Raw genomic sequence first — 54,421 nt, 5'->3', positions numbered from 1 at the left:
CGACGGAAGTCGGGGCCAACTGAACACGCGCTCAAGGCCAGCAAACTGGCTAGGGCACTGGCACGCAAGTAGAAAGAAGAAGACATAAACAGACTCAGATGTTTGACAGGACAAATTATACCGATCGGTATTTGGATTGTCACTGGTATTTATATCCCATGTGGTATTTCCTGTGCTAGCATCTGATCTACAGGGAGTCTCCCAGCTCCACTTGTTATAGGTTTAAGACGCACCAATCGAAATCAGACAGCTCGCGTATTTCGTTGCCATCGCCGAAACCCTTCATTTCTCGCGCGCCGCAGAAGCCCTGGGACTCGCTCCGTCCGCCTTGAGCATGCAGATCCAGCGTCTTGAGCGGGAACTCGGCGTTCGCCTCCTCGAGCGGACGAAGCGTTCCGTGAGCTTGACCTCTGCGGGAAGATAGTTTCTGGAGGAAGCGCGGGCAGCACTGTCGCAGGTCGAGAATGCGAAACGCGTTGCCCACCGGGCTGGTCGCGGCGAGGCCGGCTCGATCCGACTGGGCTACGTGATTTCGGCCGCCAGCTCCGGAATCGTCCAGGCAATACTGCGCCGCTTCCGGGATCTGGCCCCGGACGTATCGATCTCGCTTGAGGAATTGTCCAGCCCTGCACAGCTGCAGATGCTCGAGCAGGGAAAGCTGGACGTATGCATTGTCAGGACACTGGTCGGGGCACCCGATCAGGTGCAGCGGTTTTCACTGGGCAGTGAAATAGCTGGCTCGAATTCAACCGCTCTATTTCGCAGAACCGGGCGCTGCTCTAGCGCGCAAGCCGGACATTGCGGGCCACAATATTCGTCGACAGTCTTTTTGACAAACAGGCAAGCATGCCGGATCATCCGGTCATGCCCTCCTTCCGCCGCAAGCTCATCTTCATCCTGGCCTAGACCCTGTTCTGGACCCTGATGATCCTGGTCGCCGTCCAGGATTTCCAGCGCAACGAGCACAGCCCGGCGATCTGGAAGCCGATCCTGTGGGAAGGTTCATCGGCGCTGGTGGCGACCCTGCTGGTGCTGGTGCAGCTGCGTTACGAGCGTAGTGACGACGAATTGCTCGGCCGCCCGCTACGCTGGTTCGCGCGCCAGGCGCGGTGGTTGCCGCTGTGGTGGATCGCGTTCACGCCACTCGCCTTCGGCATCCGTCATGCCGTCTATGCACTGGTCGGCGCAACCTACCCGCACGATCCGTGGCCGCGTCTGTTCGTCTACGAGTCGATGAAGATCTCGATCTTCGTCGGCCTGTTCATGGCAGTGCGCTTCGGCATCAAGTCCTATGAGGCGCTGGTCGAGACCCAGCTGCGCGCGCAGCAGGCGATCGCCCTGCAGCAGCAAGCCCAGTTGCAGCGCCTGGCCCAGCAGATGCAGCCGCACTTCCTGTTCAACGCGCTCAACACGGTCTCGTCGCTGATGCATACCGACGTCGACAAGGCCGACGCCACGCTGATGCAGCTGGCCGGCGTGCTGCGCGCCACGCTGGAGCTGGGCGAGGCCATCGAGGCGCCGCTGCAGGCCGAGCTGGACATTGCGCGCGGCTATGCCGGCGTGATGGCCGAGCGCTTCGCCGGCCGGGTCGAGATCGCCTGGGCGATCGACGATGCCCTGCTGGCCCAGCCGCTGCCGGTGATGAGCCTGCAGCCGCTGCTGGAAAACGTGTTCCGCCACACGGTCGAGAAGCGCCGCGGGCTGACGCATATCGCGGTGTCGGCGCAGCGCGAGGACGATGCGCTGGTCTTGCGCGCCGACGACGATGGCCGTATCGACGACAGCGCCGCGCACACCGGCGGCAGCGGCTGCGGCATCGGCCTGGCCAACCTGCGCGCCCGCCTGGCGGCGCTGCACGGGCCGCGCGCCTCGCTGTCCCTGGCCGCGCGCGCGGAAGGCGGCGTGCGCGCCGAGCTGAGGGTGCCATGCGCATCCTGATCGTCGACGACGAAAAGCCGGCACGCGACAAGCTGCGGCGGCTCCTGTCCGCGGAAGCCGGCATCGCGCACATCGATGAAGCAGCCGACGGCATCGAGGCCCTGGCCCGCATCGCGGCGGACAAGCCGGATGCGGTCCTGCTCGACATCGCCATGCCCGAGCTGTCCGGCATCGAACTGGCGGCCTCGCTGCCCGAACCGGCGCCGGCCATCGTGTTCGTGACCGCATGGGACCAGTACGCGATCCAGGCCTTCGATGCCGGCGCCATCGACTACCTGCTGAAGCCCTACGACGCCGCCCGCCTGGCGCGCGCGGTGCAGCGCCTGCGCGAACGTCTGCAGGCGCCGGTGCCGGTGCCGCAAGCGCTGCCGGCCCTGCCCGTGCAGCAGTTGCTGGTATCGGAGCGCGGCGGCACGCGCGTGGTGCCGGTGCAGGAGATCGGCTGGATCGAAAGCGCGGACAATTACGTGGTGCTGCACACCCTGTCCGGCAGCCCGCTGCTGCGCCAGACGCTGACCGGCCTGGCCGAACGGCTGGCGCCGGCCTTCCTGCGCTGCCACCGGCGCGCCGCCGTGCAATTAACGTGGATCGAGCGGGTGGTCCCGCTCGACAAGGGCGATTGCGAACTGGTGCTGCGCGGCGGTGCCCGGGTGCCCTGCAGCCGCCAGTACCGCGCGGCCGTGCTGGAGCGGATCCAGTCCGCCTGCTGATACGGCGCCTTTAATGCGTGGTGGCGCCGCGCTGGTCGCTGGACGGCGAGCTGCGCTCGATGTGCGGCTGGCCGGCCTGGGCAGTGCCGGATGCACGCTGGCTGCCATCGCCGCCGAGGCCGGACTGGGGCTGCGCGGCGGCGCCGTCGCGGGCACGTGCGAACGGGTCGGCAAACTGGCGCACGCTTTCCTGCTGGGCGCGCAGGCTGCGCTCGGTCTGCTCGGTGGCGTCGCGCGCCACTTCATCGGCCAGGGCGCGTGCGGTGCGGGTGGTATTCTGCACATGCTGCTCGGTGACGCGCGCCAGGTCCACCTGGGCGTCGGCCGCCAGACGGGTGATGTGCTGCTGGTAGGCGCGCAGCTTGTCGCTGGTCGGCTGGGCGCGCGCGGTGGCGGCGCTCAGTACTTCGGTCTGGCGGTCGGCGCTCAGCACCTGCTTGCTGGCCAACGCGGTTTCCTCGATCAGGGTCTGCATCAGCTGGATGTTCAGGTCGCACATCTGCTGGAAGGATTTGAACAGGGATTTCGACATGTCGTTCAGGAATGCAGTCTGGGCGTCGACATGCGTGCGCACTGCCGGGGTAATGTTTTGCGGGAATGGATACATGGGCTAACCTCGCTTGATGGGTGATTGGGATCGAACGAAGTAGCAAGCCTAAAGGCGTGAGGCGCCTCGCCTTTGATATGCACCAAGGATAATGGGCTTGAAAAACCCGGCTCAGAGCTGAGCGCCGCAGTCCTTGCAGAAGCGCGAGCCCGCCTCGTGGCCGCCGCTGCCGCATTGCGCGCAGAAGCGCGGCACCGCCGCCGGCCGCGCCGGCCCCGTGCGCGCCGGACCCGAGCGGCGGTCGCCGCGCCGTGCCGACAGCTCGGCCGTCACGATGCCGGTCGGGACCGCCAGGATGCCCCAGCCCAGCAGCATCATGAAGGAGGCGATCGCCTTGCCGAGGTGGGTGTGCGGCGTGATGTCGCCATAGCCGACCGTGGTCATGGTCACGGTCGCCCAGTACATCGCGACCGGGATGCTGGTATAGCCGTTCTCCGGTCCCTCGACCACGTACATGACGGTGCCGAGAATCAGGATCGCCATCAGCACCACCGAGAGGAAGACCATGATCTTGCGGCGGCTGGCGGACAGGGCCTCGCCCAGGCGCGTGTATTCCTCGATGTAGAGGGTCAGCTTGAAGATCCGGAACACGCGCAGCAGGCGCAGGATGCGGATGTCGAGCAGATAGCTGCTGCCCGGCACCAGCAGCGAAAAATAGGTCGGCAGCACGGCCAGCAGGTCGATCACGCCGTAGAAGCCGCTGATGTAGCGCCACGGCCGCTGCACGCAGATCACGCGCGCCAGGTATTCGAGGCTGAACAGCGTCGTGAAGCTCCATTCGAGGACATTCAGGATGTCGCCGTATTCCCGGTGCAGGCCGGGCACGCTGTCCAGCACCACCACCAGGATGCTGAGCAGGATCGCAAACACCAGCGCGATGTCGAAGCGGCGGCCGGCCGGGGTGTCGGCCTCGAAGATGATGTCGAACATCTGCCGCCGCAGGCCGGGCGGCGGTTTGCCGTAGGACTCGGGCACCTGCGACACATAGACGCGTTCCTGGAACTTCTGCTTCAGGCCCTTCATGCGCTTTTCTCCGGCACTCACTTTGCGGCCGGCGCCTTCAACCCCTCAGTCGGCATGGCGCTCGACCCAGGTGGCGTAGCACTCCATGAACTGCTGCAGGAAGCCGTTCAGCGACTCGTCGGTCAGCTTGTCGCCATCGAACTTGTTGGCGATGCCGCCGATATAGGCCTCGGGCGATTGCATGCAGGGCATGTTGAGGAAGACCAGGCACTGGCGCACCGCGTGGTTGGCGCCGAAGCCGCCGAGCGCGCCCGGCGAGTTGCTGACCACGGCGCAGGGCTTGCCGCTCCACACCGCCTTGCCGTAGGGGCGCGAACCGACGTCGATCGCGTTCTTCAGCACCGCCGGCAGCGAGCGGTTGTACTCGGGCGTGCAGAACAGCACGCCGTCGACGTCGCGGATGCGGTCGCGGAATTCGGTCCAGCGCGGCGGCGGCGTGTCGGTCTCGTCGTCCTGGTTGTACATCGGCAGGTGCGCGATGTCGACGATTTCCAGTTCCAGCGTGGGCGGGGCGGCCAGCATCAGCTGTTTGGCCAGCTTGCGGGTGAAGGATTCCTTGCGGAGGCTGCCTACCAGTACTGCGATCTTGCGGGTTGCCATGTCGATCCTCTCAGGTGTGTGGAATGTCGTCATGATAACCCGAAGCGGCAAGCTTGCTGCCCGGCCTCGTGCGCCCTTTCGAATCAGGCGGCGCGCAGCCCCTCGATCGACCAGGCCTTGAACGCACGCTGGATCAGAAGCGTCTCGCGCGCATCCAGCACGCTGTCCGCGTGGACAATCTCCAGCATCGTCTTCATGACCGAAAAGCGCAAGGCCTGGTCCTCGACTTCGGCCAGCAGCGTGTCGAGCAGGCGGCTGTCGATTTCGACTTCGGCGCTGCAGCGGCGGGCCGCGCTGGCCAGCAGGTCTTCGCACAGCTCGCGCACCACCTCGTCGAACGCCTCTTCGCCCAGGCTTACGTGCTCGGGGATGCCGGAGGCGCGCATGGCCTTCAGCTCCGAGGGCGCGAGATGGCCGTCGACGATCATGGTCAGGGCCAGCAGGCGCGATACCGCTTGGGCGCTGTTGGTGGGGTAAGTACGCATCTTTGAAGCTCCTTGATTGACAGAGCCACCAGATTAACCCCTATACTTCTCAATTAAAACCGCATAAAGCTTGACGAATACTCTTGTTTTTTCGAAGTATTGGATTTCGGCGTGCTCAAATGCGCCGGCGCCGGTACTCATCCAGGAAGGATGCGAGCTCGCGTCCGGCCAGCACCTTGACCGCGTCGCCATGGTGCGCATACAGGTAAGGCGCGCCACCCGCGCGGTCGGTCAGCTTGGCGCGGATGAGGAAACGCGTCCCGGCCGGATACAGCGCCGGATCGCGCAGGCTGCGCGAGCAATGCACGCGCATCGAGGTCGCATAGGCCTGCCCCGCCACCGGCCGGATGCGCAGCAGGCCGGTGCGCGGGTCGCTGAAGGATTCGACGGCCACGTCGCGGTAAGCCCAGGGATCGCGCGCCATCTCAGGCCTTTGCCGCAGCCGTGGCCGCCGCGCGGTGCGGGACGGCTTCGCGGATCGGCAGGTTGACCAGCGCCGCTGCCAATGCCAGCACGATGTCGGCGTACCACATCCACGAATAATCGCCGAAGCGGACAAACGCCAGCCCACCCAGCCAGGCGCCGAAGAAGCCGCCGATCTGGTGCGACAGCAGGGTCAGGCCGAACAGGGTCGACAGGTAGCGCGTGCCGAACAGCTTGCCCACCAGGCCGGCTGTCGGCGGTACCGTGGCCAGCCACGAAAAGCCGAGCGCGGCGGCGAAGATGTAGAAAGTCAGCGCGGTCTTCGGCGCCAGCAGGTAGAGCGCGATCATCACTGCGCGGCCGCCGTAGATCGCCGCCAGCAGCCACTTCATGCGGTAGCGCTGGCCCAGCGCGCCGACCACCAGCGAACCGGCGATGTTGAACAGCCCGATCAGGCCCAGCGCCTTGGCTGAAACCCCGGCCGGCAGGCCGCACAGCGCGACCTCGCCCGGCAGGTGGGTGACCAGGAAGGCGATGTGGAAGCCGCAGGTGAAGAAACCGGCGTGCAGGCACAGGTAGCTGCGGTCGCGCATGGCTGTGCGGAGCTGGCGGCCCAGCGTGAACTCGTCGGGCGCCGCCGCGGCGGCATTTTGGATCCGCTTCTGGCCGCGCATGAAGAAGGCGAGCGGAATGGTCAGCAGCGTGGTCGCCGCCAGCGAGAACATCGCCGTGACCCAGCCGCCGGCCTGGATGATGAATTGCACCAGCGGCGAGAACACGAACTGGCCGAAGGAGCCGCCGGCATTGACGAAGCCGGCCGCGAAGGGACGGCGTTCGGCGGGCAGGCGCTGGGCGGTGGCGCCGATCAGGATCGAGAAGCTGCCGGCACCGGCCCCGGCCGCCGACAGCACGCCCAGGGTCAGCATCAGGCCCCATTGCGAGGACACGAAGGGGGTCGCGGCCAGGCCCGCCGCCAGCATCAGGGCGCCGACCACGATCACCCGCGCCGGTCCGTATTTGTCGGCGACGGCGCCGAAGATCGGCTGGGATGCACCCCACATGAACTGGCCGACCGCCATCGCCAGGCTGATCGAGGCGACGCCGAGGCCGGTCGCGGTATTGATCGGCGAGAGAAAGAGACCGGTGGTCAGGCGCGCGGCCATCGTGATCATCAGGATCGCGCTGGCGGACAGGATCAGCAGCCAGGCGGCGCGCGGGCTCATCGTGTTCTGGGTCGTCATGCAGGCTCCCTTGTTGTCGTTTTATTCCCGACAGTGTCGCATGACGCGGCGGAAGTTGCTTGACGACGCGTCGTCCCCGCGAAGGCGGGGACCCATACTGAAGCTGAGGACTCGGCACAGTCGAAGCAGTCGCGGTGCTTCAGACTTACCGGTTTCTGCGGCTCAGCATGGATTCCCGCTTTCGCGGGAATGACGGTAATGGCGACGAAACGACGGCTCGAACGGGTTACACCTTCACGAGCAGCGCGGTCGACTGCGCCGCCATGCCCTCTTCCCGCCCAAGGAAGCCCAGCTTCTCGTTGGTCTTGGCCTTGATGTTCACCTGCTGCGGCGAGACGCCGAGGTCTTCGGCGATGCGCGACACCATCTGCGGGATGTGCGGCGCCATCTTCGGCTGCTGGGCGATGATGGTGGCGTCGATGTTGCCGATGGTGTAGCCGGTGGCCAGCACGCGTGAGGCGACTTCGCGCAGCAGGGTGCGCGAGTCGGCGCCGGCGAACATCGGGTCGGTATCCGGAAAGTGCTTGCCGATGTCGCCGAGGCTTGCTGCGCCCAGCAGCGAGTCGATGATCGCGTGCAGCAGCACGTCGGCATCCGAGTGGCCCAGCAGGCCGAGGCGGTGCGGGATGGTGACGCCGCCGACGATCAGCTTGCGGCCCTCGACCAGGGCGTGGCAGTCATAGCCGGTTCCGATGCGGAACGGCGGAGTGGGGTTGTACGATGCAAGAGCCATGGTGTTCACACGAGTTCAGGTTGGGACACTGCCAGGTACAGCTCGGCGATCCGGATATCGTCCGGCAGCGTCACTTTCAGGTTGCGGGGATGCCCCTCGACCAACTTGGGGGTCAATCCGAGGGCTTCAACCGCACTGGCGTCATCGGTAATCGTATTCGGATCCGTCGCCGCCGTCAGCGCTTCGCGCAACAGGCTGTAGCGGAACATTTGCGGCGTTTGCGCCAGCCACAGGCCGTTGCGCGGGATGGTGCCGCAGGCTTCGCCTTCGATGCAGCGCTTGACGGTGTCGACCACCGGCAGGCCCAGCAGGCCGCCGACCGGGTGTTCGCCGGTGCTGGTGATCAGCTTCTCGATCAGCTCGGCGGTCAGGCCGGGACGGGCGGCGTCGTGCACCAGTACCCAGTCGCTCTGCGCCAGCGTGTTGGCCAGTACCGCCAGGCCATTGCGCACCGACTCCATACGGCTCGCGCCGCCGCAGCGCAGCACGGTCACGCCGTGACTTGGCGCGACGCTGTCGATATAGGGATCATCCGGGCTGACGACGATGAAGGTGTGCGCGATCAGGTCGCTGGACAGGAAGGCGTCGAGGGTGTGACGGAGCATCGGCTTGCCGCCGATGCGGATGTACTGCTTCGGCGTGGCCGCACCCATGCGGGCGCCGACGCCGGCAGCGGGAATTAATGCAAAGTATCGTGGTGCTTGGTTCATTTATGAGTTTGATCGTCTTGTCGATCCAATAAGAGACTGTACCTCACCTCGGCAAACTTTGCCGAGGCGCGCATATTCCTTCGGACTGTCGATGCCCGCCTGCCTGGCCTTCGCCGCCGCCATCTCGCGCTTCAGGAAAGGCATCCAGGTCCGGTCCAGTTCCTGCTGCACGCGCCGCAGCGCCTGCCCTTGCGGCGCCACTACCGGTCTGCCGTCGAAGCGCTGCGCCATCCGGTCCAGCACTCTCCTTTCCACTTTCGGCAGATAGTCGACGTAGGCCTTGAGATGGCGCATTTCGTGAGCAAGTATTTCGCGGTACGCACAAGTGCCTGGCTCGAACTCCCGTCCCACGTAAATCACGATGGGCTCGTAGGACAGCCTCACATTGACCAGTGGCCGCAGGCATTCGGTGCCCGTGGCCGGATCGCCGATGATGGTGCCTTCGACGCTCACGGCCACACGCGATTCGGCCCGCGTCAGTCCCAGCACGAAACCGCCATCCGCGGCGGCCCGCTTCATGCGCGTCAGGGTCCGGTACGGCAGGCTGTTGTCGATGCGGTAGCCATTGTCGTAGACGTCGACCTTGACGTCCGTGCGCTGGCTCGCATGGGAACCGGCTTGCCAGCTTTCGCAACGCTCGGCAGCCGGCGTCGCCGCGGATGCCGGGTTCGCCATCGCCATCCCCATCAGGCAGGACAGCAAGGGCGCCAGCAAGGCGGCTTTGGCCATCTCAGCCCGGGGTCCAGGTGCCGGCGGCGTACTTCTCCAGCCAGAAGGTGCCGATGATGGTCTTGACGTCGGTGATCTCGCCCTTGCGCACCATCTCCAGCAACTCCGGCACGGTGGCGGTGAAGAGCTCGAGGAACTCGCCTTCGTCCAGCTTGGCTTCGCCCTTGGTCATGTCGCGCGCCAGGAAGATGTCGAGGTGTTCGTCGGAATACGCGATCGCGTTGTGGATCGTGCAGACGAAGTTCCAGTCCCTGGCCGTGTAGCCGGTTTCTTCTTCGAGCTCGCGCTTGGCGGTGGCCAGCGGGTCCTCGCCCGGGTCGATCTTCCCGGCCGGGAACTCGATGAAGACGCGGTCGTTCGGGTAGCGGAACTGGCGCTCCAGCAGCACGCGGCCGTCCGGCAGCAGCGGCAGGATCACGACGGCGCCCGGGTGGCGGATGAGTTCGCGGGTGGTCTCGGCGCCGTCGGGCAGCCTGACCTTGTCGCGGGTGACTTTGAGGAAGTGGCCATCGTAGGCCAGGTCGCCATCGATGCGGGTTTCTCTCAGGTGGGAATCCATGGTTGATGCTCCGTGTTACTTCGTTATTCAACGGGCACCGGCGCCATGGACGCGGGTGCTCAGTTCCGGCGTTTCTTCAGGTAGCGTAGAACGAAACCGGGGAAGGCCAGCACGACGAACATGCAGCCCGTGATGGCATAGAACTCCCAGGTCTGGGGAAAGGCATTGCCGATCCGGGATTCCAGCAGCAGGGCCAGTCCGCCGACGACGAAGTATAAAACAAACAACTCGAGAAGGCGCACGACGAAGAACTTCGTGTGCGCCCTGCCCTGCGCTGGCTTCATGGGAATGAAGCCGAACACGCTCTCGTTCAGGAAAGGCAGGTTGGCGAACGCGATCGCGACCGCGATCACCAACCAGGTTGCCAGGGACAGGTCCACGGGCAGGTCTTACGAACCCAGGGTCTGGGTCATGGCGCTCAGGCAGGCTGCCAGCAGGCCGCCCGGCATCACGCCCAGCAGCACGACCAGCACGCCGTTCAGCGACAGGGCCACGCGCATGTCCAGCGGGGTCTTGATCGGCGAGACGTCCACCGCTTCGTCGAACCAGATGGTCTTCACCACGCGCAGGTAGTAGAAGGCACCGATCAGCGAGAACAGCACGGCGACGATCGCCAGCCAGTACTGGCCGGTAGCGACCACGGCCTGCAGGACGGCCCACTTGGCCATGAAGCCCATCATCGGCGGCACGCCGGCCAGCGAGAACATCAGCACGGTCATGACCAGCGCGTACCACGGGCTGCGCTTGGCCAGGCCCTTGAAGTCCGCGATTTCTTCCGCTTCAAAGCCCGAACGCGCCAGCATCATCACCAGGCCAAAGCTGCCCAGGGTGGTCAGCACGTAGGTGATGCTGTAGTACATGGCGGCGCTGTAGGCCGGCGCGGCGTTGGCGGCGTTCAGGGCATCGCGTGCGCCGGTGGTGCCGGCCATCATGCCGAGCAGGACGAAGCCGAGCTGGGCGATGGTCGAGTAGGCCAGCATACGCTTGATGTTGGTCTGGGCGATCGCGGTCAGGTTACCCACGGCCAGCGACAGCACGGCCAGGGCCAGCAGCATCTGCTGCCAGTCGAACGCCATCGGCAGCAGGCCTTCGACCAGGATGCGGATCATCATCGCGAACGAAGCCAGCTTCGGGGCGGCGCCCAGCAGCAGGGTCACGCCGGTCGGCGAACCCTGATAGACGTCCGGCACCCACATGTGGAACGGCACCGCGCCCAGTTTGAAGGCCATGCCGGCCACGACGAACACCAGGCCGAACACCAGGATGGTGTGGTTGGCGGCGCCGGCAGCGGTCAGCTTGGCGATGGTGGTGATGTCCAGCGAACCGGTGGCACCGTAGATCATCGAGATACCGTAGAGCATGAAGCCCGAGGCCAGCGAACCCAGGATGAAGTACTTCATCGCGGCTTCGGTCGAGATCGCGTGGTCGCGGCGCATGGCCACCAGCGCGTACAGCGACAACGACATCAGTTCCAGGCCCAGGTAGATCGGCAGCATGTTATTGCCGGAGATCATGATCATCTGGCCCAGCATGGTGAACAGGGCCAGCACATACATCTCGCCGCCCATGTTGCCGGACATCATGCCGCGGTCGCCCGCGTACTGGCGCGAATACACCAGGGTGATGCCGACCGCCAGGTAGGTGAACAGCTTCAGCAGGTTCGCCATCGGGTCCGACACGAACATGTTGAAGAAGGTGTAGGTCGTCGTCCCGGCAGTGAAGTCGCCCCAGGTGATCACGGCGCAACCGACCAGGGTCAGCAGCGACAGCACGTAGGTGATGTTGCGCTTCCCTTCCTTGAGGAACATGTCGATCAGGAGGATCGCGCAGGACGCGACCACCAGGAAGATTTCCGCGGACAGCGGCGCCATGTTGATGGACGCTGCCGATAGAGTAGTGTTAATCATCGGATTCATATCGTTTTAATTTCCCGCTCAATGCACCGGCGGCAGCTTGCTGACCGAGACGTGCTGCAGCAGATCGGCCACCGACACTTGCAGCGCATCGGTGAACGGTGCCGGATACAGGCCCATGTAGATGGTCAGGATCGCCAGCACGCCCAGCATGAAGAATTCACGGCCGTTCAGGTCGGTCAGTTCGGCGACATGCTTGTTGCCGATCTTGCCGAACACGACGCGCTTGACCATCCACAGCGAGTAGGCTGCGCCCAGGATCAGGGCGGTGGCAGCCAGCAGGCCGGTCCAGAAGTTGAACTGGACGGCGCCGAGGATGACCATGAACTCGCCCACGAAGCCCGAGGTGGCCGGCAGGCCGCAGTTGGCCATCGCGAACAGCACCGAGAACGCGGCGAACTTCGGCATGCGGTTCACGACGCCGCCGTAGTCGGCGATTTCACGCGAGTGCATGCGGTCGTACAGCACGCCGATGCACAGGAACATCGCGCCCGACACGAAGCCGTGCGAGATCATCTGCACGATACCGCCCTGCACGCCGATCTCGTTGAAGATGAAGAAGCCCAGGGTGACGAAGCCCATGTGCGCGATCGACGAGTAGGCGACCAGTTTCTTCATGTCCTTCTGGACCATCGCCACCAGGCCGATGTAGATCACGGCGATCAGCGACAGCACGATGATCAGCGGCGCCAGGTAGTGCGACGCGTCCGGCGCGATCGGCAGCGAGAATCGCAGGAAGCCGTAACCGCCCAGCTTCAGCATGATCGCGGCCAGCACCACCGAACCGCCGGTCGGCGCTTCGACGTGGGCATCCGGCAGCCAGGTGTGGACCGGGAACATCGGCACCTTGACGGCGAAGGCCATCAGGAAGGCGATGAAGACCAGCACCTGTTCCGTCATGGTCAGCGGCAGCTGGTGCCATGCCAGGATGTCGAACGAACCGCCCGACTTGTTGTACAGGTAGATGATCGCGATCAGGGTCAGCAGCGAACCCATGAAGGTGTACAGGAAGAACTTGAATGCTGCGTACACCCGGTTCGGGCCGCCGAACACACCGATGATGATGAACATCGGGATCAGGGTGGCTTCGAAGAAGAAGTAGAACAGCAGGCCGTCCAGCGCGACGAACACGCCGATCATCAGGCCCGACAGCATCAGGAAGGAGCCCATGTACTGGGCCACGCGTTCCTCGATCACCTGCCATGCCGAGATGACGACGATGATCGTGATGAAGGCGGTCAGCGGCACGAACCAGAGGCTCAGGCCGTCGATGCCCAGGTAGTACTGGATGTTGAAGCGTTCGATCCAGGCCGCCTTCTCGACGAATTGCGGGCCATGGGCGGTATTGCTGAACTGCGTGAACAGCGGGATGGTCGGCAGGAAGCTGACCACCGCGCCGATCAGCGACAGCACGCGGGTGAAGCCCGCCTTGCTGTCACGGCCGACGGCCAGCACGATCACACCGAAGATGATCGGAAGCCAGACCGAAAGGCTGAGGTACGGGTAGGAGGAAATCGTGGACTGCATCTTGTTTTTCTCTCTGTTTAAGCGTGCCAGAACGGGAAGAAGTACAGCAGCGTACCCAGCACGCCCAGGATCATCACGAACGCATAGTGGTAGATGTAACCAGTCTGGAACGTGCGGACGATGGTCGAGAACCAGCCCACCAGCTTGGCGGAACCATTGACGACCAGGCCGTCGATCAGCACGCGGTCACCCACCTGCCACAAGGCCTTGCCCACGCCGCGTGCGCCGCCGGCGAAGACCACCTCGTTGAACTTGTCCATGTAGTACTTGTTGTCCAACAGGGTGTGGATCGGGCGCAGCGCCTTGTAGAAGGCAGCCGGCACGCGCGGATTGATCATGTAGCAGTAGTAGGCGGCAACGACACCGGCCAGGGCCAGCCAGAACGGCAGCGAAGTGAAGCCGTGCAGGCCCATCGCCAGCGCGCCGTGGAACTCCTTGCCCATCTCTTCCAGCGCCGGGTGGTTCTCGCCGACGAAGATCACGTTCTTGAAGAAGCCGCCGTACAGCATCGGCTCGATCGCGAAGAAACCGATGATGACCGACGGGATCGCCAGCAGGATCAGCGGCAGGGTCACCACCAGCGGCGACTCGTGCGGCTTCTGGCCCGGGGCCAGGCCGTGGTGGCCGTGATCGTCTTCCTCTTCTTCGTGGTGCGCGTCCGAATCGTGCAGCGCGTGCGGGTCGCCGTGGCCGTGCTCAGCCACCTTCTGCTGGTGCGCATCGTGGGCGTGCGCGTGGTCGTCATGCGCATGCGCCTGGCCGAAACGCTCCTTGCCGTGGAAGACCAGGAAGTACATGCGGAAGGAGTAGAAGGCGGTGATGAACACGCCGGCCACGACCGCGAAGTAGGCGAAGCCCGAACCCCACAGGTGGGACTCGTGCACGGCCTCGATGATCGAGTCCTTCGAGTAGAAACCGGCGAAGAACGGGGTACCGATCAGGGCCAGCGAACCCAGCAGCGAAGTGATCCAGGTGATCGGCATGTACTTGCGCAGGCCGCCCATGTTACGCATGTCCTGGTCGTGGTGCATGCCGATGATGACCGAGCCGGCGCCGAGGAACAGCAGCGCCTTGAAGAACGCGTGGGTCATCAGGTGGAACACGGCGACGTTGTAGGCCGACACGCCCAGTGCGACGGTCATGTAGCCCAGCTGCGACAAGGTCGAGTAAGCGACCACGCGCTTGATGTCGTTCTGGATGATGCCCAGGAAGCCCATGAACAGCGCGGTGATCGAACCGATCACGATGATGAAGGACAGCGCGGTGTCCGACAGCTCGAACAGCGGCGACATGCGCGACACCATGAAGATACCGGCGGTCACCATGGTTGCCGCGTGGATCAGCGCCGAGATCGGGGTCGGGCCTTCCATCGAGTCCGGCAGCCAGACGTGCAGCGGGAACTGTGCGGATTTACCCATTGCGCCGATGAACAGGCAGATGCAGGCGGCGGTCAGCAGCGGCCAGGTGGTGCCCGGCACGGTCATGTTGACCAGCTTGCCGGCCTGGGCGAAGGTTTCGCCGTAGTGCATGGTGCCGGTCGCGGCCAGCAGCAGGCCGATACCCAGGATGAAGCCGAAGTCACCGACGCGGTTCACCAGGAAGGCCTTCATGTTGGCGAAGATGGCCGTCGGGCGGGTGTACCAGAAGCCGATCAGCAGGTACGAGACCAGGCCCACCGCTTCCCAGCCGAAGAACAGCTGCAGGAAGTTGTTGGACATGACCAGCATCAGCATCGAGAAGGTGAACAGCGAGATGTACGAGAAGAAGCGGTTGTAGCCTTCGTCCTCGGCCATGTAGCCGATCGTGTAGATGTGGACCATCAGCGACACCGAGGTCACCACGCACATCATCATTGCCGACAGCGCGTCGATCTGGAAACCGACCGACATCTTCATGCTGCCGATGGTCATCCAGGTATAGACGTCACCGTTGAAGGTGTTCCCGTCGAGCACGTCCATCAGGGTCATGATCGAGAGGACCATGGCGATGAACACGCCGGCGATGGTCGCGGTATGCGACACCTTGCGGCCGACCACGTTCCCGAAGAACTTGGTGCCGAGCAGGCCGGCGATCGCCGAGCCCGCGAGCGGTGCGAGTGGCACCGCCAGCAAGAGGTTAGGGTTAATTGGCCCCGTCATTTTCTATAGCCTTATGTCTTGTTTATCGAGGAGTTCACAGAACAAACCGATCAGCCCTTCAGGCTGTCGAGGTCTTCCACGTTGATCGTGTCCAGGTTACGGAACAGGACCACCAGGATCGCCAGGCCGATCGCCGATTCGGCGGCCGCGACAGTCAGGATGAAGAACACGAAGATCTGCCCTGCCGCGTCTCCCAGATAGTGCGAGAAGGCGACGAAGTTCAGGTTCACTGCCAGCAGCATCAGTTCGATGGCCATCAGCAGGATGATGATGTTCTTCCGGTTCAGGAAAATGCCGACCACCGAGATCGCGAACAGGATCGCGCCCAGGATCAGGTAATGAGCGAGCGACAGAGTCATGGATTCTCCTTGTTGGCGGCTTCGGCCTTGGCAGCGGCGGCGGCCACTGCGGCGGCGTCGATCGCCTTCTGGTCGATGGTTTGCATCTTCACGATGCGCAGGCGGTCGTTACGCTTGACGCGGACCGCGAGGGCCGGGTCGATGGCCTTGGTGTCCTTGCGCTTGCGCAGGGTCAGCGCGACGGCGGCAATGATCGCCACCAGCAGGATCAGGCCGGCGATTTCGAAGCCGTAGATGTACTGGGTGTAGATCAGGCGGCCCAGCTCACGGGTACCGCCGATGTGGCCGACGGCAGCCTCGGCCGGTGCCTCGGCGGTGCCGAGGAAACCGCGCCACAGCACGGCAGCCATCTCCAGCACGACCAGCGCGCCGATACCGGACGCCAGCGGCAGGTAGCCCCAGAAACCTTCGCGCATGCGGTCGATGTTGATGTCAAGCATCATCACGACGAACAGGAACAGCACCATCACGGCGCCGACATAGACCAGCACCAGCACGATGGCCAGGAACTCGGCCTTGAGCAGCATCCAGATGCCGGCAGCGTTGAAGAACGCGAGCACCAGGAACAGCGCGGCGTGAACCGGGTTCTTGGCGGTAATGACGCGCAACCCGGCGACGATCATGATCGCCGAGAACACGTAGAACAGAACAGTTGTGAATTCCATGACTTACGCAGGAGCCCTTATTTTTATTTACCGTTATTAGCGATACTTCGCGTCCGCAGCACGGGCGGCGGCGATCTCGTTTTCGTAGCGGTCACCCACGGCCAGGAGCATCTCCTTGGTGTAGTACAGGTCGCCACGCTTTTCGCCGTGGTATTCCAGCACCTGGGTTTCGACGATGGAGTCGACCGGGCAGGACTCTTCGCAGAAACCGCAGAAGATGCACTTGGTCAGGTCGATGTCGTAGCGCGTGGTGCGGCGGGTGCCGTCCTCGCGCTGCGCCGATTCGATCGTGATCGCCATCGCCGGGCATACCGCTTCGCACAGCTTGCAGGCGATGCAGCGCTCTTCCCCGTTGGGGTAGCGGCGCAGCGCGTGCAGGCCACGGAAACGCGGCGAGATCGGGGTCTTTTCTTCCGGGTACTGCACCGTGATCTTGCGCGAAAACGCGTATTTACCGGTCAGCGCCAGGCCCTTGATCAGTTCGGACAGCATCAGGCTGCCGAAAAAGTCTTTTACTCGAGTCATTTGTTGCGCCTCTTTACTTCCAGGGGTTCCACGACGTCTGCATGACGCCGGCGACCAGGACCAGATACACCAGGGTCAGCGGGATGAACACTTTCCAGCCCAGGCGCATGATCTGGTCATAGCGGTAACGCGGGAAGGTACCGCGCACCCACACGAACAGCGACACGACCAGGAAGGCTTTCGCGAACAGCCAGAAGAAGCCGCCCAGCGCGCCGAATTCCAGGAAGGAGAACGGTGCCTGCCAGCCGCCCAGGAACATGATCGATGCCAGGGTCGCGACCAGGATCATGTTGGCGTATTCGGCCAGCATGAACATCGCGTAGGACATGCCCGAATACTCGACCATGTGGCCGGCCACGATTTCCGATTCGCCCTCCACCACGTCGAACGGGTGGCGGTTGCACTCGGCCAGGCCGGAGGTGATGTAGACCACGAACAGCGGCAGCAGCGGCAGCCAGTTCCACGACAGCACGTTGATGCCCATGCCGGCGAAGTGGCCGCGGGTCTGGGCGCCGACGATGTCCGAGAAGTTCAGCGAACCGGACACCATCAGGATCACCACCATCACGAAGCCCATCGGGATCTCGTAGGAGATCATCTGGGCCGATGCGCGCATCGCACCCATGAACGAGTACTTCGAGTTCGAAGCCCAGCCGGCGATGATGATGCCGTACACCTCCATCGAGGTGATCGCCAGCAGCAGCAGCAGGCCGGCGTTGACGTTGGCCAGCGCCGCTTCCGGACCGAAGGGAATGACGGCCCATGCGGCCAGCGCCGGCATGATGGTCATGATCGGACCGATGATGAACAGGCTCGGGGTGGCTTTCGCCGGGACCACGATTTCCTTGAGCAGCAGCTTGAGCGCGTCGGCGATCGGCTGCAGCAGGCCCAGCGGGCCCACGCGGTTCGGACCCACACGGATGTGGATCCAGCCGATCAGCTTGCGCTCCCACAGCACCAGATAGGCCACCAGGCCCATCAGCGGCAGCAGGATCACCACGATTTTCAGCAGCGTCCAGGCAAAGGTCCAGGCGGTCGGACCTACCAGGGCTTCGCCGCCCGTATAAAAACTATTGAGTACGTCAGGCATCGACATTTTGATTAAGCCTTTTCAATCGAAATCGGACCGAACATGGCGCCCAGCGACGAGGTCAGCTGGTGAGCGGCGGCCACGCGCACGACATTGGCCGGCAGGCGCTTGTCGATGGCGGCGACCAGGGTCGCACTGCCCTCCCCTTGCTGCACGGTGACCATGTCGCCGGCCTTCACGCCCAGCACCTCGGCCAGCTTGGCCGAGATGGTGGCCAGCGGGGCCTGTGCGTCGGCGGTGCGCAGCAGCGGTTCCGAACGGCGCGCGAGGGCGTCGGCAAAGTAGATCGGCACGTCGGCCAGGCGCTCCAGCTTGGCATCCGCGTCGGTCGAGAACTTGGCCGCGGTCGGGGCCAGCTTGGCCACGTTGTTCAGCTTGGTGGTCAGGTCGGCGCCCTTGCCGCCCAGCGCTTCGTCGCGGATCGATTCCGAGTTTTCGTAATCGAAGCCCGACAGACCCAGCAGGTTGCCCAGCACGCGCAGCACTTTCCAGGCCGGACGGGTCTCGCCCAGCGGCTTGACGGTGCCGTTGAAGCTCTGTGCGCGGCCTTCGCAGTTGACGAACGTACCTGCAGTTTCGCTGAACGGCGAAATCGGCAGCAGCACGTCGGCGTAGTCCATGCCGTGCTTGAAGGCCGACATCGCGACGACCATGTCGGCGCCCTGCAGGGCCTTGATGGCTTGCTGCGGGTTGGCGGCGTCCAGTTCCGGCTCGGCGTTCAGCAGCACGTAGGCCTTCTTCGGCTGCGCGAACAGGTCACCAGTAACCCGGGCATTCTTCGAGGTCGCGTTGACCAGGTAGCCGCCGACGGTGTTGGCGGCGTCGACGAAGTAGCCGAACCTGGCGCCGGTCTGCTCGGCGATCCACTGGGCGGCGGCGTGCAGCGCGGAGGCTTGCGGATGCTGCGCGGCGGCGTTGCCCAGCAGGACAGCGCCCGGCAGGTCGGCGGCGTTCTCGACGACCAGGGTCGCGGCGATGGCCTTCGCCTCATCCGAAGCCTCGATGCCTTCGAAGCCGGCCGGAGCAGCGATGCCCTTGGCGCTTGCTACGGCCACGACGATGCTCGACAGCGCAGCCAGCCAGTCCGACGGTGCGGCGATCAGGCGGCCGGCGGTCGGGATCAGGTTGTCGTCGTCCGAACCGTGGACGATGGACAGCTTGGCGCCCGACTTGACGGCGGTACGCAGGCGGGTGGCGGCCAGCGGGTGGTCCTTGCGCAGGAAGGAACCGATGACCAGCACGCGCTTCACGGTCGACAGGTCGGCGATCGGCATGCCCAGGTGCGGGACGACCTGGCCGTCCAGCGCGAAGTCGCTCTGGCGCAGGCGGAAGTCGACGTTCTCGATGCCGAAGCCGCGCATGGCCTTCTGCAGCAGGTACAGTTCTTCCACGGTCGAGTGCGGGGTCGCGACGGCGGCGATGCTGTCGGCGCCGTGCTCGTGGCGGATGTTACGGATGCCGTGGGCGACGTACTCGAGGGCGGTCTGCCAGTCGGTGTCGATCCACTTGCCGTCCTGCTTGACCATCGGGTTGACCAGGCGCTCGGCGTTGTCCAGCGACTCGTAGGAGAAGCGGTCCTTGTCCGACAGCCAGCACTCGTTGATGTGTTCGTTTTCCAGCGGCAGCACGCGCATCACCTTGCCGCCCTTGACCTGGACGATCAGGTTGGTGCCCAGCGAATCGTGCGGCGAGACCGACTTGCGGCGCTGCAGTTCCCACGGACGTGCCGAGTAGCGGAAAGGCTTCGAGGTCAGCGCGCCGACCGGGCACAGGTCGATCATGTTGCCCGAGACTTCGGAGTCGACGGTCTTGCCGACGAAGGTGGTGATCTCCGAGTGCTCGCCGCGGCCGACCATGCCGAATTCCATCACGCCGGCCACTTCCTGGCCGAAGCGCACGCAACGGGTGCACTGGATGCAGCGGCTCATCTCTTCCATCGAGATCAGCGGACCGGCTTCCTTCGGCGTCACCACGCGTTTTTCTTCTTCGTAGCGCGAGTTGCTCTTGCCGTAGCCGACCGCCAGATCCTGCAGCTGGCATTCGCCGCCCTGGTCGCAGATCGGGCAATCCAGCGGGTGGTTAATCAGCAGGAACTCCATCACCGACTTCTGTGCGGCCACCGCCTTGTCGCTGTGGGTGCGCACGATCATGCCCGGCGAGACCGGGGTCGCGCAGGCAGGCATCGCCTTCGGTGCTTTTTCCACTTCCACCAGGCACATGCGGCAGTTCGCTGCGATCGACAATTTCTTGTGATAGCAGAAGTGCGGGATGTAGGTTCCCAGTTTGTTCGCGGCGTCCATCACCATGGAACCTGGTGGGACTTCTACTTTCTTGCCGTCTAATTCAATTTCAACCATTTGATCGTTACCTGACCTGGTTTAAAGGTATGCGGGCACGAGGCAGTGCTTGTGCTCGATGTGATATTCGAATTCCTCGCGGAAGTTCTTGATCATCGCTTCGACCGGCATTGCCGCGGCATCGCCCAGGGCGCAGATGGTGCGGCCCTTGATGTTGAAGGCGATGTTGTTCAGCAAGTCCATGTCTTCCGGACGGCCCTGGCCGTTTTCGATACGGTGCACCATGCGGTACATCCAGCCGGTGCCTTCACGGCACGGCGTGCACTGGCCGCAGGATTCTTCGTAGTAGAAGTAGGACAGGCGCAGCAGCGACTTGACCATGCAGCGGGTCTCGTCCATGACGATCACGGCGCCCGAACCGAGCATCGAACCGGCCTTGGCGATCGAGTCGTAGTCCAGGTCGGTGTCCATCATGACTTCGCCGCGGATCACCGGTGCCGACGAACCGCCCGGGATGACCGCCTTGATCTTCTTGCCGCCGCGCATACCGCCGGCCAGCTCCATCAGCTTGGCGAACGGGGTGCCCAGCGGGACTTCGTAGTTGCCCGGACGCTCGACGTCGCCGGAGATCGAGAAGATCTTGGTGCCGCCGTTGTTCGGCTTGCCCAGCGCCATGTACTCGGCGGCGCCCAGGTTCAGGATGAACGGGACGGCTGCGAAGGTCTCGGTGTTGTTGATCGTCGTCGGCTTGCCGTACAGGCCGAACGAGGCCGGGAACGGCGGCTTGAAGCGCGGCTGGCCCTTCTTGCCTTCCAGCGATTCCAGCAGCGCGGTCTCTTCGCCGCAGATGTAGGCGCCGTAACCGTGGTGCGCGTGCAGCTGGAACGAGAACTGCGAACCCATGATGTTATCGCCCAGGAAGCCGGCGGCGCGCGCCTCTTCCAGCGCCTCTTCGAAGCGCAGGTATTCCTGGAAGATCTCGCCGTGGATGTAGTTGTAGCCCACGGTGATGCCCATCGCGTACGCACCGATGGCCATGCCTTCGATCAGCGCGTGCGGGTTGTAGCGGATGATGTCGCGGTCCTTGAACGTGCCCGGCTCGCCTTCGTCGGTGTTGCAGACGAGGTATTTCTGGCCCGGGAACTGGCGCGGCATGAAGCTCCACTTCAGGCCGGTCGGGAAACCCGCGCCGCCGCGGCCACGCAGGCCGGAGGTCTTCAGGTCGGCAATGATCTGTTCGGGCGTGATGCCCTCTTCCAGGATCTTGCGCAGGGCCGAGTAGCCGCCACGTTTGACGTAGTCGGCCAGGTGCCAGTTGTCGCCGTTCAGATCCTTCAGGATCAGCGGATTGATGTGGCGGTCGTGCAGGCTGGTCATTTGTTCAGTTCCTCCAGCAGGGCGTCGATTTTTTCGTCGCTCATGAACGAGCACATGCGGTGGTTATTCACCAGCATGACGGGTGCGTCGCCGCAGGCGCCCATGCACTCGCCTTCCAGCAGCGTGAACTTGCCGTCTTCGGTGGTGCCGCGGTAGTCGATGCCCAGCGCGTCCTTGATGCGCTGGCCGGCACGTTCGCCGCCCGACAGTGCGCACGGCAGGTTGGTGCAGACGGTGATCTTGTTCTTGCCGACCGGCTTCAGGTTGTACATGTTGTAGAAGGTGGCCACTTCCTGCACGGCGATGGCAGGCATGCCGATGTAGTCGGCCACTTCCTGCATCGTTTCCGGCGACAGCCATCCCTTTTCGACTTGGGCGTGGGCCAGCGCGGCCATCACGGCCGACTGGCGCTGGTCAGCCGGATACTTGGCCAGCTCGCGGTCGATTTTTTGTAAGCACTGCTCAGATAACATTTCTTCTCTTCCTTATCGGTCGATCGAACCGAAAACGATGTCCTGCGTACCGATGATCGTCACGGCGTCGGCGATCATGTGGCCGCGCGCCATTTCGTCCAGGCTCTGCAGGTGCACGTAGTCCGGGGTACGGATCTTCAGGCGGTACGGCTTGTTGGCGCCGTCCGACACGATGTAGATGCCGAACTCGCCCTTCGGGTGCTCGATGGCGGCATACGCCTCGCCCTTCGGCACCGGGAAACCCTCGGTGAACAGCTTGAAGTGGTGGATCAGCGATTCCATGTTCGACTTCATGTCGACGCGCGACGGCGGCGCAATCTTGTGGTTGTCGATCATGACCGGGCCCGGGTTCGCACGCAGCCAGGCGACGCACTGCTTGATGATGCGGTTGGCCTGGCGCAGCTCTTCCACGCGGACCAGGTAGCGGTCGTAGGAGTCGCCGTTGGTGCCGACCGGCACGTCGAATTCGACCTGGTCGTAGGCCGCGTACGGCTGGACCTTGCGCAGGTCCCAGGCGATGCCCGAGCCGCGCAGCATCGGGCCCGAGAAGCCCATGCCCTTCGCGTCTTCCGGGGTCACCACGCCGATGCCGACGGTACGCTGTTTCCAGATACGGTTGTCGGTCAGCAGGGTCTCGTACTCGTCGACATAACCGTCGAAGCGCTTGGTGAAACCGTCGATGAAGTCCAGCACCGAACCCTGGCGGATTTCATTCAGCTCGTCCACTGCGCGCTGGCTGCGCACCAGCGACGGCTTGTGCTGCGGCATCTGGTCCGGCAGGTCGCGGTACACGCCGCCCGGGCGGTAGTAGGCCGCGTGCATGCGCGCACCCGACACCGCTTCATAGACGTCGAACAGGTCTTCGCGGTCGCGGAAGGCGTACAGGAAGGGGCCCATGGCGCCAATGTCCAGCGCGTGCGCGCCCAGCCACATCAGGTGGTTCAGGATGCGGGTGATCTCGTCGAACATCGTGCGGATGTACTTGGCGCGCATCGGCACTTCGATGCCCAGCATCTTCTCGATCGCCAGCACGTAGCCGTGCTCGTTGCACATCATCGACACGTAGTCGAGACGGTCCATGTACGGCACCGACTGCAGATAGGTGCGGGTTTCCGCCAGCTTTTCGGTGCCGCGGTGCAGCAGGCCGATGTGCGGGTCGGCGCGCTGGATGACTTCACCGTCCAGCTCCAGCACGAGACGCAGCACGCCGTGCGCTGCCGGGTGCTGCGGACCAAAGTTCAGGGTGTAATTCTTAAGCTCAGCCATTATTTCATCCCGTAGGTTTCTTCGCGGATCACGCGCGGAATGTTTTCACGCGGCTCGATCGTCACGGGTTGGTAGATCACGCGCTTCTGCTCGGGGTCGTAGCGCATTTCGACGTAACCCGAGATCGGGAAGTCCTTGCGGAACGGGTGGCCGATGAAGCCATAGTCGGTCAGGATGCGGCGCAGGTCGCCGTGACCTTCGAACAGGATGCCGAACAGGTCGAACGCTTCGCGCTCGAACCAGTTGGCGTTGCGCCAGATGCCGGTGATCGACGGCACCAGCGGCATTTCGTCGTCCGGGCAGAACACGCGGACGCGCACACGCCAGTTGTGCTCGATCGACAGCAGGTGGGTCACCACCGCGAAGCGCAGGCCATCCCACTCGCCTTCGCCGTAGTTCAGGTAGTCGACGCCGCACAGGTCGATCATTTCTTCGAACGCGAGCGTCTTGTCGTCGCGCAGGGTCTGCATCGCAGCAAGATAGTCGGCGGCCTTGACTACCACGGTTACTTCGCCGAGCGCCGACGAAATGGCGGCGCGCTCGCCGAGCGCATTCTTCAGGGCGAGCTCAAGGACTTCGAGTTTTGTCGTCATGGTGTTAGCTGCTTGGTTTTATCGCGCGATGGTGTTGGTGCGCTTGATCTTGTTCTGGAGCTGGATGATGCCGTACAGCAGTGCTTCCGCGGTCGGCGGGCAACCCGGGACGTAGACGTCGACCGGCACGATGCGGTCGCAGCCGCGCACGACCGAGTAAGAGTAGTGGTAGTAGCCGCCGCCGTTGGCGCAGGAACCCATCGAGATGACCCAGCGCGGCTCGGCCATCTGGTCGTAGACCTTGCGCAGTGCCGGCGCCATCTTGTTGCACAGGGTGCCGGCGACGATCATCACGTCGGACTGGCGCGGGGACGGACGGAACACGACGCCGAAGCGGTCCAGGTCGTAGCGGGCGGCGCCCGCGTGCATCATCTCGACCGCGCAGCAAGCCAGGCCGAACGTCATCGGCCACATCGAACCGGTACGGGCCCAGTTGATCAGCTTATCGGCTGTGGTGGTAACAAAACCTTCGTTTAAAACGCCTTCAATAGCCATGGCTTATTCCCAATCAAGGGCACCTTTCTTCCAGATGTACCAGAAACCGACGACGAATTCGGCGATGAAGACCATCATCGTGACGAACGCAGGCCAGCCCAGGTCGCGCATCGAGACGCCCCATGGGAAGAAGAATGCCGTTTCCAGATCAAACAAAATAAACAGGATCGCGACCAGGTAGTACCGGACGTCGAATTTCATGCGCGCATCTTCGAAAGCTTCGAAACCGCATTCGTACGGCGACAGCTTGGCAGCGTCGGGACGGTGCGGCGCAATGATGCGGCCAAGGACTTGCGGAGCGACGCCAACGCCGATACCGACAAGGAGGAACAGAAGGACGGGGAAGTAATTCTCGAGGTTCACAGCAGAGAAGCCTTATTGAACGATCGGTTGATAAAACACTGCATGGCTGCAGCACCGCATCGGACAATCCTGGCTTTGGGCCTACGACCAGGATCGCACGATCAAACATCCCGGAAGATTTACAACCGGAATCTTTGAAGATCCTCGTAAAAAAGCCAGCTAAGGCAAGGAGCGAACCCCTGCGCCCTAGCTGGCTTCTGCATCTTGGTGCCGACGGCGAGACTCGAACTCGCACAGCTTGCGCCACTACCCCCTCAAGATAGCGTGTCTACCAATTTCACCACGTCGGCTGGAGACCAGTATTCTACCCTGCCTTAGCACTATTTTTCAATGCTCAAATTGCGCTAACACAAGGAAATACTGTTTTTTTCTCTACTTACTTTTCGCTGTATTCACAGCCTGGCGGGTCGAGAAGCCGCCAGGGCTTGCTGGCGGAGAGAACCCACCGATACTACACCACCCCGTGCAAGCCTGCACGGAGGGGTCCGCTTTTGCCGTGCGGATCGGAACTTCGAATTACTTGGCCGGTGCCGGGGCGCCAGTCGATCCCGCGCCCGCCTGGCCAGCCGGTGCCGTCGGCACATCCTGCGTGGCAGCCGGTACCGCGGGTGCGGCAGCCGGTGCCGGCGCAGTGTTCGGAACGGCATTGCCCGCATTGTTCGCCGGGGCAGTGGCCGGAGCGCGCTCCATCACGCCACCGCTCACGCTCGCCGCCGGACGGCTGGTACCGAAGTAGGCCAGCGCCAGGGTGGCGGAGAAGAAGATCGCTGCGGCGATCGCGGTGGACTTCGACAGGAAGTTCGAAGAACCGCTGGCGCCGAACAGGCTGCCGGAGGCACCGGAACCGAAGGCGGCGCCCATGTCGGCGCCCTTACCGTGCTGGACAAGCACCAGGCCGATGATGGCCAGTGCGGACACGACCTGCAGAACAACGATCAGATTGAACAACACGTTCATTATTATTCCATTCCAAGGTTAACTACTACGTTGCAAATTCGTTTCTGCTGCAATGCTCAGCGGCATGGATGATAGCCAGAAAATCCTGGGCCTTCAACGCCGCCCCACCGATCAACCCGCCATCGATATCGGGCCGGGCCAGCAGTTCGCGCGCATTGTCCGGCTTCATGCTGCCGCCGTACAGGATGGCGACGCTATCCGCCGCCTCGCCGGCCCGCGCCTGCAGTTGCGCACGCAGGCGGGCATGGACTTCCTGCGCCATCTCCGGCGTTGCCGTCTTGCCGGTGCCGATCGCCCATACCGGTTCGTAGGCGACCACGATCTTTTCCACGGCGGCGGGCGGCAGCTGCGCCAGCACCGCGCCGAGCTGGGCGCCGACCACGTCGAAGGTCTGCCCCGCTTCGCGCTGCTCCAGCGTTTCGCCGACGCAGACGATCGGGGTCAGCCCCTCCTTCATTGCCGCCAGCGCCTTTTTGGCCACCAGCTCGCTGCTCTCGCCATGGTAGGCGCGGCGCTCCGAGTGGCCGACGATCACATAGCGGCAGGCGAAGTCGCACAGCATCTTCGCGCACACTTCGCCGGTATAGGCACCGCCTTCATACGCGGACACGTCCTGCGCGCCCCAGGCGATGGTGCTGCCCTTCAGGGTATCTTCGCATTGCTGCAGATACGGCGCCGGTACGCACACGGCAATCGCCGACTGCACGCCGTCGATGCCTGCCGCAATGCCCTCGAGCAGTGCGGCGTTGGCCGCGCGGCTGCCGTTCATCTTCCAGTTGCCTACGATGAGCTTGGACCGCATCAGAACCTCACCGTCAAATAACCCGCTATTTTAGCGGTCGTTGCTGGGACGGTCAAACGAACCTTGACCAAGTGCATGTTTTTCATGGTTGCTTCCAAAGTTGTGGGGATTCGTTGTCTCAACCGGCGACGTTGAGCATGATCTTGCCGACATGGGCGCTGCTCTCCATCAGCGTATGCGCCTCGGCAGCCTGATCCAGCGGGAACACGCGGTGGATCACCGGCCTGATTTTGCCGGCCTCGATCAGCGGCCAGACGCGTTCGCGCAATTCGCGCGCAATCTGCGCCTTGAAGGCGACCGGGCGCGGGCGCAGGGTCGAGCCGGTGATCGTCAGGCGGCGGCGCAGGATCTGGCCGAGGTCGACTTCGGTACGGGCGCCGCCAAGCAGTGCGATCAGGGCGATGCGGCCGTCGTCGGCCAGGCAGGCGATCTCGCGCCCGATGTAGTCGCCGCCGACCATGTCGAGGATGACGTCGACGCCCTTCCCGCCCGTCAGCTCCTTGACGATGGCCGCAAAATCTTCGGTCCGGTAATTGATCGCGCGTTCGGCGCCGAGCTGTTCGCAGGCGCGGCACTTATCGTCGCTGCCGGCGGTCGCGAATACACGGTGTCCCATTGCGGCAGCCAGCTGAATTGCGGTGGTGCCGATGCCCGAGCTGCCGCCCTGCACCAACAAGGTCTCGTCCGGCTGCAGGGCGGCCCGCTGGAACACGTTGCTCCAGACGGTAAAGAAGGTTTCGGGCAAGGCGGCGGCCTCTATCGGACTCAAGCCCTTCGGGACCGGCAGGCACTGCGCGATCGGGGCGGCGCAGTATTCGGCATAGCCACCGCCTTGCACCAGTGCGCACACCAGGTCGCCCTTGCCAAAGCCGCTGCCGGCCAAGTCGCCGTCGACGATCTCGCCGGCCACTTCGAGGCCCGGCAGGTCGGAGGCGCCCGGCGGCACCGGATACTGGCCGAGACGCTGGAACACGTCCGGGCGGTTGACGCCGGCGGCCAGCACGCGGATCAGGACTTCGCCGGCCTTGAGGACGGGCAGCGGGCGTTCGCAGGATTGCAGGACTTCCGGCTTGCCGGGCTGGGTAATTTCGATGGCGCGCATGTGAATGTTGGGCCAGAAAGGCCTGTTAAATAAGTAGCAATTGTACGCCACCGGCAACCCGTCACCAAGCGTACGCCGGCGCGAAGATTGCTGATAACGCTACCATTGCGCAACTTAATGCTGAGTTGCACCGAAAATGCGATGCGGGTTAGCGCCAGCTCAACAAAAGCCTTCGGGCGCCTTGCTGCCACGGTCGAGACTGCTAGATTGGCTCAGCGGGCTCATGCATAGTGCATTGCCCATCACCAAGGAGCGAAACATGAAGTTGAGCTTACCTTCCCTGTTGTCCGGCCTGGCGCTGGCAACAAGCCTGGCCTTCGCGCCGTTTGGCGCCCAGGCCCAGAACTGGACCACCGAACGCTGGGTCGGCACCTGGGGTGCCGGCCCCGGCGGTCCGCCGCTGGCGGCGAACACCCAGACCTTCACCGACCAGACCGTGCGTCTGATCGTGCACTCCAGTATCGGCGGCAATCGGGTCCGGATTCGTTTATCCAACGAGATGGGCAGCACCCCGCTGCGCATTGGCGCGGCCCATATCGCTTTGCGTGCGGGTGGAGCTGCGAATGGAGCAGATACGCAGGCCGGGACCGATCGCGCGCTGACCTTCAGCGGCAATACCTCGATCACGATCCCGCCCGGCGCGCCGGTGCTGTCCGATCCAGTCAACCTGAACGTGCCGGCGCTGTCTGATCTAGCAATCAGCCTGTACCTGCCGGGCACCGTCGGCGCCACCACCATCCATGGCACCGCGAGCCAGACCAACTACGTCTCGCTGCCGGGCGACTTCACCGGCGCGGCTTCGCTGCCGACCCAGCGCACGATCCTGTCCTGGCCCTTCCTCACTGAAGTCGACGTTGAGGGCGGCCAGGCAAGTGGCGGCGCCGCCATCGTGACCCTGGGCGATTCGATCACCGACGGCACCCGCAGCACGCCGGACACCAACAACCGCTGGCCCGACTGGCTGGCGCGGCGCCTGCAGACCGTGCGCGATCCGATCCAGGGCATCAACGTCCGCCTGGGCGTGGTCAACCGCGGCATCAGCGGCAACCGCCTGCTATCGAATCCGCCGGAAGGCTCGCTGGCCGGCCGCAACATCCAGGAACGCTTCGACCGCGATGTGCTGGCCACGGCAGGCGTGCGCTACATGACCCTGATGATCGGCATTAACGATATCGGCAACAGCCCGAACGCAACGCCGATCTCGGCCGACGAGCTGATCGCCGGCTACCGTCAGGTGATTGCGCGTGCGCATGCGAAAGGCATCGCCGTGTATGGGGCGACGCTCACGCCGTTCGAGGGTGCGGGTTATTACTCGCCGGAGAAGGAAGTGGTGCGCCAGGCCGTCAATAACTGGATTCGTTCCAGCGACGAGTTCGATGCCGTGATCGATTTCGACCGCGTCACGCGCGACCCGTCCCATCCGACCCGTTTCCTGCCAGCCTACGACAGCGGCGACCATCTGCACCCAAACGACCTGGGCTATCAGGCGATGGGCAATGCGGTGCCGCTGGAGCTGTTCCGCTCGCTGGGCGGGACTTATCTGCAGGGGCCGGTGCCGGCGACCAGGCAGTAACGAACGTCGTCCCGCGAAAAACGTCGTCCCCGCGCAGGCGGGGACCCAAGTTTGCAAGCGCTTCGACAGCGCAAGCAGAGATTGGGTCCCCGCCTTCGCGGGGACGACGATTCCGGCAATGCCGGGATCGTCGAAACTAGCGACTAACTGATTACTTCTTGTCGTTCTTGTGGCTCTGCGAGCCAGCCTTCGCATGCTGCTCCGAGGAGCCGCCGCGCTGGCCACTGCCTTGGCCGCCACCCTGGCCGCCGCCGCTCTGCTGGCTGCCGCCGCCCTGGCTCTGCTGGTTACCATCGTTCTTGTGGCTCATCGAGCCCGCGCGGCGCGCCTCTTCCGAATTGAACTCGTGGGCATTGCCCGATGCGTGAGCGGCCTTGCCGCCTTCGGATGCAATTTCGCGCTGCTTTTGCGGGTCCATCGAGGCGAAACCGCGGTTGCTGGTGTCGCCGCTCTGGTTATTTCCCTTGTTGCCGCCGCCTTGGTTATTCGATGCCATGATTGCCTCCAATAATAGTTGGGTTATGCTCCAGTTCGCTGAAAAGCGCGCTGAGACAGGACCATGTTAGTCACCATTGCCGTGTCCGCCCACCTATAAACTGCCATGACTTTGTAGGACTATGCCTTCATGGGACGTCGGTTTGGTCTTTGCATCGAAAAACAACTCAAGAGTTCGTGCCCGTTTTTGACTGGGTCGGCAGCGCGGTGCCGGGCTTCCAGTTGCGCGACAGCGACTGCGCCTCCTCGATCTGTTCCTGGGTCATCTGGCGCGCGATGATGGCGCGCTGCTCGGTCGCGCTGCGGTGGCCGTTGGCGGCCGCCAGGTTCCACAGCATGTAGGCGATTACCATGTCCTGGGGCATGCCGGCGACGTGGTAGCGGTACATCAGCCCGAGCGCGTGCTGGGCATCCGGGTGGCCTTGCTCGGCAGCCTTGCGAAACCAGGTCACGGCCAGCTTCTGGTCGAGCGGCACGGCGTTGCCGGTGTAGTACATCGCCCCGATCACGTACTGGGCGTCGGCCTTGCCCTGCAGCGCCGCCTTGTAATGCCAGGCAAAGGCTTGTTTGTAGTCGCGCTGCACGCCGCGGCCCATGTAGTACATCAGGCCCAGCAAATGCTGCGCATCGGCGTTGCCGGCCTTAGCCAGCGGCGTGACCTCCTTCAGCGCCAGCGCATAGTTGCGGGCGTTGTAGGCATTGGCGCCTTCCGTGAAGCCGGCCATCGCAGTGCTGTGCAGCCCCAGGGCCAGCAGGATGGCAACGATGTGTTTTCTCATTGTCTCGTTCGGAACAGGTCTTTTTATTGTTCTTGTGTTTGATGGTCGGCTTACTTCCAGCTCACCTTACCCAGCCCGTCGACCGCCACCCTGCGGTTCTGGGGCTTGCCGAACACCGTTACCGAGCCCATGCCGGACAGGTTCAGGTTGGCGTTCTGGTGCGCCGTCACGCTGGCGTTGCCCAGGCCCGAGAGGTCGACGTTGACGCTGTCGGCGACGAACTCCTTCGCGTCCAGGCTGCCCAGTCCGCCGAGATCGGCCTTCAGCCACTTGGCGCGTCCGCTCAGGTTCACGATGCCGGCCCCGCGAAGGTTCAGGTCGACGCCCTCGCCGTTCAGGCTCTGCAGGTGCATGCTGCCGATGCCGCCCAGGCTGGCCGATACCAGCCTGTAATTACATGATATCCGCATCGATCCGGCGCCATCCAAACTCAGTTCCAGTTCGTCGCCCGAGAAGCCGGACACGTCCGTCGAGCCCAGGCTCTCGGAACTCACTTCGCGTAGCGCCGGCAGGGTCAGCTCGGCATGCAGCGAGCCCAGGCGCACGCGACCCTGGAGTTCGGTATCGATGTTCAGCGTATCGCCGCTCTGCACGGTGACGGTCCTGGCCAGCCAGCGTGGATCCCCGCTCAGGGTTAGGGTAGCGGCGCTGCCCTGGCGGATCCGCAGATCGACCGCGCCGTCGAGCTTGACGCGCACCACGCGCGCATCGATGGGGCGCGTCTCGGTGGCGACCTCGGGCGCTGCCTGGGCCAGGCCGAAACCAGCCCAGAAAACCGTGGCCGCCAGGCCGAGCTTGAAAACATTGTTCATCCAATTCTCCGAAATCCGTGTTCTTGTCATGCAAGCGTACCTTGCTCTATGGAATTGTGCCACCTCGACAATTTCCAGGTTGGCATGACACATCCTCAGGGTAGCGATGGAGCTCGTCCATGCCCAGGAATTTGCGACGAACTGCAGAAAGCGCACCCCGAGCGTCAAAAGAGGACGACGGCATGCAGACGGCGGCGCGGCTGAACCGGCCATTATCCGGCACGGTCAGCCGGAAAACTGTACGCGTTTGTCATCAGATTTTCAGCACACCGCAAGTTATTGAACAAAAAAGTTACGTAAATGCATGACATTGAGCTAATATAAAATGCTGCCTGGATATGATCCGGGCACAAAGAGGCAGTTTCGAGTTCAGTCCAAACCAGAGGTTATCAATGCGCAAGCGCCTATTACCCGCCCTGCTGGCCGGTGCCACGCTGTCGCTGTCCGCCCATGCCGCGAACAACGACCAGTGGACCCTGCCGGTCAACATCAAGAAGCTCGACAACGGCCTGACAGTCGTCGTCTCCGAAGACCACAGCTCGCCTACGGTCGGCGTCTCGGTCGTCTACCACGTCGGCATGCGGCTCGAGCCGCGCAACCGCACCGGCTTCGCCCACCTGTTCGAACACCTGATGTTCCAGGGCACCCCGGGCGCGCCGAAGGGCGCGTTCGACCGCATCATCACCGGCGGCGGCGGCCAGAAAAACGGTTCGACCCGACCCGACTTCACCAACTACATCGAGACCGCACCGTCGTCGGCGCTCGAGCCGATCCTGTGGCTCGAAGCGGACCGCATGAAGACCCTCGACTTCAACCCGGCCACGCTAAAGAACCAGCAGGACGTGGTGAAGGAAGAGATCCGCGCGAACGTGAAGAACCGTCCGTACGGCGGCTTCAGCTGGCTCGACATCGGCCAACTGGCGTTCCAGAAGTGGGAGAATAACCACGACGGCTACGGCAGCTTCGAGGATCTGGAAGGCGCCAGCCTCGACGACGTGCGCGCCTTCCATCGCGACTACTACGGCCCGAACAACGCAGTGGTCTCGATCGCCGGCGACGTCACCCCGGCCCAGGCCTTCGCACTGGTGCAGAAGTACTTCGGCGGCATCGCCACGCGTCCAACCCCGGCCGCGGGCGATTTCTCGGAAGGCCTGAACACGCAGGAGAAGCGGATCCAGCAGAGCGACCCACTGATCCAGGTGCCGGCCGTGGCCGTCGGCTGGAAAGTGCCCGCGCGCGGCCACCGCGACCAGGCTCCGATGGCCGTGCTCGCCGAACTGCTGGCTGGCGGCGACGCCTCGATGTTCTACCAGGGCATGGTCAAGGGCCGCGAAATCGCCCTGCGCATTTCGAGCGGCTTCGGCCTGGTCGGACCGTTCGAATACGACGGCCCGACCCTGTTTACCGTCACCAGCCTGTACAAGCCGAACAGCAGCGCCGACGCGATGCTGGCCGCGATGGACGAGGAAATCGGGAAGGTCGCGAAAAACGGTGTCGATCCGGCCGTCCTCAAGCGCGTGAAGACGCGCATGCAGGCCGACTGGAACAACGGCCTGGAAAACATCCTTGGCCGCGCTGACACCCTGGGCAAGATGCAGACTCTGTGGGGCGACGCCAGGATCGTCAACAAGGTGCCGGGCTGGATCGACGCCGTGACCCCGGCCGACGTCCAGCGCGTCGCTGCGACCTACCTGGTGCCGGCCAACCGCACCGTGATCGACCGTCAACCCGCTCCGCGCGCGCCCGCCGCGCCGGCAGCACCCGCCGCCGCAGCACCGGCCGCCCCAACGAAATAAGGAACGCATCGATGAAAAAACTGATGCTCATCGCCGCCGTCGCAGCGGCCTTCGCCGCCCCGGCCTTTGCCGCCGAGCCAGCCACGCCGGCAGGCATGCCGGCCTATGGCAAGGACAAGCCCCTGCCTTCCCCACAGATCACCAGGAAAACCCTGGCCAACGGCCTGCAGATCTGGGTCGTGCCACGCAATGGTCCGCCGCGCGTCGACATGGTGCTGGCCGTGCGCGGCGCCGGCCTGGGCGCCGACGACGCCACCCATCCCGGCTTCGCCAGCATGCTGGCCGGCCTCCTCAATGAAGGCAGCGCCAAGCGCGATTCGCGCGCGATCGCCGAAGCGGCCCAGGGCCTGGGCGGCTCGGTCGGCGCCGGCGCCACGTCGGACGGCGTCTACATCATCGCCAACTCGCTGGCCTCGCAGGCTTCGCCAATGATGCAACTGCTGGCCGAAGTCGCGCGCACGCCGTCCTTCCCGTCCAGAGAAGTGGCACTGGCCAAGGCCAACGCGCTGCAGTCCCTGCGCATGGCGGAGACCCAGCCGGGCTACCGCGCCGAGCGCGCGCTGAATGCCGCGCTGTACGGCAGCCACCCCTACGGCCACACGACCCCGACGGCCGAGGCAATCGGTTCAGTGACGGAAGCGCTGCTGCGCAGCGAACATGCCAAGCGCTTCCGGCCGGACCACGCGCTGCTGGTGATCGCCGGCCGCATCAAGGACGCCGACGCCCTCAAGCTGGCCGAGCAGGCCTTCGGCGACTGGAAGGCCAACGGCCCTGCGCCCGCCGAACTGGCGAAGGTCGAGCCGCCGCCCAAGCCGGCGCACCTGCTGCTGGAGCGTGCCAACAGCGTGCAATCGGCCATCCGCGTGGGCGGCCCGGCCTTGCCCGCGACCGGCCCCGACCAGGTCCCGCTGCGCCTTGCCAGCACCATCCTCGGCGGCGGATCCTCGGGCCGCCTGTTCCTCAAGCTGCGCGAGGAAAAGGGCTACACCTACGGCGCGTATGCGGGCGCGCGCCTGATGCGCGAAGGTGGCTCGGTGGTCGGTTTCGCCGACGTGCGCAACGAAGTGACCGGGGCGGCGCTGAACGACCATCTGGCCGAGTACAAGCGCATGGGTACGGAACTGGTCGGCGCGCAGGAGCTGGACATGAACAAGCGTTACATCGCCGGTTCCTACCTGCTGGCCAACCAGATGCAAAGTGCGGTGGCTCTGACGCTGGTGAGCAACTGGCTGGTCGGCCTGCCGCCCGAGTACCTGAGTCAGTACGTGCCGCTAATGCAGAAGGTGACGCCGGAGCAGATCCGCGATGTGTCGAAGAAGTACTTTGCGCCCGAGAACCAGTCGATCGTCGTGGTCGGCGACAGCAAGTCCGTCGGCGAGCAGCTGAAGGCCTTCGGCGAGTTCACCGTCACGGATAAGTAATCCGCCTCAGACAGGCGTGCAAAAGCCTCCCGGGTGCGAGCCCGTGAGGCTTTTTTCATGTCTGGATTATTTTTTGGCCGACTGCTTGTTGCCGCCGCTGGAAGACTGCTTGGTCTCCCCATGCTCGGCACGCTGCTTGTTGACGATGCGCGAGGCGACTTCCTCCTCGCGGCCCGGATAGCGGTGTTCCTTCTTGAACTCGGTCTCGAGCTTCTTGTACTCGCGCTCGCGTTTGGGGCTGGCTCCCTTGGGCATGGCATCCTCCTTCTGGTGAGTAGATGCCGCCAGATTAGGACGGTTCGACGCGATTTTCGGTGCGCTGACACACGCACGCGCGTGGGCTCGGGGAGCCCACCCTACCCGTCGACGTAGGGTGGGCACCCCGTGCCCACGCATCGAACACTCAGCCCTGCAACGCCTTTTCCAGGTCATCCAGCTCCGCCGGCTTGACCAGGTGGGCATCGAATCCCGCCTCATGCGCCTTGCGCCGGTCTTCCGGCGAGCCGTAGCCGGTATGCGCCACCAGCCGGGTCGATTTCAGCACCGGGTGCTGCTTGAGCATGCGCGCCACCTCGTAGCCGTCGACGTTCGGCAAGCCGATGTCGAGCACGATCACGTCCGGGCGCTGGGCCAGCGCCAGCTCCACGATGCCGGTGGCATCCGCCGTGGTGTGGGCTTCGTAGCCCATCTCGGCCAGCAGGAAGGCCATCATCTCCATGGCGTCGACGTTGTCGTCGACCAGCAGCACGCGGCGGCCGCCCTGCCCGGTCTGGCCGGCATCGTCGCCGCCGGCGTCGGGTGCAGGCTGCTGCGGCGTCGAGGTGCGCAGCACCGGCAGTTCGACCGTGAAGGTGCTGCCCATGCCGATGCCGGGGCTCGTCGCGGACAGGTGCCCGCCATGCATTTCGAGCAGGCGCGACACCAGCGACAGGCCGATGCCGAGGCCTTCCGGCGCACGGTCGGGCGGCACCGCCGCCTGCGCGAACATGCCGAAGATGCGCGGCAGGCTGTCCTCGGCGATGCCGATGCCGTTGTCCTGCACCGCGATGCGGACCAGGTCGCCGTCCAGCTGCACCGACACCTTGATGTGGCCGCCCTTGGGCGTGAACTTGGCGGCATTGTGCAGCAGGTTGCCCATCGACTGGGCCAGGCGCACCGGGTCGCCCGAGACCCAGATCTGCTGCTCCGGCTGGATCACTTCCAGGCGATGCTCGCGGGCCGCGATCAGCGGGCCGGCGGTCTCGATCGCCTGCGCGATCACGCCGTTCATGTCGACTTCTTCCTTGCGCAGCGCGATCTTGCCTTCCGAGATGCGCGCCACGTCCAGCAGGTCGTCCACCAGGTGCGCCAGGTGGTCGACCTGGCGCGTGATCACCTCGCGCGCGCGCGCCTGGCGCTCGGCCGCGCCGGTGCCGGTCGCGCCCAGCAGCGCGGCGGCGTTGCGGATCGGCGAGAGCGGATTGCGCAGCTCGTGCGCCAGCGTCGCCAGGAATTCGTTCTTGTTGCTGTCGGCCGCGCGCAGCAGGCTTTCCATTTCCTTGCGCCGGGTGATGTCGCTGGTGACGCGCGCCACGCGGTAGACCTCGTCGCGGCCGTCGCGCACCGGGAACAGGCGGTCGCGCACCCAGCGCGACGCGCCGTCGGCGACGATGCGGAATTCGGCCTCGTAGTGCGGATGTTCGCGCAGGCCGTTCCACAGCCCGCTCACATAGGCGCGGTCGTCCGGATGCACGGCGTCCAGCCAGCTGTCCGGCTCGCGCTCGAGCGAGTCGACGCTGCGGTCCCAGATCTTGGCATAGGCCGGGCTGACGTATTCGAGCGCGCGCGCCGGCACCGAGAACATCCAGAACACGTCCTCGACGTTGTCGGTCAGCTGGCGAAATCGCTCCTCGCTGTCGCGCAGCGCGCTCTGGGTCTGGCGCATGCGCAGCAGCGCGTTGACGTTGGCGATCAGTTCGTCGGCCTCGATCGGCGCCGCCAGGTAGTTGTCGGCGCCGCCCTCCAGGCCGCGGATCTTGTCGGCGCGGCCGGTCAGCGCGGCCGAGGTCTGCAGCACCAGCACCATGGCGCTGTCGGGATCGGACTTGATGCGGCGGCAGACTTCGATGCCGTTGATGTCCGGGAGCTTCACGTCCAGCAGCACCAGCGCGATGTTGTGGCGCTTGACGGCCGCCAGCGCGTCGGTGCCGTTGGTCGCTTCCTCGACCTCAAAGCCGGCGCTCTTCAGGATCCGGGTCTTGGCGTAGCGGGCGCCGTCGTTGTCGTCGACGTTCAAGATCAGGGTGGGGTTGGTCATCGTCTATCCATCAATGTGCGGGAAGCGCCGCGGCAGGATCAGGCTGAAGGTGGAGCCGGTACCGACCTGGCTCTCCACCTCGACCCGTCCGCCGAGCAGCTCGGCCAGCTTGCGGCACAGCGGCAGGCCAAGGCCGGTGCCCTTGCTGCGGCGCTGCAGCGGGTGCTCGATCTGGCTGAATTCCTCGAAGATCAGTTGCAGGTTGTCCGGGCTGATGCCGATCCCGGTGTCGGCCACCGAAAAGGTGATGGTATCGCTTTCGCCGTCCCAGACGGCGTGGACGCGCACCGCGCCCTGTTCGGTGAACTTCAGGGCATTCGAAATGAAGTTGCGCAGCACCTGGGAGATCTTGCCTTCGTCCGATTCGAAGGTCTCGGCAAAGTCGGGCGTGTCGAACACCAGCTCGACCCGCGCTTCGTCGACCAGCGGGCGCAGCATGCCCTTGAGGGCGCGGAACAGGTTGTCCACCGATACCGGCGCCAACTGCACCTCGACCTTGCCGGCCTCGATCTTGGCCAGGTCGAGCAGGTCGTTGACCAGTTCCGACAGGTCGTTGGCGGCCTTCTCGATGAACTTCACCTGGCGCTCCTGCTCCTGGGTCAGGTCGCCGTCCAGGCGGTCCAGCAACAGCCGCGCCAGCGCGCGAATCGACGACAGCGGCGTGCGCAGCTCGTGGCTGGTGTTGGACAGGAAGCGCGACTTCATCTCGTCCGCCTTGCGCAGGCGCTCGGCCTTGTCCTCGATCTCGGCGTACAGCGCGACGATGCCGCGGTTGGTGTCTTCGAGTTCGCGCGTCAGCCCGAGCAGGTCTTCCTGGCGCTCGCGCAGCTCGGCCAGGGTCGCAACCAGTTCCTGGTTCTGCTGGTGCACCTCGAGGTAGCTGTTGGCCACCGGGCTGTCCTTGGCGAGCTGGGCGCCCAGTTCGGCCAGGCGCGCGGAATCCACCCTGGCCTGGAGCGGCAGGACCTTGCACATCATGGCCACCGGCGCCCCGCCGGCATCGGCCTTGACGCTGCACTCGTCCATCAGGCGGTGCATCGTCACCAGCGCATCGTCCGGCAGGTTCCGGCCCGCCGCCGCGCTGCCGCTCGAGATCGTCATCTCGAGGCACTGGCGGCGGCCGTCGTGCTCCTCGATCTGGAACACCGCGCGGCCGCCGTAAGCCAGCTGGCAGGCGCCGCGCGCCACCTCCGACACCGCGGTGGCGATGCGCACCTGGTCCTGCTGCGAAAAGCCGAGCAGCTTTGATACCTGGCGCGCGCGCTGGCGCACCAGCACCATATCCTGTTCGCCGGACAGGCCGACATTGAGTATGCGCTGCGCGCTCATGCATGCCCTCCCCGGCGCCGGCCGACCAGCACCAGCGCGTCGTCGCGGCCGCGGATGAAGTCGCGCATCAGGATGCCAGCGACCAGCACCGGCACGCGTCCGTGCAGGCCGGGATAGTCGTTCAGATCCCACTGCGTCTGCACGCCGTCCGAGTGCAGGATCACCAGCGCGCCCGGCGGGCAGTCGGCGCTGAATTCCTGCACCTTGCGCATGTTGGCGCCGACGATGCCGTTGTGCGAGACCAGCGCACGGCGGGTGTCGCCATCGTGGACCACGCAGCTGACGTTGCCGATGCCGGCGAAGCGCACGTCGTTGCCGGCATAGTCGATGCGTGCCACCGACAGCGCCGCGCCGCGCGTGATGCGCAGCGCCTCGTGCGCCGCCTGCAGCACCTCGCCCGGGGCCGACGAAGGCCGGCGTTCGAGCGCATGCACCGCCGCGCGCGCGGCCTTGGCCGCTTCCGGCCCGTGTCCGAGGCCGTCGACGCCGAGCAGCGTGGCGCCGTCGGGACCGCAGCTGGCGGCCCAGCCGTCGCCGGATTCGTCTTCGCCGGCCAGCGGCACGTAGAGCGCGCCGACCTCGACCCCGCAAGGCTCGGGCGGCGGGCTGCCGCGCCACAGACGCATGAAGAAGGCCGCACCCTTGCCACGCATCGACCAGAAATCGAACTCGTCGGACTGGCGGCGCAGCGCGCCGAGGCCATTGCCGGCGGTGCCGGCGGTCGAGATGCCGTCCTGGAAGCTGGCGGCGACGTCCAGCAGGCCGGGACCGTTGTCGATCGCCAGCACGTCGACGCCCGCCATCGATGCGCCCGACTGCGCGCGCATGATGTAGAGCGTGCCCTCGCCCGCGTGCTTGAGGATGTTGGTGCCGGCTTCGGTCACCACGATCGCGAGACGGCCGGCCTGGACTTCGTCGAAGCCCAGTTCGTCGGCCAGTTTCTGGCCGGCGCGGCGGGCGGCGGCGACGTCACTGGCGTGATTGATCGGAAAGACGAGCTGCGGGTGCAGTGAACTGATCAGCGTTTCCATTTGACGACAGACACTGCCGTGCCCTCTCCCGGCCGGGAATCGATGTCGAACTCGTCGACCAGGCGCTTGGAGCCGCCCAGGCCGAGGCCCAGGCCGCCGCCGGTGGTGTAACCGTCGCGCAGGGCCATGTCGAGGTCGGCGATGCCCGGCCCATTATCCACGAAGATCAGGCCGATCCCGCGTTTGAATCCATCTTCCAGCGCGTCGAGATGCACTTCGCCGCCGCCGCCGTACTTGATCGTGTTGCGCGCCAGTTCGCTGGCGGCGGTGACGAGCTTGGTCTGGTCGACCAGCGACAGCGCGATCGCCACCGCGCGCTCGCGCACGTGCCTGCGCAAGCCGACCACGTCCTCGTCGGAGCGCAGGGGCAGCGTGGTGCGCCCCGTACGCAGCCGGGCATGAAGCTCGAGCAGCGCGGTGTCGAAAGCCACTGCGTTATTGAGAGCTGCGCTCATCAAATATGGTTCTTTCCTAACAGGGCCATGCCCTTTTCCACGTTCAGCGCCGTCTTCACGCCATGCAGGGTCAGGCCCAGCTCCACCAGCGTGATCGCGACCGCCGGCTGCATGCCGACCACCACGGTCTGGGCGTCCAGCACGCGCGCCATGGCGGCCGTGTTGCTGATCATACGCCCGATGAAGGAATCGACGAGGTCCAATGCCGAGATGTCGATCAGGACGCCCTTGGCATTATCGCGCACGATGCGCTCGGTCAGGTCGTCCTGCAGCGTCATCGCCAGGCGGTCATGCATGTCGACCTGGATCGTCACCAGCAGCAGGTCGCCCATGCGGAGAATCGGGATGCGTTCCATGCGGATCTCAGCCCTTCTTCACGATCGAGGTGCCGGTGCGCTCGAGCGCCACCACGAAGGCGTCCGCCAGGCTGGCTTTGGTGGTCACGTCTTCCAGGTTCACGCCCAGGTGGACGATGGTCTGGGCGATCTGCGGGCGGATGCCGCTGATGATGCAGTCCGCACCCATCAGGCGCGCCGCGGCGATGGTCTTCATCAGGTGCTGCGCCACCAGGGTGTCGACGGTGGGCACGCCGGTGATGTCGATGATCGCGATGGCCGCGCCGGTGTCGACGATCTTCTGCAGGATGTTTTCCATCACCACCTGGGTACGCGCCGAATCCAGGGTGCCGATCAGCGGCAGCGCCAGGATGCCGTTCCACAGCTTGACCACCGGGGTCGAGAGTTCCAGCAGTTCCTGCTGCTGGCGCACGATGATCTGGTCGCGCGCACGCTGGAACACTTCGATGGTGTACAGGCCCATCTTGTCGAGCAGCGAGCTGATGGTCCAGGACGCGTTGGCCAGGGCCGCCGGATCGTTCGCGAAGCCGGCGTTCAGGCGCGCGAACAGCGGCTGCTTGAGCGAGAACACGAAGGTCGCGGTTTCGCTCGGGGTCGAGCCGCCCTTGGCGCGCGCGGACGAGATCTCGGCCAGCAGGTCGCGCACCTCATCCCAGGAGCGGTGCTCCATGTTCTGCAGCTCGCCGCCGCCGGTGCCCTTGGCGAAGGCCGTCAGGAATTGCTGGCAATGCCTGCGCAGCTGGTCCTTCGAGACCACGTTCGAACGGACCGTCAGCGCCTCCAGCTGCGCCATCCACTCGGCGCCGATATCGGCCTCGTGCTCCTGGATGATCTGGCTGATGCGGGTTGCGTAGTCCTGAGTGGTCATCTGTCGTTCCTTTGCTCTTGTCTTGGAAGGTTAAGGCCCTTTGACGTCATGCCAGGGCCCATTCTGTTAAATGACAAACTATACCATTCATTTCCACCGCGCTACGACACGTTTGCAGGTATGCACCGGCCTGGTTTTGGTCCAGCCAGACGGTCCGCGCGCCGATTTGGCGGAAGTGATGAGAATGGGGGAGTTAGACCGGCCGACGGGGCTTCGGCGGCCGGGATTTGATGGTTTTGATTGTACTAATTTTGGCGGAACTCGGCAGTAGTTTTTTGTGTTTGCCTTCTAAGTCCGCAACATGAAAAGCGGCCGCCTGAGCGACCGCTGCTTCGTTACCGTGGAGCGGCAAACAATACTTCAGTCTCTTACAGGTGGCATCAGAAGGACTTTCTGGACCTTCCCATGACGCTTGTCCGTGATGAAGACCAGAGATAGCCGTCACCGTAATCGCTCTTCACCGCCCTTGGACCGACGAGGTAGGCCGGATACTCATCGTAGTCGTAGTAACCAGTCGAAGGGCCGAGCAGACGTCTCACCTCTTTCGCGCTCAGATCGGCAGGCTTGTACCTGGCAAGGAAGGACGCGACCATCTGGCCGCGCTCTTCCTGCGTGCCGGCCTTCCATGCCTGGACTGTAAATTCGCGCTGGCCGAGCTTTTTCGCCTGGTCCTCGACGGATTCGGACGAGCATCCGGACAGCGTCATCAGCACCGATAGCGTCATGGAAAGCAAACGCAGGCCATTCGAAGTGTTATGCCGATCCATCTCTGCTCCATGGTGAGTCTGTTGGATGCAGCAGGACGCTAGCATGGCACACAAGATGGCCACTGCGAACGGCGCAAGAAACAAAAAACCGCCAGGCTCACGCACTGGCGGTTTTTTCAAGCCGGCCACCGAAGCAGCCGGGGAGCACGCAGGATTACTGCGCCGCGCCCGCTGCCGCGTCATCCGCAGCAGCAGCCTTCATCGACAGCTTCAGGCGGCCGCGCTCGTCGGTCTCGAGGACCTTCACGCGCACTTGCTGGCCTTCCTTCAGGTAGTCGGCCACGGCGTTGACGCGCTCGTTGGCGATCTGCGAGATGTGCAGCAGGCCGTCCTTGCCCGGCATGACCTGCACGATCGCGCCGAAGTCCAGCAGCTTCAGCACGGTGCCGTCGTAGGTCTTGCCCACTTCGACCGATGCGGTCAGCTCTTCGATGCGGCGCTTGGCTTCCTGGCCGGCAGCGGCGTCGACCGACGCGATGGTCACGATGCCTTCGTCGGTGATGTCGATCTGGGTGCCGGTCTCTTCGGTCAGCGCGCGGATCACGGCGCCGCCCTTGCCGATCACGTCACGGATCTTCTCCGGGTTGATCTTGATGGTGATCAGGCGCGGTGCGAAGTCCGACAGCTCGGTCTTCACGGTCGGCATGGCCTTCTGCATTTCGGCCAGGATGTGCTGGCGGCCGTCCTTGGCTTGCGCCAGTGCCACCTGCATGATTTCCTTGGTGATGCCCTGGATCTTGATGTCCATCTGCAGCGCGGTGATGCCATTGGCGGTACCGGCCACTTTGAAGTCCATGTCGCCCAGGTGGTCTTCATCGCCCAGGATGTCGGTCAGGACCGCGAACTTGCCGCCTTCCTTGATCAGACCCATGGCGATGCCGGCCACGTGTGCCTTCATCGGCACGCCGGCGTCCATCAGCGCCAGGCAGCCGCCGCAGACGGAGGCCATCGACGACGAGCCGTTCGACTCGGTGATTTCCGAGACCAGGCGCACCGAGTAGCTGAACTCTTCCGGCGACGGCAGCGCAGCGACCAGCGCGCGCTTGGCCAGGCGGCCGTGGCCGATTTCGCGGCGCTTCGGGGTGCCAACACGGCCGGTTTCGCCGGTGGCGAACGGAGGCATGTTGTAGTGCATCATGAAGTCGTCGGTGTACTCGCCCATCAGCGCGTCGATCTTCTGGCTGTCGCGGCCGGTGCCGAGGGTGGCGATGACCAGCGCCTGGGTTTCACCGCGGGTGAACAGGGCCGAGCCGTGGGTACGCGGCAGGACGCTGGTGCGGATCGAGATCGGACGCACGGTGCGGGTGTCGCGGCCGTCGATACGCGGCTCGCCTTCCAGGATCTGCGATCGAACCACTTTGGCTTCCATGTCGAACAAAATGTTGCCGACTTCGGCCGCATCGGCTTCGACGCCCTGCTCGGCCAGTGCGGCCATCACTTCGCCGGACAGCGACTTCAGCTTCTGCTGGCGTGCCGACTTTTCGCGGGTCTGGTAGGCGTCGCGGATTTTCGCGTCGGCCAGTTGTGCGACTTGCGCAATCAGGGTTTCGTTCTTCGGTGCCGGGGCCCACTCGACTTCCGGCTTGCCGCCTTCTTCGACCAGGGCGTGGATCGCGTCGATTACGGCCTTCATCTGCTCGTGGCCGTAGACGACCGCGCCCAGCATGATTTCTTCCGACAGCTGCTGGGCTTCGGATTCGACCATCAGCACGGCGTGCTCGGTACCGGCGACGACCAGGTCCATCTGCGAGGTCTTGAGCTGGGTGGTGGTCGGGTTCAGGATGTACTGGCCGTTGGCGTAGCCGACGCGGGCGGCGCCGATCGGGCCGTTGAACGGGATACCAGCCACGCACAGAGCGGCCGAGGCGCCGATCATCGACGGGATGTCCGGATCGATCTCAGGATTCACGGACAGCACGTGGATGATGACCTGGACTTCGTTCAGGTAACCTTCCGGGAACAGCGGGCGGATCGGACGGTCGATCAGGCGCGACGTCAGGGTCTCCTTCTCCGACGGACGGCCTTCGCGCTTGAAGAAGCCGCCCGGGATCTTGCCGGCGGCGTAGCTCTTCTCGATGTAGTCGACGGTCAGCGGGAAGAAGTCCTGGCCCGGCTTGGCGTCTTTCTTCGCCACCACGGTTGCCAGGACAACGGTGTCCTCGACCGACACGACGACGGCGCCGCTGGCCTGGCGAGCGATTTCGCCGGTCTCCAGGGTCACGGTGTGTTCGCCGTACTGGAAGGTTTTCGTAACTTTGTTAAACATGGGTAATCCCTTTCTATTTGCCGACAGAATTTCAGGCGCTGTCGTTCACCTCACCACAGTTCCAACCAATAATCAGTCGGGGAAATTGGGCCAATTTCCGCGAATGACTAAAATGAAAAATGCCTGCGGCAGTCGGGCTGACGCAGGCATTTCATGATCAAGCCAGTCGGCTCAATGCTGGTATTACTTACGCAGACCCAGCTTGGCGATCAGGTCGCGGTAGCGGTTCAGGTCTTTGCGCTTCAGGTAAGCCAGCAGGCTCTTACGACGGTTGACCATCATGATCAGGCCGCGGCGCGAGTGGTGGTCCTTCTGGTGTTCCTTGAAGTGGCCGTTCAGTTCGTTGATGCGGGCGGTCAGCAGTGCAACCTGGACTTCCGGGGAGCCGGTGTCTTTGTCGCCACGTGCGTTGTCCGCAATGATGGCGGCCTTGTTGATGTTTTCTACGGTCATGATATTACCTTTCACATGCGGTGCAAGAGTCGGAACCCAGCGCACCGTGAATTGTTGAGAAACCTGGCCTCAAAAGCCAAGACCGGGAAGTATAGGGCAAATTGTCCGGTGAGGCCAGTCTTTCCTCGGCTTCGCTACAATGTGAGGGTTGGCATTGCCGTTTTGGCATGCATCAAGAACCCGAACTGGATAAAGCGATGACGAAGACAATCAAAACTGCGGGTGTCCTGGCACTCATCCTGGCCCTGTCCGCCTGCGCGCCCATCATCCGCCGCACGCCGCCGGTGGGTGCGCCGCTGGCCGAGGTGACGGCCAAGCTGGGCCAGCCGAACGCCGTGTACCCGGACCCGGCCGGCGGCCAGGTACTCGAATACCGTGGCCAGCCGATGGGCCAGTTCCAGCATATGGCGCGCATGGGCGCCGATGGCACGCTGCTGTCCTACGAACAGGTACTGACCGACGAAAACTTCGCCAGGATCGAGATCGGCCGCTGGAACCGCGACGATGTCCTGCGCCACTTCGGGCGTCCGGCCGAGGTCGTGCGCTCGCGCCTGGAAGAAGGCGAGATCTGGTCTTATCGCTACAAGGAGAAAGGCATATGGAATTCGCTGATGAACGTGGACTTCAATGCGCGCGGCACGGTGCTGCGCGTGTTCAACAGCCCGGACCCGCTGTTCGACGAGCGCTTCAAGGGATTGTGAGGATGCGATGCCAAACCTGTTGAGAAGCGTGGCGCTGGGGGCGTTGGCCCTGGCGTTGACGTTCGCCCTGTCCGCCTGCGCCCCGCTGTTCCGCCAGCCGCCGCCGGTGGGCGCGCCGCTGGCCGAGGTCACCGCCAGGCTCGGCCAGCCGGCTGCCAGCTATCCCCTGCCGGACGGCGGCCAGGTGCTCGAATACCGTGGCCAGCCGATGGGCCAGTTCCAGCACATGGCGCGCATCGGACCGGACGGCCGCCTGCTGTCCTTCGAGCAGGTGCTGACCAGCGAGAACTTCGCGAAGGTCAAGATCGGCCAGTGGACCAAGGACGACATCCTGCGCAACTACGGGCGCCCGGCCGAGGTCTCGCGCGTGGCCTTCCACAACTACGAAGTCTGGTCCTATCGCTACAAGGAGGCCGGCGTCTGGAACTCGCTGATGAGCGTGCACTTCGACCAGCAAGGCGTGGTGCAGCAAATGCTGAATGGCCCGGACCCGATGTACGACGACCGCTTCCGGCACCGTTAAGGCAAGCCTAGGCGCCCGGTGAGGATGTGTGAGAAAGCAAGATATGGCGACGGCTATACTCTTTCCACATGGACCTTGCCTACCGCTCTCAGACGACCGACCGCCGCTTTGGCCTGCTGCTGACCGCTCTCGTGCACGTGGCGCTGCTCGGCGGCTGGCAGATGGTGCGCACGCCGCCACCGCCGGCGCCATCCGAAGAAGGCAGGCATAGCGATATTTTCTGGATTCCACTGGCGCAGCTCAAGCCTGAACGGCGCAAGCAAGAAGCAACGGCGCCGGTGCCGGCGCCGCACAAGGAAGCCGCAGCGCCGCGTGCACAGGCGGGCCCTGCCCTCTCCCTGCCGCCGCTGCCGGTCGTGACGCCGACGCCTGGCCCCAGCGCCGACACGGCCATCACGCCAGGCGCACCGGCCGCGACCACAACGGATGCCGACGCGCAGCCGCAAGCCGCCATTCCGCAAAAGCCGAGCGCAGAACAGATTCTGCAGCAGGCCAGGCGCGACATCGGCAGCATCGCCAAGGCGCTGCGCAAGGAGAACAATCCCTACATTGCCGCGCCGCTGGACAGCCCGCAGATGCGGATGCGCAAGAAGATGGAAGAAGCGGCGGCCCTGGCCAAGCCCGAGCTGTTCGAAGCGCCGAAGGTCGAGGAGCTGGTGAACAATTCCGGCGACGGCGCGCGCCGTTCGCGCGTCATCACCGGCAGGCGCACCTACTGCATCACGGAGCGCTCACCCACGACCAATGTCGAGATGATCGAACACCACGGCAAGCTGCGCATCACCAATTGCCCGCAGGACGAAGGGACGGCGACCAGGCAGGAATGGCGCACCCTGCGCGACTGAAGGTGCGCCGAAGCCTCAGCGCCGCTCGCTCGGATCCAGCGGCTCTTCCCCGGTCTGCACGATGCTGACCGGCTTGCCCTTGGCGAAGCGGTACACATAGACCGCGTAGCCCGACAGGCCGTACAGCACGAACAGTGGCCACAGCACCTTCGGCGGGTCGATTGCCAGCAGCGCCAGTCCGAGCGCGACCAGGAACACGACGATGAAGGGCACCGACTTGCGGAAGTTGACGTCCTTGAAGCTGTAGAAAGGCACGTTGGTGACCATGGTGATGCCGGCGAACAGCGCGATGACCCAGGAGATCCAGTCGGCCTGGCGCGGGCTGATATTGATTTCGGGATCGGTCATCATCATCACGAAACCAACGACCAGCGCCGCCGCGGCCGGGCTGGGCAGGCCCTGGAAGAAGCGCTTGTCGACCACTTCGATATTCGTGTTGAAACGCGCCAGGCGCAGCGCGGCGCCGGCGCAGTAGACGAAGGCGGCGATCCAGCCGAGCTTGCCTAGACCGCGCAGCGACCATTCGTAGATCACCAGCGCCGGCGCGGCGCCGAAGGACACCATGTCCGACAGCGAGTCGTACTGGGCGCCGAACTCCGACTGGGTGTTGGTCAGCCGCGCCACGCGGCCATCCAGCCCGTCGAGAACCATGGCGATGAACACGGCCCAGCAGGCGTGGTCGAAGCGCTGGTTCATCGCCATCACGATCGCGTAGAAGCCGCCGAACAGGGCGGCGGTGGTGAAGGCATTCGGCAGCAGGTAGATGCCGCGGCGCGGACGGGCGCCGGCGTCGAGGCTGCGTGCGCCGTTACCAGTGCGGCGGCTGAAGCGGAAACGGCTGAAACGACCGAAGCGGCCCGTCTTGGGCCCGTCGTTCTTTCTGCGGCGAGGGAAGGTTGGCATAGTATTGTTATTCGGTAACTGCGCGCGTGGGCGCGGACCATGCCATTATATGGCCGCGCCCTGCAGTTAGCGAACCGATACGCTTATCGGAATTTCACTTTGCCAACCAGGCGCATCTCCAGACGGGTTTCGCCGGGCTCGAAGCTGGGCTCGGGCGTCTCGGCCATGTCGGCGCGCTTGCCACGCATCATCGCCATCGGCGCGGCGGCGGCTTCGCCCTGCCCGCCCGCGTAATGGCCGCTGCCTTCGAAGTCGACGGTGTCGATCGTGGCATCGTTGACGTTCCGCCCCATCGCGCGCGCAATCGAGGCAATGCGCTCGTTCAGGTTGCGGTAAGTCGCGGCGATGCGCTCGTCGTCGAGCTTCTTCGTCAGCTCCGGGCTGAGGTGATAGTCGATGCCGCTGATGCCCAGTACGTTCTGGGCCGCCGCAGCCGTTTTCGGCAGATTCTCCAGATTGCGGGTCTTCAGCTCCAGGTACTGGCCGACGCGCCAGCCGATGGGCGTGCGGCGCGCAGCCTGGGTCGCCAGCGGGCGCTGCGGATTGTCCGGCACTTCCGGGTACACTGGGTAGCTGTAGTAATTGACGGTCTTCAGCTCCGCCTTCGGATCTTCGCGGCGCACGATCTCGGTGCCCTGCTTCATCTTCTGGTTCACGCGCGCCTGCGCGACGGCGCGGTCCTTGTCCTGCTCTTCGACCGAGAAGGTAACCGTGGCTTCGTCGTTGGCGTGCTTCACTTCGCCATAGGCGGGGACGATGATCAGGGTGCCGCTGGTCGTTGCCGCGGCGGGTGCAGGCGCGGTCTGCGCATGGGCGTTCAGGGCCAGGCCAAGGCTGGCGGCGAGGATGAGGCGGGAAGGACGCATGCTTGTTCTCCTGTTGAGTTACAGGAAGAACGATAGCGTGTTTTGCGCAGGCGGGGGATGGATGTAATGGACTTTTGCAAATCGTTGCAACTCATTACGTCATTGCTGCTACTTGCCGTCATTCCCGCTACTTGCCGTCATTCCCGCTACTTGCCGTCATTCCCGCGAAGGCGGGAATCCATACTGAGACACCGAAGTCGACCAATCCCGATGCTCAGCATGGGTTCCCGCTTTCGCGGGAACGACGGTCACTATGTTTACCGCCCGATCAGTTCTTCGACTGATCCACCAGCTTGTTCTTCGCAATCCACGGCATCATCGCACGCAGCTTGCCGCCGACCTGTTCGATCTGGTGCTCGGCGGTGAGACGGCGGCGCGAGATCAGGGTCGGGGCGCCGGCCTTGTTCTCGAGGATGAAGGACTTCGCGTACTCGCCGGTCTGGATGTCCTTCAGGCACTGCTGCATCGCCTTCTTGGTGTCGTCGGTCACGATGCGCGGGCCGGTCACGTACTCGCCGTATTCCGCGTTGTTCGAGATCGAGTAATTCATGTTGGCGATGCCGCCTTCGTAGATCAGGTCGACGATCAGCTTCAGCTCGTGCAGGCACTCGAAGTAGGCCATCTCCGGCGCGTAGCCGGCTTCCACCAGGGTCTCGAAACCGGCCTTGATCAGCTCGACGGTACCGCCACACAGCACGGCCTGTTCGCCGAACAGGTCGGTCTCGGTCTCTTCGCGGAAGTTGGTCTCGATGATGCCGGCGCGGCCGCCGCCGTTCGCCATCGCATACGACAGCGCGATGTCGCGCGCCGCGCCCGACTTGTCCTGGTAGACCGCGACCAGGTGCGGCACGCCGCCGCCCTGGCTGTAGGTGCCGCGCACGGTGTGGCCCGGGGCCTTCGGCGCGACCATGATGACGTCGAGGTCGGCGCGCGGCACGACCTGGCCGTAGTGCACGTTGAAGCCGTGAGCAAAGGCCAGCACGGCGCCCTGCTTCGCGTTCGGCTCGATGTTTTCCTTGTAGACCTGGGCGATGTTCTCGTCCGGCAGCAGGATCATGATGACGTCGGCGGCCTTCACCGCTTCATTGACTTCGGCGACCTTCAGGCCGGCCTGTTCGACCTTGGTCCACGAGGCGCCGCCGCGGCGCAGGCCGACGGTCACGTTGACGCCGGAATCGTTCAGGTTCTGGGCGTGCGCGTGGCCCTGCGAGCCGTAGCCGATGATGGCGACGTTCTTGCCTTTGATGAGGGAGAGGTCGCAGTCTTTGTCGTAGAAAACTTTCATTTGATGTCCTGTGTTTTGGGTTCGTTGTATGCGGGTGTGACGCGTGGGCACGGGGTGCCCACCCTACACCTTCAAAATTCTTTCGCCGCGACCGATGCCGCTGCCGCCGGTACGCACGGTCTCGAGGATGGAAGCGCGGTCGATCGCATCGATGAAGGCGTCCAGCTTGCTCTTGGCGCCGGTCAGCTCGATCGTGTAGGTCTTCTCGGTCACGTCGATGACGCGGCCGCGGAAGATGTCGGCGGTGCGCTTCATCTCTTCGCGCTCCTTGCCGACCGCCCTCACCTTGATCAGCATGAGCTCGCGCTCGATGTGCTGGCCTTCGGTCAGATCGACCACCTTCACGACTTCGATCAGCCGGTTCAGGTGCTTGGTGATCTGCTCGATGATGTCGTCCGAACCGGTGGTGACGATGGTCATGCGCGACAGCGTCGCGTCTTCGGTCGGCGCCACGGTCAGCGTCTCGATGTTGTAGCCGCGCGCGGAGAACAGCCCGACCACGCGCGACAGGGCGCCCGCTTCGTTCTCGAGCAGGACGGAAATGATGTGTCGCATTACAGGTCCTCCGAGCTCAGCAGCATCTCCGACAAGCCCTTGCCCGTCTTGACCATCGGCCAGACGTTCTCGCTGCGGTCGGTGATGAAGTTCATGAACACCAGGCGGTCCTTCATGGCGAAGGCATCGCGCAGCGCGCCCTCGACGTCGCCCGGCTTTTCGATGCGCATGCCGACGTGGCCATAGGCCTCGGCCAGCTTCTCGAAATCGGGCAGCGCATCCATGTACGACTCGGCGTAGCGCGAGTTGTAGTCGAGCTCCTGCCACTGGCGCACCATGCCCAGGAAGCGGTTGTTCAGGAGGATGATCTTCGGCGTCAGGTGGTACTGCTTGCAGGTCGCCAGCTCCTGGATGTTCATCTGGATCGAGCCCTCGCCCGTGATGCAGGCCACGGTCGCGTTCGGGTTCGCCATCTGCACGCCCATCGCGTACGGCAGGCCGACGCCCATCGTGCCCAGGCCGCCCGAGTTGATCCAGCGGCGCGGCTGGTTGAACGGGTAGTACTGTGCAGCCCACATCTGGTGTTGGCCGACGTCGGAGGTGACGAAGGCATCGCCGCCGGTGACCTGCCACAGGGTCTCGACCACCGATTGCGGCTTGATGACTTCATCCGACGGCGTGTACTTCAGGCACTCGCGGCCGCGCCATTCGCCGATCTGGCTCCACCATTTCTTGAGCGCCCCTTCATTCGGCTTCTGCTCGGCGGCGTCGAGCTGGGACAGCAGCTCGACCAGCACGTCCTTGACGTTGCCGACGATGGGGATATCGACCTTCACGCGTTTCGAGATCGAAGACGGGTCGATGTCGATGTGGATGATCTTGCGCGGGTTGCTGGCGAAGTGTTTCGGGTTGCCGATCACGCGGTCGTCGAAGCGGGCGCCGATCGCGACCAGGACGTCGCAATGCTGCATCGCCATGTTCGCTTCGTAGGTGCCGTGCATGCCCGGCATGCCGACGAAGTGGCCGCTGGACGCGCGGTAGGCGCCCAGGCCCATCAGCGTGTTGGTGACCGGGTAGCCGAGCTTGTCGACCAGGCGGTTCAGTTCGTTCGATGCGTTCGCCAGGATCACACCGCCGCCGGTATAGATCATCGGGCGTTCGGCCGACAGCAGCAGCTGCACGGCCTTGCGGATCTGGCCCGCGTGGCCCTTGTCGACCGGCTTGTACGAGCGCATCTCGATTTCGCGCGGATAGTCGTACAGGGCCTTCTGCATGCTGACATCCTTCGGGATGTCGACCAGCACCGGGCCCGGACGGCCGGTACGTGCGATGTAGAAGGCTTTCTTGATCGTCGCGGCGACGTCGCGCACGTCCTTGACCAGGAAGTTGTGCTTGACCACCGGCCGCGTGATGCCGACCGTGTCGCATTCCTGGAAGGCGTCCTGGCCGATCGCGTGGGTCGGCACCTGGCCCGAGATCACCACCATCGGAATCGAATCCATGTAGGCGGTGGAGAGGCCGGTGACGGCATTGGTGACGCCCGGACCGGAAGTGACCAGGGCCACGCCAACCTGATTCGAGCTGCGCGAATAAGCGTCGGCCGCGTGGATGGCCGCCTGTTCGTGGCGCACCAGGATGTGCTGGAATTTGTCCTGCTTGAAGATGGCGTCGTAGATATACAGGACCGCGCCGCCCGGGTAGCCGAAGACGTGCTTCACGCCCTCCTCTGCCAGACAACGGACCAGTATCTCAGCGCCCGTGATGGGAACTGCTGCGTCGTGACTCATTACGTTTCCTTTCAAGACCCATAGGGAGATTGATCGGATGCTCGTGCCTGACGAGATACGTGTCGCGCAACAGTGCTCATGCTTCCCTTCTTTCTGCGCTCACGTCGATCTTTCAGTCACCCGTAGATGACTTACGAAACGGCGCTGGTCGCAAACTCGTTTGGCGTGAGTTTCTGTGTGCGGAATGCGTGTCTCTCGCGCTTTTGGCGCGGGTGGGAGCAAACTGCCTACATGTGAAAGCGCGTCATGCCTGGACCGGCGGGGTATGCCGCTCCGGATGACTTTGGGCTTCGGGGTTGCAAAGCGTTATACACCTTACTGCGTTGCACCATTCCGGTCAAGTACAAAGATGGAAATGGCCAAATTGGTGCACTTAACCGACTCGGCGTTGAATTCGCTTCATTAATGGCCGCGCAAATCGCTTTCAATTCAGGGGACTCCATTCAGACAAAATTCGCGGCATGCCGGACGCAGACGCAGCAATTCGGCATAGGCTTGAATCGCCGGATAATCCGGACGCGGCATTGGCGTCATCAGCCAGCGGTTGAGCGAAAGGCCGAGCACGATATCGGCCAGCGAGAAATCCGCGCCGGCGGCATACGCGCCGGTCCCGGCCAGCTGGCCGTCGAGGATGCCCATGTGACGGTGCCACTGCGCGATGCTGTGCTCGACCTGGAAAGCATCACGATGCGCCGCGCGGCCAGATAGCGGCAGATCGTGTTGGATTCCCACAGCACAGGAGCGTCAACGTCTGCGCCATCGACCAGCACCGGCACCATCGCGTTCGGATTCAACGCGAGAAAAGCCGGGGACGAGGTCGGCTGGAAGCCGGCACCCCAGTCTTCGCGGACGAAAGGCAGGCCGAGCTCGGCGCAAGTCCACAAGACCTTGCGGACATTGATCGAACTTGCCTTCCCCAGGATGCGCAGCATGGTCCGTCTCCTCATTTTTGCCGCACAGTCACAAATCGCGCAGCCGGTTTAGCGTGCGCTCAAGCATAAATTTTGCTAGGATTCGAGGGTTTTCCGACCCTTCATCGCATGGCAACCGACAAAGAACTCAACGACTTCCTCGAAAGTGTGGAACGGCGCGCCTTCAAGCAGGCAGCGTACGCGGTCCGCAAGGACGAGGCAGCGCTGGACATCGTTCAGGACGCCATGATCAAGCTGGCCGAGAAATACGGCGACAAGCCCTTGGCCGAACTGCCGATGCTCTTTCAACGCATTTTGCAGAACACCATCCTCGATTATTTTCGGCGCGAGAAAGTGCGCAATACCTGGGTCAGCCTTTTCGGAAACCTGGGTCGACGCGGTGAAGACGACGACGAGGACTTTGATATACTCAATTCCTACGAGGCCGAAGAAGGGTCGGCCGCTGCCGAGTCGAGTGCAGATCAGGTCGAACGCGCGGAAACCCTGCGTCAGATCGATGAAGAGATACAAAAGCTCCCTACGCGTCAACGGGAGGCCTTCCTCATGCGTTACTGGCAGGACATGGACGTGGCCGAAACGGCCCAAGCAATGGGATGCTCCGAGGGCAGTGTGAAAACGCATTGTTCTCGCGCTACGCATGCCCTGCAAAAAGCCCTGGAGGCCAAGGGAATTAAATTATGAACACCGACGACATCAACCTGGCGTACAAGATCCGCCACGCCCTGAACGAGAACCTCGACAATCTGCCGGCCTCGACCACCGACCGATTGGCTGCCGCGCGTGCCCTTGCCCTCGCGCGCAAGAAGGCCGATGCGCCGCGCGTGCCGGTGCAGGAGAAGCGCCGGCTGTTCGACATGCGCTGGATGAAGGGCCTGGCCGTGGCCGCGCCGCTGCTGGCGATGGTGATCGGCCTGGCTGGCGTCTACCAGAGCGAGCACGAACAGCGCGCGGCCGAGCTGGCCGACCTGGACGCCGCCGTGCTGTCGGACGACCTGCCGCTCACCGCCTACACCGACCACGGCTTCAACGCCTACCTGGCCCAGCAACAGCAGCAAGCACCGCAACGCGCACAGTAAGGCCCAGCTTTGATGACGGCAAACAAGGGTAAAGTCGCTGCCGCCGGCGCCGCCGCTGCATTCGCCGGCATCGTGCTGCTGTTCAGCCAGCAGCACGACCGCTTCGCCATGCCGGGCGCGGGCAGCAGCACGCCTGCCGCCGCCGGCGCCGCGTCCAGCGCGCATGCCGGCCGGGCCGACAGCGCCTCGGCACAAAAGGCCGGCGACAAGCCGCTGTGGCGTACTCTGACATCGGCCCAGAAATTGGCGCTGCAGCCGCTGCAGGCCGAGTGGGACCAGATGGATGGGGTGCGCAAGCAGAAGTGGCTGCAACTGGCAAACCGCTTCGCCAACCTGAAACCCGAGGAACAGCAGCGCGTGCACGAACGCATGCGCGAGTGGGCCAAGCTCACCCCGGAGCAGCGCGAACTGGCGCGCGAGACCTATGCGCGCGCGCGCAAGATCGCGCCCGACCAGAAGACCGCGAGCTGGCAGAGTTACCAGCAGCTGCCCGAAGAGCAGAAGAAGAAGCTGGCCGCCTCGGCGGCAGGCCGCAAGAAAGCCTCGGTGGTGCCGAGCCAGGCCAGCGGCAAGGCCGTGGCGCCGCTCGGCGGCGGTGCGACCTCCTGCCC

Annotated in this window: 60 protein-coding genes, 1 tRNA gene and 1 pseudogene (2 of these 62 only partly in view); 13 read left to right on the top strand and 49 right to left on the bottom strand. The window is 64.2% G+C overall.

The features are described from left to right. On the bottom strand, nt 1-86 hold the 5' portion of the coding sequence (locus NX782_RS16835; protein WP_258846629.1) for an efflux transporter outer membrane subunit. 1,474 nt of this gene lie to the left of the window's left edge; the window shows 86 of its 1,560 coding nt (coding positions 1-86); the start codon lies at nt 84-86; its stop codon lies beyond the left edge, outside the window. A 149-nt stretch (nt 87-235) separates the two neighbouring features. Between NX782_RS16835 and NX782_RS26540 the strand changes: the two genes are divergently transcribed. From NX782_RS26540 to NX782_RS16825, 4 genes are read left to right on the top strand one after another with little or no spacing between them, the layout of a single operon-like run. Continuing rightward, on the top strand, nt 236-424 hold the full coding sequence (locus tag NX782_RS26540; RefSeq protein ID WP_370661807.1) for a LysR family transcriptional regulator: 189 nt from the start codon (nt 236-238) through the stop codon (nt 422-424). A gap of 3 nt (nt 425-427) precedes the next feature. Further along, nucleotides 428-925, top strand: coding sequence for a LysR substrate-binding domain-containing protein (locus NX782_RS26535; RefSeq protein ID WP_370661806.1), 498 nt, complete (start codon nt 428-430; stop codon nt 923-925). Further along, nucleotides 925-1,938: a sensor histidine kinase gene (locus tag NX782_RS16830; protein WP_258846628.1), complete on the top strand. Its 1,014-nt coding sequence runs from the start codon at nt 925-927 to the stop codon at nt 1,936-1,938. The genes NX782_RS26535 and NX782_RS16830 overlap by 1 nt, the downstream gene beginning before the upstream one ends. After that, nucleotides 1,926-2,648, top strand: coding sequence for a LytR/AlgR family response regulator transcription factor (locus tag NX782_RS16825; RefSeq protein ID WP_258846627.1), 723 nt, complete (start codon nt 1,926-1,928; stop codon nt 2,646-2,648). The genes NX782_RS16830 and NX782_RS16825 overlap by 13 nt, the downstream gene beginning before the upstream one ends. A gap of 10 nt (nt 2,649-2,658) precedes the next feature. Here NX782_RS16825 and phaP read toward each other — a convergent pair whose 3' ends face one another. From phaP to NX782_RS16680, 29 genes are all read right to left on the bottom strand, one after another. Then, nucleotides 2,659-3,255, bottom strand: coding sequence for a TIGR01841 family phasin (gene phaP / locus NX782_RS16820; RefSeq protein WP_258846626.1), 597 nt, complete (start codon nt 3,253-3,255; stop codon nt 2,659-2,661). Nucleotides 3,256-3,366: 111 nt separating this feature from the next. Next, nucleotides 3,367-4,278: an ion transporter gene (locus NX782_RS16815; RefSeq protein ID WP_258846625.1), complete on the bottom strand. Its 912-nt coding sequence runs from the start codon at nt 4,276-4,278 to the stop codon at nt 3,367-3,369. A gap of 45 nt (nt 4,279-4,323) precedes the next feature. Further along, complete coding sequence (locus NX782_RS16810; protein ID WP_258846624.1) at nt 4,324-4,878, bottom strand: NADPH-dependent FMN reductase; 555 nt, start codon at nt 4,876-4,878, stop codon at nt 4,324-4,326. Between the two features lie 83 nt (nt 4,879-4,961). Beyond that, the gene (locus tag NX782_RS16805) at nt 4,962-5,363 is read right to left on the bottom strand and encodes a TerB family tellurite resistance protein (protein WP_258846623.1); all 402 of its coding nucleotides are present in this window, start codon (nt 5,361-5,363) and stop codon (nt 4,962-4,964) included. 115 nt (nt 5,364-5,478) lie between these two features. After that, complete coding sequence (locus tag NX782_RS16800) at nt 5,479-5,787, bottom strand: hypothetical protein (RefSeq protein WP_258846622.1); 309 nt, start codon at nt 5,785-5,787, stop codon at nt 5,479-5,481. Nucleotide 5,788: 1 nt separating this feature from the next. Next, the gene (locus NX782_RS16795; RefSeq protein ID WP_258846621.1) at nt 5,789-7,027 is read right to left on the bottom strand and encodes an MFS transporter; all 1,239 of its coding nucleotides are present in this window, start codon (nt 7,025-7,027) and stop codon (nt 5,789-5,791) included. 226 nt (nt 7,028-7,253) lie between these two features. Further along, nucleotides 7,254-7,760 (bottom strand): 2-C-methyl-D-erythritol 2,4-cyclodiphosphate synthase, encoded by a 507-nt coding sequence (ispF, locus tag NX782_RS16790; protein WP_258846620.1) that lies wholly within the window; start codon nt 7,758-7,760, stop codon nt 7,254-7,256. 5 nt (nt 7,761-7,765) lie between these two features. After that, nucleotides 7,766-8,470, bottom strand: a complete 705-nt coding sequence (ispD, locus tag NX782_RS16785; protein ID WP_258846619.1) for a 2-C-methyl-D-erythritol 4-phosphate cytidylyltransferase — start codon at nt 8,468-8,470, stop codon at nt 7,766-7,768. After that, complete coding sequence (locus NX782_RS16780) at nt 8,471-9,199, bottom strand: hypothetical protein (protein WP_258846618.1); 729 nt, start codon at nt 9,197-9,199, stop codon at nt 8,471-8,473. Nucleotide 9,200: 1 nt separating this feature from the next. Then, nucleotides 9,201-9,758, bottom strand: coding sequence for an NUDIX domain-containing protein (locus NX782_RS16775; RefSeq protein ID WP_258846617.1), 558 nt, complete (start codon nt 9,756-9,758; stop codon nt 9,201-9,203). Nucleotides 9,759-9,817: 59 nt separating this feature from the next. Next, nucleotides 9,818-10,138 carry a DUF2818 family protein gene (locus NX782_RS16770; RefSeq protein ID WP_258846616.1) on the bottom strand — a complete coding sequence of 107 codons (321 nt, stop codon included), beginning with the start codon at nt 10,136-10,138 and terminating at the stop codon, nt 9,818-9,820. 9 nt (nt 10,139-10,147) lie between these two features. Continuing rightward, nucleotides 10,148-11,665 carry an NADH-quinone oxidoreductase subunit NuoN gene (gene nuoN, locus NX782_RS16765; RefSeq protein ID WP_258846615.1) on the bottom strand — a complete coding sequence of 506 codons (1,518 nt, stop codon included), beginning with the start codon at nt 11,663-11,665 and terminating at the stop codon, nt 10,148-10,150. A 27-nt stretch (nt 11,666-11,692) separates the two neighbouring features. Continuing rightward, nucleotides 11,693-13,198, bottom strand: a complete 1,506-nt coding sequence (locus NX782_RS16760) for an NADH-quinone oxidoreductase subunit M (protein WP_258846614.1) — start codon at nt 13,196-13,198, stop codon at nt 11,693-11,695. Nucleotides 13,199-13,215: 17 nt separating this feature from the next. Further along, a complete protein-coding gene (gene nuoL, locus NX782_RS16755) occupies nt 13,216-15,336 on the bottom strand; it encodes an NADH-quinone oxidoreductase subunit L (protein WP_258846613.1) in 2,121 nt (706 codons plus the stop codon). Between the two features lie 50 nt (nt 15,337-15,386). Further along, complete coding sequence (gene nuoK, locus NX782_RS16750; RefSeq protein ID WP_036168632.1) at nt 15,387-15,695, bottom strand: NADH-quinone oxidoreductase subunit NuoK; 309 nt, start codon at nt 15,693-15,695, stop codon at nt 15,387-15,389. Continuing rightward, entirely contained in the window at nt 15,692-16,360 is a 669-nt protein-coding gene (locus tag NX782_RS16745; protein WP_258846612.1) for an NADH-quinone oxidoreductase subunit J, read from the bottom strand. Before NX782_RS16745 ends, nuoK begins: the two co-directional genes overlap by 4 nt. A 36-nt stretch (nt 16,361-16,396) precedes the next feature. After that, on the bottom strand, nt 16,397-16,885 hold the full coding sequence (gene nuoI / locus NX782_RS16740) for an NADH-quinone oxidoreductase subunit NuoI (protein ID WP_258846611.1): 489 nt from the start codon (nt 16,883-16,885) through the stop codon (nt 16,397-16,399). A 13-nt stretch (nt 16,886-16,898) separates the two neighbouring features. Continuing rightward, entirely contained in the window at nt 16,899-17,981 is a 1,083-nt protein-coding gene (nuoH, locus tag NX782_RS16735) for an NADH-quinone oxidoreductase subunit NuoH (RefSeq protein ID WP_258846610.1), read from the bottom strand. A gap of 5 nt (nt 17,982-17,986) precedes the next feature. Then, nucleotides 17,987-20,332, bottom strand: coding sequence for an NADH-quinone oxidoreductase subunit NuoG (gene nuoG, locus NX782_RS16730; protein ID WP_258846609.1), 2,346 nt, complete (start codon nt 20,330-20,332; stop codon nt 17,987-17,989). A 21-nt stretch (nt 20,333-20,353) separates the two neighbouring features. Next, nucleotides 20,354-21,649 carry an NADH-quinone oxidoreductase subunit NuoF gene (gene nuoF / locus NX782_RS16725; protein WP_258846608.1) on the bottom strand — a complete coding sequence of 432 codons (1,296 nt, stop codon included), beginning with the start codon at nt 21,647-21,649 and terminating at the stop codon, nt 20,354-20,356. Continuing rightward, nucleotides 21,646-22,122, bottom strand: a complete 477-nt coding sequence (nuoE, locus tag NX782_RS16720) for an NADH-quinone oxidoreductase subunit NuoE (protein WP_258846607.1) — start codon at nt 22,120-22,122, stop codon at nt 21,646-21,648. Before nuoE ends, nuoF begins: the two co-directional genes overlap by 4 nt. Before the next feature lie 12 nt (nt 22,123-22,134). Then, nucleotides 22,135-23,388 carry an NADH-quinone oxidoreductase subunit D gene (locus NX782_RS16715; RefSeq protein WP_258846606.1) on the bottom strand — a complete coding sequence of 418 codons (1,254 nt, stop codon included), beginning with the start codon at nt 23,386-23,388 and terminating at the stop codon, nt 22,135-22,137. Then, complete coding sequence (locus NX782_RS16710; protein ID WP_258846605.1) at nt 23,388-23,981, bottom strand: NADH-quinone oxidoreductase subunit C; 594 nt, start codon at nt 23,979-23,981, stop codon at nt 23,388-23,390. The genes NX782_RS16715 and NX782_RS16710 overlap by 1 nt, the downstream gene beginning before the upstream one ends. 18 nt (nt 23,982-23,999) lie before the next feature. Next, nucleotides 24,000-24,476 carry a NuoB/complex I 20 kDa subunit family protein gene (locus NX782_RS16705; protein ID WP_135190173.1) on the bottom strand — a complete coding sequence of 159 codons (477 nt, stop codon included), beginning with the start codon at nt 24,474-24,476 and terminating at the stop codon, nt 24,000-24,002. Between the two features lie 3 nt (nt 24,477-24,479). After that, on the bottom strand, nt 24,480-24,839 hold the full coding sequence (locus tag NX782_RS16700; protein WP_230029838.1) for an NADH-quinone oxidoreductase subunit A: 360 nt from the start codon (nt 24,837-24,839) through the stop codon (nt 24,480-24,482). Between the two features lie 205 nt (nt 24,840-25,044). Continuing rightward, nucleotides 25,045-25,129 (bottom strand) — tRNA-Leu (locus NX782_RS16695). A gap of 226 nt (nt 25,130-25,355) precedes the next feature. Then, nucleotides 25,356-25,796: a preprotein translocase subunit SecG gene (secG, locus tag NX782_RS16690; protein WP_258846604.1), complete on the bottom strand. Its 441-nt coding sequence runs from the start codon at nt 25,794-25,796 to the stop codon at nt 25,356-25,358. A gap of 25 nt (nt 25,797-25,821) precedes the next feature. After that, nucleotides 25,822-26,598, bottom strand: coding sequence for a triose-phosphate isomerase (gene tpiA / locus NX782_RS16685; protein ID WP_258846603.1), 777 nt, complete (start codon nt 26,596-26,598; stop codon nt 25,822-25,824). Nucleotides 26,599-26,716: 118 nt separating this feature from the next. Next, nucleotides 26,717-27,700, bottom strand: coding sequence for an NAD(P)H-quinone oxidoreductase (locus NX782_RS16680; RefSeq protein ID WP_258846602.1), 984 nt, complete (start codon nt 27,698-27,700; stop codon nt 26,717-26,719). 259 nt (nt 27,701-27,959) lie between these two features. On the opposite strand from NX782_RS16680, the gene NX782_RS16675 reads away from it, so the two are divergent. Further along, nucleotides 27,960-29,273: an SGNH/GDSL hydrolase family protein gene (locus NX782_RS16675; RefSeq protein ID WP_258846601.1), complete on the top strand. Its 1,314-nt coding sequence runs from the start codon at nt 27,960-27,962 to the stop codon at nt 29,271-29,273. A 151-nt stretch (nt 29,274-29,424) separates the two neighbouring features. On the opposite strand, the gene NX782_RS16670 is transcribed toward NX782_RS16675, so the two are convergent. The 3 genes from NX782_RS16670 to NX782_RS16660 all read right to left on the bottom strand — a co-directional run bounded on the left by NX782_RS16670 (nt 29,425) and on the right by NX782_RS16660 (nt 31,359). Next, entirely contained in the window at nt 29,425-29,769 is a 345-nt protein-coding gene (locus NX782_RS16670) for a KGG domain-containing protein (RefSeq protein ID WP_258846600.1), read from the bottom strand. A gap of 166 nt (nt 29,770-29,935) precedes the next feature. Further along, nucleotides 29,936-30,547 carry a tetratricopeptide repeat protein gene (locus tag NX782_RS16665; RefSeq protein ID WP_258846599.1) on the bottom strand — a complete coding sequence of 204 codons (612 nt, stop codon included), beginning with the start codon at nt 30,545-30,547 and terminating at the stop codon, nt 29,936-29,938. A 50-nt stretch (nt 30,548-30,597) separates the two neighbouring features. Next, entirely contained in the window at nt 30,598-31,359 is a 762-nt protein-coding gene (locus NX782_RS16660) for a GIN domain-containing protein (protein WP_258846598.1), read from the bottom strand. Nucleotides 31,360-31,751: 392 nt separating this feature from the next. Here NX782_RS16660 and NX782_RS16655 point away from each other — a divergent pair, with 392 nt between their 5' ends. Both NX782_RS16655 and NX782_RS16650 read left to right on the top strand, forming a co-directional pair. Next, a complete protein-coding gene (locus NX782_RS16655; RefSeq protein WP_258846597.1) occupies nt 31,752-33,155 on the top strand; it encodes a M16 family metallopeptidase in 1,404 nt (467 codons plus the stop codon). 11 nt (nt 33,156-33,166) lie between these two features. Beyond that, nucleotides 33,167-34,576, top strand: a complete 1,410-nt coding sequence (locus NX782_RS16650) for a M16 family metallopeptidase (protein ID WP_258846596.1) — start codon at nt 33,167-33,169, stop codon at nt 34,574-34,576. A gap of 66 nt (nt 34,577-34,642) precedes the next feature. On the opposite strand, the gene NX782_RS16645 is transcribed toward NX782_RS16650, so the two are convergent. The 10 genes from NX782_RS16645 to rpsO all read right to left on the bottom strand — a co-directional run bounded on the left by NX782_RS16645 (nt 34,643) and on the right by rpsO (nt 44,397). Further along, nucleotides 34,643-34,831 (bottom strand): hypothetical protein, encoded by a 189-nt coding sequence (locus NX782_RS16645; protein ID WP_258846595.1) that lies wholly within the window; start codon nt 34,829-34,831, stop codon nt 34,643-34,645. Between the two features lie 148 nt (nt 34,832-34,979). Then, on the bottom strand, nt 34,980-36,872 hold the full coding sequence (locus tag NX782_RS16640) for an ATP-binding response regulator (RefSeq protein ID WP_258846594.1): 1,893 nt from the start codon (nt 36,870-36,872) through the stop codon (nt 34,980-34,982). Nucleotides 36,873-36,875: 3 nt separating this feature from the next. Next, nucleotides 36,876-38,201, bottom strand: a complete 1,326-nt coding sequence (locus NX782_RS16635; RefSeq protein WP_258846593.1) for an ATP-binding protein — start codon at nt 38,199-38,201, stop codon at nt 36,876-36,878. Further along, the gene (locus NX782_RS16630; RefSeq protein WP_258846592.1) at nt 38,198-39,232 is read right to left on the bottom strand and encodes a SpoIIE family protein phosphatase; all 1,035 of its coding nucleotides are present in this window, start codon (nt 39,230-39,232) and stop codon (nt 38,198-38,200) included. Before NX782_RS16630 ends, NX782_RS16635 begins: the two co-directional genes overlap by 4 nt. Continuing rightward, on the bottom strand, nt 39,220-39,687 hold the full coding sequence (locus tag NX782_RS16625) for an anti-sigma regulatory factor (protein ID WP_258846591.1): 468 nt from the start codon (nt 39,685-39,687) through the stop codon (nt 39,220-39,222). The genes NX782_RS16630 and NX782_RS16625 overlap by 13 nt, the downstream gene beginning before the upstream one ends. Further along, entirely contained in the window at nt 39,687-40,043 is a 357-nt protein-coding gene (locus tag NX782_RS16620; protein ID WP_258846590.1) for an STAS domain-containing protein, read from the bottom strand. The genes NX782_RS16625 and NX782_RS16620 overlap by 1 nt, the downstream gene beginning before the upstream one ends. A gap of 7 nt (nt 40,044-40,050) precedes the next feature. Beyond that, nucleotides 40,051-40,911 carry an STAS domain-containing protein gene (locus tag NX782_RS16615; protein WP_258846589.1) on the bottom strand — a complete coding sequence of 287 codons (861 nt, stop codon included), beginning with the start codon at nt 40,909-40,911 and terminating at the stop codon, nt 40,051-40,053. 380 nt (nt 40,912-41,291) lie between these two features. After that, on the bottom strand, nt 41,292-41,678 hold the full coding sequence (locus NX782_RS16610; protein ID WP_258846588.1) for a hypothetical protein: 387 nt from the start codon (nt 41,676-41,678) through the stop codon (nt 41,292-41,294). A gap of 154 nt (nt 41,679-41,832) precedes the next feature. Next, the gene (gene pnp / locus NX782_RS16605) at nt 41,833-43,944 is read right to left on the bottom strand and encodes a polyribonucleotide nucleotidyltransferase (RefSeq protein WP_258846587.1); all 2,112 of its coding nucleotides are present in this window, start codon (nt 43,942-43,944) and stop codon (nt 41,833-41,835) included. A gap of 183 nt (nt 43,945-44,127) precedes the next feature. Then, nucleotides 44,128-44,397 (bottom strand): 30S ribosomal protein S15, encoded by a 270-nt coding sequence (rpsO, locus tag NX782_RS16600; protein WP_036175277.1) that lies wholly within the window; start codon nt 44,395-44,397, stop codon nt 44,128-44,130. A gap of 197 nt (nt 44,398-44,594) precedes the next feature. Between rpsO and NX782_RS16595 the strand changes: the two genes are divergently transcribed. From NX782_RS16595 to NX782_RS16585, 3 genes are all read left to right on the top strand, one after another. Further along, nucleotides 44,595-45,098, top strand: coding sequence for a hypothetical protein (locus NX782_RS16595; protein ID WP_258846586.1), 504 nt, complete (start codon nt 44,595-44,597; stop codon nt 45,096-45,098). Nucleotides 45,099-45,105: 7 nt separating this feature from the next. Continuing rightward, nucleotides 45,106-45,621, top strand: a complete 516-nt coding sequence (locus NX782_RS16590; protein WP_258846585.1) for a hypothetical protein — start codon at nt 45,106-45,108, stop codon at nt 45,619-45,621. A gap of 68 nt (nt 45,622-45,689) precedes the next feature. Beyond that, nucleotides 45,690-46,466 carry a hypothetical protein gene (locus NX782_RS16585; RefSeq protein WP_258846584.1) on the top strand — a complete coding sequence of 259 codons (777 nt, stop codon included), beginning with the start codon at nt 45,690-45,692 and terminating at the stop codon, nt 46,464-46,466. A gap of 15 nt (nt 46,467-46,481) precedes the next feature. Here the strand turns inward: NX782_RS16585 and pssA are convergent, their stop codons facing one another. From pssA to NX782_RS16555, 6 genes and pseudogenes are all read right to left on the bottom strand, one after another. Beyond that, a complete protein-coding gene (gene pssA / locus NX782_RS16580) occupies nt 46,482-47,369 on the bottom strand; it encodes a CDP-diacylglycerol--serine O-phosphatidyltransferase (protein WP_258846583.1) in 888 nt (295 codons plus the stop codon). 83 nt (nt 47,370-47,452) lie between these two features. Beyond that, nucleotides 47,453-48,235, bottom strand: coding sequence for an SIMPL domain-containing protein (locus NX782_RS16575; protein ID WP_258846582.1), 783 nt, complete (start codon nt 48,233-48,235; stop codon nt 47,453-47,455). Between the two features lie 268 nt (nt 48,236-48,503). Further along, entirely contained in the window at nt 48,504-49,520 is a 1,017-nt protein-coding gene (ilvC, locus tag NX782_RS16570) for a ketol-acid reductoisomerase (RefSeq protein ID WP_258846581.1), read from the bottom strand. A 63-nt stretch (nt 49,521-49,583) separates the two neighbouring features. Next, nucleotides 49,584-50,075, bottom strand: a complete 492-nt coding sequence (gene ilvN, locus NX782_RS16565; protein WP_258846580.1) for an acetolactate synthase small subunit — start codon at nt 50,073-50,075, stop codon at nt 49,584-49,586. Next, the gene (locus tag NX782_RS16560; protein ID WP_258846579.1) at nt 50,075-51,802 is read right to left on the bottom strand and encodes an acetolactate synthase 3 catalytic subunit; all 1,728 of its coding nucleotides are present in this window, start codon (nt 51,800-51,802) and stop codon (nt 50,075-50,077) included. The genes ilvN and NX782_RS16560 overlap by 1 nt, the downstream gene beginning before the upstream one ends. Nucleotides 51,803-52,231: 429 nt before the next feature. Further along, nucleotides 52,232-52,734, bottom strand: a pseudogene (locus tag NX782_RS16555) (glutathione S-transferase N-terminal domain-containing protein). A 108-nt stretch (nt 52,735-52,842) separates the two neighbouring features. On the opposite strand from NX782_RS16555, the gene NX782_RS16550 reads away from it, so the two are divergent. The 3 genes in view from NX782_RS16550 to NX782_RS16540 are tightly spaced (at most 12 nt apart) and all read left to right on the top strand, a layout consistent with a single transcriptional unit that may run on beyond the window. Continuing rightward, a complete protein-coding gene (locus tag NX782_RS16550) occupies nt 52,843-53,415 on the top strand; it encodes an RNA polymerase sigma factor (protein WP_258846578.1) in 573 nt (190 codons plus the stop codon). After that, nucleotides 53,412-53,810, top strand: a complete 399-nt coding sequence (locus NX782_RS16545; protein ID WP_258846577.1) for a DUF3619 family protein — start codon at nt 53,412-53,414, stop codon at nt 53,808-53,810. The genes NX782_RS16550 and NX782_RS16545 overlap by 4 nt, the downstream gene beginning before the upstream one ends. A gap of 12 nt (nt 53,811-53,822) precedes the next feature. Then, nucleotides 53,823-54,421, top strand: partial view of a DUF3106 domain-containing protein gene (locus NX782_RS16540; protein ID WP_258846576.1) — the 5' portion only. It continues 181 nt past the right edge of the window; the window shows 599 of its 780 coding nt (coding positions 1-599); it begins with the start codon at nt 53,823-53,825; the stop codon falls past the right edge of the window.

Source organism: Massilia norwichensis, from assembly GCF_024753245.1.
Taxonomy (GTDB): Bacteria; Pseudomonadota; Gammaproteobacteria; order Burkholderiales; family Burkholderiaceae_D; genus Telluria; species Telluria norwichensis.
Note: the sequence above shows the minus strand (reverse complement) of the source record. Positions and strands in the feature narration are given on the sequence as shown.

Bases quoted from the DNA above. Each gene is read 5' to 3' on its own strand.
- NX782_RS16800 (WP_258846622.1), bottom strand. From the start codon at position 5,787: ATGGCGCGCGATCCCTGGGCTTACCGCGACGTGGCCGTCGAATCCTTC.
- NX782_RS16655 (WP_258846597.1), top strand. From the start codon at position 31,752: ATGCGCAAGCGCCTATTACCCGCCCTGCTGGCCGGTGCCACGCTGTCG.
- NX782_RS16625 (WP_258846591.1), bottom strand. From the start codon at position 39,687: ATGAGCGCAGCTCTCAATAACGCAGTGGCTTTCGACACCGCGCTGCTC.
- tpiA (WP_258846603.1), bottom strand. From the start codon at position 26,598: ATGCGGTCCAAGCTCATCGTAGGCAACTGGAAGATGAACGGCAGCCGC.
- NX782_RS16630 (WP_258846592.1), bottom strand. From the start codon at position 39,232: ATGGAAACGCTGATCAGTTCACTGCACCCGCAGCTCGTCTTTCCGATC.
- NX782_RS16780 (WP_258846618.1), bottom strand. From the start codon at position 9,199: ATGGCCAAAGCCGCCTTGCTGGCGCCCTTGCTGTCCTGCCTGATGGGG.
- rpsO (WP_036175277.1), bottom strand. From the start codon at position 44,397: ATGACCGTAGAAAACATCAACAAGGCCGCCATCATTGCGGACAACGCA.
- pnp (WP_258846587.1), bottom strand. From the start codon at position 43,944: ATGTTTAACAAAGTTACGAAAACCTTCCAGTACGGCGAACACACCGTG.
- NX782_RS16810 (WP_258846624.1), bottom strand. From the start codon at position 4,878: ATGGCAACCCGCAAGATCGCAGTACTGGTAGGCAGCCTCCGCAAGGAA.
- NX782_RS16795 (WP_258846621.1), bottom strand. From the start codon at position 7,027: ATGACGACCCAGAACACGATGAGCCCGCGCGCCGCCTGGCTGCTGATC.
- NX782_RS16745 (WP_258846612.1), bottom strand. From the start codon at position 16,360: ATGGAATTCACAACTGTTCTGTTCTACGTGTTCTCGGCGATCATGATC.
- phaP (WP_258846626.1), bottom strand. From the start codon at position 3,255: ATGTATCCATTCCCGCAAAACATTACCCCGGCAGTGCGCACGCATGTC.
- NX782_RS16660 (WP_258846598.1), bottom strand. From the start codon at position 31,359: ATGAACAATGTTTTCAAGCTCGGCCTGGCGGCCACGGTTTTCTGGGCT.
- nuoG (WP_258846609.1), bottom strand. From the start codon at position 20,332: ATGGTTGAAATTGAATTAGACGGCAAGAAAGTAGAAGTCCCACCAGGT.
- NX782_RS16775 (WP_258846617.1), bottom strand. From the start codon at position 9,758: ATGGATTCCCACCTGAGAGAAACCCGCATCGATGGCGACCTGGCCTAC.
- NX782_RS16585 (WP_258846584.1), top strand. From the start codon at position 45,690: ATGGACCTTGCCTACCGCTCTCAGACGACCGACCGCCGCTTTGGCCTG.
- NX782_RS16830 (WP_258846628.1), top strand. From the start codon at position 925: ATGATCCTGGTCGCCGTCCAGGATTTCCAGCGCAACGAGCACAGCCCG.
- NX782_RS16665 (WP_258846599.1), bottom strand. From the start codon at position 30,547: ATGAGAAAACACATCGTTGCCATCCTGCTGGCCCTGGGGCTGCACAGC.
- nuoI (WP_258846611.1), bottom strand. From the start codon at position 16,885: ATGACTCGAGTAAAAGACTTTTTCGGCAGCCTGATGCTGTCCGAACTG.
- NX782_RS16705 (WP_135190173.1), bottom strand. From the start codon at position 24,476: ATGGCTATTGAAGGCGTTTTAAACGAAGGTTTTGTTACCACCACAGCC.
- NX782_RS16805 (WP_258846623.1), bottom strand. From the start codon at position 5,363: ATGCGTACTTACCCCACCAACAGCGCCCAAGCGGTATCGCGCCTGCTG.
- NX782_RS16815 (WP_258846625.1), bottom strand. From the start codon at position 4,278: ATGAAGGGCCTGAAGCAGAAGTTCCAGGAACGCGTCTATGTGTCGCAG.
- NX782_RS16760 (WP_258846614.1), bottom strand. From the start codon at position 13,198: ATGCAGTCCACGATTTCCTCCTACCCGTACCTCAGCCTTTCGGTCTGG.
- NX782_RS16640 (WP_258846594.1), bottom strand. From the start codon at position 36,872: ATGACCAACCCCACCCTGATCTTGAACGTCGACGACAACGACGGCGCC.
- ilvC (WP_258846581.1), bottom strand. From the start codon at position 49,520: ATGAAAGTTTTCTACGACAAAGACTGCGACCTCTCCCTCATCAAAGGC.
- NX782_RS16680 (WP_258846602.1), bottom strand. From the start codon at position 27,700: ATGCGCGCCATCGAAATTACCCAGCCCGGCAAGCCGGAAGTCCTGCAA.
- NX782_RS16590 (WP_258846585.1), top strand. From the start codon at position 45,106: ATGCCAAACCTGTTGAGAAGCGTGGCGCTGGGGGCGTTGGCCCTGGCG.
- ispD (WP_258846619.1), bottom strand. From the start codon at position 8,470: ATGAACCAAGCACCACGATACTTTGCATTAATTCCCGCTGCCGGCGTC.
- NX782_RS16575 (WP_258846582.1), bottom strand. From the start codon at position 48,235: ATGCGTCCTTCCCGCCTCATCCTCGCCGCCAGCCTTGGCCTGGCCCTG.
- nuoK (WP_036168632.1), bottom strand. From the start codon at position 15,695: ATGACTCTGTCGCTCGCTCATTACCTGATCCTGGGCGCGATCCTGTTC.
- ispF (WP_258846620.1), bottom strand. From the start codon at position 7,760: ATGGCTCTTGCATCGTACAACCCCACTCCGCCGTTCCGCATCGGAACC.
- NX782_RS16595 (WP_258846586.1), top strand. From the start codon at position 44,595: ATGACGAAGACAATCAAAACTGCGGGTGTCCTGGCACTCATCCTGGCC.
- NX782_RS16560 (WP_258846579.1), bottom strand. From the start codon at position 51,802: ATGAGTCACGACGCAGCAGTTCCCATCACGGGCGCTGAGATACTGGTC.
- ilvN (WP_258846580.1), bottom strand. From the start codon at position 50,075: ATGCGACACATCATTTCCGTCCTGCTCGAGAACGAAGCGGGCGCCCTG.
- nuoL (WP_258846613.1), bottom strand. From the start codon at position 15,336: ATGACGGGGCCAATTAACCCTAACCTCTTGCTGGCGGTGCCACTCGCA.
- NX782_RS16670 (WP_258846600.1), bottom strand. From the start codon at position 29,769: ATGGCATCGAATAACCAAGGCGGCGGCAACAAGGGAAATAACCAGAGC.
- secG (WP_258846604.1), bottom strand. From the start codon at position 25,796: ATGAACGTGTTGTTCAATCTGATCGTTGTTCTGCAGGTCGTGTCCGCA.
- NX782_RS16550 (WP_258846578.1), top strand. From the start codon at position 52,843: ATGGCAACCGACAAAGAACTCAACGACTTCCTCGAAAGTGTGGAACGG.
- pssA (WP_258846583.1), bottom strand. From the start codon at position 47,369: ATGCCAACCTTCCCTCGCCGCAGAAAGAACGACGGGCCCAAGACGGGC.
- NX782_RS16635 (WP_258846593.1), bottom strand. From the start codon at position 38,201: ATGAGCGCGCAGCGCATACTCAATGTCGGCCTGTCCGGCGAACAGGAT.
- nuoE (WP_258846607.1), bottom strand. From the start codon at position 22,122: ATGTTATCTGAGCAGTGCTTACAAAAAATCGACCGCGAGCTGGCCAAG.
- NX782_RS16620 (WP_258846590.1), bottom strand. From the start codon at position 40,043: ATGGAACGCATCCCGATTCTCCGCATGGGCGACCTGCTGCTGGTGACG.
- NX782_RS16675 (WP_258846601.1), top strand. From the start codon at position 27,960: ATGAAGTTGAGCTTACCTTCCCTGTTGTCCGGCCTGGCGCTGGCAACA.
- NX782_RS16825 (WP_258846627.1), top strand. From the start codon at position 1,926: ATGCGCATCCTGATCGTCGACGACGAAAAGCCGGCACGCGACAAGCTG.
- nuoH (WP_258846610.1), bottom strand. From the start codon at position 17,981: ATGTCGATGCCTGACGTACTCAATAGTTTTTATACGGGCGGCGAAGCC.
- nuoF (WP_258846608.1), bottom strand. From the start codon at position 21,649: ATGACCAGCCTGCACGACCGCCACATCAATCCGCTGATCCTGAAGGAT.
- NX782_RS16650 (WP_258846596.1), top strand. From the start codon at position 33,167: ATGAAAAAACTGATGCTCATCGCCGCCGTCGCAGCGGCCTTCGCCGCC.
- NX782_RS16710 (WP_258846605.1), bottom strand. From the start codon at position 23,981: ATGACGACAAAACTCGAAGTCCTTGAGCTCGCCCTGAAGAATGCGCTC.
- NX782_RS16615 (WP_258846589.1), bottom strand. From the start codon at position 40,911: ATGACCACTCAGGACTACGCAACCCGCATCAGCCAGATCATCCAGGAG.
- NX782_RS16645 (WP_258846595.1), bottom strand. From the start codon at position 34,831: ATGCCCAAGGGAGCCAGCCCCAAACGCGAGCGCGAGTACAAGAAGCTC.
- NX782_RS16610 (WP_258846588.1), bottom strand. From the start codon at position 41,678: ATGGATCGGCATAACACTTCGAATGGCCTGCGTTTGCTTTCCATGACG.
- NX782_RS16545 (WP_258846577.1), top strand. From the start codon at position 53,412: ATGAACACCGACGACATCAACCTGGCGTACAAGATCCGCCACGCCCTG.
- nuoN (WP_258846615.1), bottom strand. From the start codon at position 11,665: ATGATTAACACTACTCTATCGGCAGCGTCCATCAACATGGCGCCGCTG.
- NX782_RS16715 (WP_258846606.1), bottom strand. From the start codon at position 23,388: ATGGCTGAGCTTAAGAATTACACCCTGAACTTTGGTCCGCAGCACCCG.